This is a genomic window from Acidobacteriota bacterium (assembly GCA_016715115.1).
Taxonomy (GTDB): domain Bacteria; phylum Acidobacteriota; class Blastocatellia; order Pyrinomonadales; family Pyrinomonadaceae; genus JAFDVJ01.
The window spans coordinates 1-43,540 of the sequence record JADKBM010000006.1; the positions used below are offsets into that span (position 1 = coordinate 1).

Consider the following 43,540-nt stretch of genomic DNA (forward strand, 5'->3'; position numbering starts at 1 on the left):
CACGATAATGAGGACTAAATAATCACGATAATTCCTGTAACGCGGTTACGTTTAACGTGAAAGAAGGCGAGTACAAGTTGACTGAGTCAAATTTGCGTTTCAGTTTTCACAATCGTGAACGATAACTCCAATGGGATTGTGCTTAATAAGTGAAATCGCATGACTCACGCAATTCGCTTCGATTAGTCCTGAATTTACCTCAACGGTTAATTGGGTAGCGGTTTGACCTCGATAGACGTCGTGAACTGAAGATCTGTAACCACTGATAATTGCTGCGATCTTAAAGCAGCCTGTTTCAACATCCTCAAACACTACCGGACCACCTGAAAAGCCCCAATTGTTGTAACCATCGATGACGAGTCGTCGTGGCTTATTTTCATCGTCCAAAAAAGCGGCCGAAAGGATGCCCTTTTTTACAAATGGCATCGGATACAAACAATCGTTCACCTTAACATTCCAGTCATCGCCGAAAGGAAAGCCCAAGAAGTAGACATCTTGAGACCAAACAATTCCTTCTACTGATAACTCTATGGGTGGTGACTTGGCAATCTGAAAACCCAGCGCGAATACGGCTACATCTGCGTTTGAATCGCAACCAATAAGCTTCGCATCAAATCGTTTCCATTTGCCGTCGGACCAGATATCAATACAACTGAACTGCTCCGTTTCATCAACTAAATGAGCCACCGTTATCAAATACTGGCGGCCATCGAATTCAACCGCAAATGACGATCCTCCACGTTCTCCAACGCGAATTCTGAAGACCCTTCCGATGACATTTCCTTTTATCATTGCCTATCGTCACTTTCTAAACGCCTTCGAATCGTATCACAAAAGGCCCTATCCTTTTCAATTCCGATCGCGCGGCGGCCTTCGAGGGCGGCGGCTAGGAGCGTGGACCCGGAGCCGGCGAACGGTTCGAGGATTGTGTCGAACCGGTTCGAATATGTTCGGACTAGCCATCGCATCAGCTCCAGCGGCTTCTGGGTCGGGTGAAGCGATTTAGGATCTCGGGCGAACTTGAGAACGCTGCGCGGGTGATATAAATCAGTTTGCATTTTGTCAACTATCTTGTTGTGGCCGCCGTAGTGTCGTGGCCGTTTTCCTGCTTTCCCGCCGCGTGTATGAACTGGTCCGGCGACCATCTGCGGATTGTACTGGCTGCCGGCGAATTTCTGCGCAAAATGTAAAATGTTCTCGTGAGCCCGCAACGGCCGGCGGTTGGCGTCGAGGAACCCGACCGGAATGGTTTTCTCCCAGATCAATTCATACCGGAAATGCCCCGGATTCGTGTTAATGAGTTGGTTGACGAACTTCCCGGATGCGAACATCACGATCGGCGATTTGGGTTTACAAATTCGCAACGCATCGGTCCAGAAGAGAGGCCAATTAACCGGTTGATCCCATTCCAACTTCGTCGTCGCATACGGCGGATCGGTCAGGAGCAAGTCGATCGAATTTGAAGTGATTGCCGTCAAGATCTCTTCAAATCTTGCATTGTATAGCGTAATATTTCGGCCGGTGTAAAACGGCTGAAGTCCCGGAATTTCATTCATGTTTTTGAGGACGTTCCGGGCTGGTGAAGCGTCAATATAAGCTTTGGCGTACCGGTTGGTTATCCCTTGTTCCTTTCGCCTGAGTAAACGATTCGCCAGGCACGAGTCACGGAGATCTGAATGTTCGCAAGAAGCAGTTGTGACGCGTCGGAAACATTGTCCGCGGATTGATGGAATATTGATGGATTGCAGCGTGGGTCGAACCGTCCGACGAACGCTTGATCCTGATTGCCTTTGTCGATCGCGAACGCGGCGAAAACATTGTCCTTTTCCAGAATTGTGACGGTGTGGTCTTTCATAGTTCGAAGAGCGTTAGTTGCGGCAGGCCGAAATGTTTGTAGGCGCGCGCGATAAGGAGGTTTCTGGTTGCGTCGACGGTGAGTCGGGCTCCAAACTCGCGATCGATTGCCAGCTTCAGCCGATCTGATACATCGGTCGGCAGGCTGAGTCCGATACAAAGGTCCAACTGCGCTCGATGCGGTTCGAGCTGTTCTTCGATCGCGGTTTCCGACAGATCTGAATCGAGAAGAGCGAGAACGATGTCTCGAGCGTTCCGGATCGCCGAGATCAAAGGCTCCGGTAGATCCTCGCGATCGAGCGAGCCTGCCAATCGATCGAGTGCCGCCTCAACTTCTGATCTTGTCTCCGGTTCCGGTTCTGGCGCCCCGATCCGAGATTGGCGCCAAGCGGCGAAAGCGGACTCAACGGACGATTCAAAGTACCGCAACGAGTTAATCGTGTCGTTCGGATTCGTGCGCCGAAACTGTTTGCCAACCGTCTCAATAGTTCGCAGCACAAGACCCAGCGGTATTCCAGCACGTTCCCATCGATCAGCGAGATCCCAATCAAGCGGTTTGAGTATCCCGCGCCGGCCGCGGATCCGCTGATATTCGACTTCGATTTCCTGAAGATAATCAGACATCTCGTATGTTTTAGTTCCGGCGGAAGTACTCGTTGAGAAACTTAAAGTCGAGCTCTTTCACGAGTGGTTTGATTTTGGTTTGAAGCTGCTTGAACTCTTCCTTTGATAGTCCCATTGATTCAATGAGCGCTTGGATAGAATGGCCGCGTGATGCCAAACCAAAACCGGTAAATTGCGCGAGGGCGAGATCCAGCATTTTCTCGGATTCACTCTTTGTTTCTCCTCCCTGTCTTGCCTCATTCCACGCCTTCTGCGCCTCTTCAGGCGTTGTAAAATTAATCGTGTCTCCGCATTCCGGGCAGTGGACGTGACACCAATCAACCATATCAGCCACTGTCCGACCGCTTCTGAACGTATGTAGTTCGGTTTTCACGCAACTTTGCATTGTCACCGCAGACCCGCAATCGCACGCATCCAATTCGTATTCATCGACTTCGATTTCCTGTAAATAATCAGACATGTTTCCAGAGTTCGCGGACGCGAAGATCATAGGGCCAATACGACGGATTACCACCCTTGCCCGATACCTGAACCCGGCGAGTGTACGACTCGTTGCCATCGTCGCTGAGGTCGGAGTAGCAATTCGATCCCAACTGTTTTACGAATGCGGGAACTCCCGCATTGCGACACTGTGACACGATCGACCGAATCCACTCGACGTGGCACGGCCGAGCGTTCGGGCCGCTCTCGCCGCCGACGATCACCCAATCAATGCCCCACTCGGATCGCGGGTTTTCATCCGCGTGACCTGTCCAATGCACGTTGAGGCGACCGGGCAGAGCCTTGGCTAAGTCAATCCCTTCCAAAAGCGGCTCACAACTCAAGAACCTAATCGCGGCCGGAGTCTCAAGCAAATGCGGAATCCGTTCGTCGGCGGCCTTCTGGTTCTCAACGGATACGCCGAGCCACACGTTCGGATATCCGTCGCCCCAATCGTCGGGGAGGCATTCGGCAATTCGGTCGGCGCGTTTCGTCAGGATCTGGTAAACGAGTCCCGGCGTCTGCCGGATGATCTCCCATGCGTCCGCCCGGTGCGCGTCGTTCTCCTCGATAAACCAGTCAGACCAGCTGGCGGTGAATACGAGCCGATCCGCGAGCGGGGTTTCCCGCGTAATTTCTTTGTGCCAGACCAACGGTTTGCGGAAGGTCGCGTTCTTCGATCGGACGACGGTCGCCGGATCTTGGCCGTAGCGCCTTTTGTCGGCGTACATATAGCAGTTCTTGCAGCCTTCCGAGATTTTCCGGCAACCTTGAAACGGATTCCAAGTATGACGCGTCCATTCGATTTTTGAATTAAAACCCATTCATCCTCCAAGGCCCAAGAAGATCCCAACCATGAACAGATGCAACGAACGCGGTCAGATTGCCCTTTAACGCAAACTTAAGCGCGGAGGCAAACAGACAAACGCCCGCCGAATCAAGGCCGCGAATTGAGTTCGTATAAAACGGACTGTGTTGGATGTTCTGAAACAAACGAAGGTCAGACAGTTCGAGCGGTGGCATTGATGGATTAGTTCAGCGTACCCCGGTAAATTAAGTATTACCGCTTCAAGATCGCAAGCAATGAGATCGCATTCCTTGATCAAATCGAAGTCGATCATTGAATGATGGACTTCTGAATTCAGATCACCGTGATAAAGGTCGAAGAGTCTTTTATCAATCGCGGCTTGTTCTTGTCTCATACAGTCACATTTGAATGGTTTTGGCACATCGCACGTTATTGTTTCGTGCGCGTCGTGCAGAAAACCCCAAAGCAGGTTTGCGACTGAACTCGATCTCTTGTAGGCAAGTAAACCAACAAGAACAAGATGGGGGAGCAACGGCATCCAAATTGCGCCACCAAAACGACAAATTCGACCCGCGTGAACTGCAATATCAAGAGGAGTTGGTGTCCCTTGACATTTCATTCCTATCGCTTCAACTTGTATTCCTGAATAAGTAATCATTGTTTTGTTGCCTTATCAGCACCACTCTTCACCGATTCGAGGATCGGGACGCCTTCATCAATTCTTATGTAGTTCGCGCAGTACCTTGCGATTTCCTCGCGAACTTTGCCCTCGAAAGTCGCCGATTGAAAGAAGAGCGGTGCCAAGTCTTTTATCGCCTTATTGAGGGCGCACACAGTTTTCAATGCACAATTCCAACAGCTCTTGCGTTCCATCTAATCGTTCTCCTCGACCGGAAACTCCGGCGGGTGTTGGCCGGCGTCGAGCGACTCAAAATCGAGCAGCTCGTGCCAGGGCGTATCGCCTTCAGCGGCGCCGTCTTCGGAGGCGGCGCACCAGTCGCGATCGCAGACCGTTGCTTCGAATTCGACCGTGTCCGGATCGATTCCTTTCGACCTTGCCGCGATCTTCACCATTTCATTCAACGCTTCGAGCGTTTTCGGCTTCACGCCGTCGCCTCCTTCGCAGTGTTGTCGCGCCGCGTTTTCCGGTATTTCAGGACCTCGACGGCAGTGTTGTACGCGATTTCGAATTCGAAACCGCGTGCAAGCCGGATGTCGGCTTTGAGTTCCTCCTCAAGCCGGAGAAAGCAGACACCGCATAGCGGGTAGAATGCCTTCTTGAACCGGCCACATTGGCACTCGGGAGACTGCAGCGTTCGCAGGAACAGGCTCGAGAGCCCGTTGCGCTTGAGTTGCGTCATGCAACCCTCCGCATATCGCGGACCCGCGGCTCGTCCGGCAAATTCAGCATTGACGCACGGACCTGCGTTTCTTCAACCTTGAAGGCCTCCATCAAACAGTTGTTGGTCAAATTTCCCAGCGAAAGCGGGGTCTTTGCAATCGCGCAAATCCGGGACACAACAGCTGGTTCGAATAACCGGTCGATATCGCCGCCAACGCATTTGATACGGTGAGCCAAATAACCTCGCGCACTGAAGTTCTTACCGGTCGAGAGCGGCGGCATTTCGATCACCTGAATACGCTCGGCGATCTCGCGAAATCTGCTGTCGCGGAGCGTAGCCTCAACAAAACGCGGCTGTCCGAACAGCACGACGCCGAGGAGCCGGCTGAATCCGCCGTTCGTCATCTCCCAAAAGTTTTTCAATGACGTCAGAACCCGATCATTCAGGCGGTGACACTCGTCGAACACCAGAGCGACACGGTGATCATCCTTGTCGAGGGAGGTGAGCAGGGTTCGGATGCGCCGGACGGCTGTCGTCGAATCCTGCGGGCATCGGATATCCCACTCGTCCAACACGGCTTTTGCGACGGCCCGAACCGACACCTGATTCATATCGAAAAACTCCGGGTAAACGAGGTGCACTTTCGGAGATGCCTGCAGTTCGCGCGCAACGCGGATCCTGAGCGAGGTCTTGCCGGTTCCAACTGCGCCAACACAGCAGATGAAGCGCTTGTACAGAACCGCGTCACGGATCCGATCGGCCGCCTCGTCCAGTTCAGGCGTCGAAAACATTTCCTCATCGCTCGGTATACGGTCGACGTCAAACGGATCGGCCTCGAGGCCGAAAAACTTAACTGCGCTCGCCGGCAGTTCACAACGGTTAATGATCACTTTCTTTGCCTCCCGAAATGGAAAAAGTTGATTGAGTTCGGAATCGATCTTTTCGATCGACCAGTTCTGTGCCAGGCACCAGCTTTCGAGCGGCCTCTCCATTTTGGGTATCCGCTTTGAATAGAATTTTTCATCGGTCAGATTGTTTCGGAGCCGATAGATCGAGATTCGACTCAATCCACGCTCAGCAACAAAAATATCTGCCAACGACGTGTACGTCAGGCCGTTGGCCACGGCGAATTCATCCAGTCGTTGGGCGAATTCGTTTTTCGGCAGCAGCTTTGTAAAGTCTTTTTCAAATTCGATCATAAAAATAAATCTCAGCTGACGGCGCGCAATTTCGGACGATCGCTTTCGCGTATAAGCGCAAGCGACTCCTTGATCACGGCGTCCGGCAGTGTCTCTTCCCGACTCGCGTAAACCGTGTCGAGAAATGCCTTGCACTCCGCAACCGACTCAAACTCGGCCGCATATTTCTTGACGGCCGCGAAATATGCGAGTAGCTCGCCCGAGTACCGGCCATCGGCGGCCAGCTTTTGAGTCGACGGAAGTGCGTCGAGTATCTGTGGAGTTACGTCCACGGACGGTTTTGGGAATTGAGCTATGTTCGTGGCCGGCGCGACGAATTCGGTGTCGATGATCGCGATCGGTTTCGGCTCGTAGCCCTGTTTGTTGGCCTCTTTTTCGGCTTTTGCGCTTTCGCGCGCAAACGTCTTGAGTTCTTTGCGGGTTCGCTCGGCGATATCGTCCGGCGATGATCTGAATTCGCCGAGCACATCCGGCGTCGCAATAACCTTCTGGATGTCCCACTCGTTTCCGTCAAAATCGATCAGGGTATAGAAATCGGTATCGTCCGGGAAGACGACTCGAACCTTGTTCTTTTTTGATTGGCGGTGGACGAGGTTCTCCAGGGACTGGACGTGCGGCAGCTGATAGACAACGCCCTTGTGCCGGAAGGTCAGGTCGCCGAGGATCGTCACGTCGAATTCATCAACAAGAAACGCGGATTTCAGGATCTTCGCATCAACGGTCCGGAGCAGATGGCGCTGCGCGCCCCAGCGCTCGTTCGGCGTCTGGTGAGTCTCGCGGTGAACGCGGTGATTCCACTCCTGCTCGATCTGTCGCGCAAATCGGTTGAGCACGTCCATCGTCACATCGCGACCTTCGGCGATGTAGAGCCCCAGCAACTTCTCGAGCTTTTCAACCCATTGATGCGCAACCTCGACCTTCCCGGTCGCCCGCGAGTTGCCCGGCAGATGCTGCTCCAGTTTGTAGCCTCCCGACGCCTCGAGCGCTTTGTTCAGTATCTGCGAGGCACGCTGATTGCGTCCGAACTTTATGATCGCGTCGTTGTCGGTGTACAAAACCTTCGGAACACCCATCAGCTCATACGCCTCCAACAGAAACGCGACAACGTGCGAGGAGTTTGGTTTGTCGCACGCGACAAACCTGATGAAGCGCCGACGCGAGTGATCGTCGGTGAGAACGAAGCGCCAAACGCGCGTCCGATTCTTGTTTTCGTTCGGATGGTTTTTCGAGATCTCCAATGATGAGACCTGGACAATTCGCCGGGTTTTGGTGTCGAACCAGCGCTCTTTCGAACCGGAGATATCGAATTGGAAGACATCTCCCGGCGCCTTGGCTTCGAACCGGCGAAACGTCGTCCGATTCGCACGCCGGTTTTTGCGGTTCAGTCCGCGTTCGGCGAGATAGCGAATAAAAGTTTCCAGCGCAACCGGAATCGAAAACCCGCGCGCCTCGGCGGTTCGCAACGCTTCTGCGGGGTCAATGTTGTACTGGACCAGAATCGAAGCCGCGAACTTCAATCCTTCATCAACCAGAAGATCGGCTGACCGTTTCCCCTTGTCCGATCGTGTTTTCCGTTTCGGCCGCAGATCCTTCGTGAGATCGTAAATCCTCGATTTCGTCACGCCGTACAGAGACGCCAGCCGGTCCGCCTCAGTGCTGATCTGCTGCGGGTTTACGCAGCGGCGGATCGATTCTCTGATTTCTTCGGTTGCGTGTGTCCCCAGTTTTTTCATGTTCTTAGACATCGTCGCTCCTTCCTGATAATCAAAGCGGCGCCGGCCGGGCTGGTGAACCGGCGCCGCTTCGGGTTATGCCGCGCGCTTTTGCTGCGGCACAAGCGTTTTCAAAACAGCGGTAAAATCAGCGAGTTGTTCGTCTGACAAGTCCGCGGCCGAGTAGACCTGATAGCGGTTATGCAGCAGACGGCGCCAAGCGGTTTTCGTATTGTCCGCATCGATCAACGCGGACTCTTTTCCGAGAATGTGCGCTTCGGCGAGCAGCTTCGAACGAAGATCGCGGAGCGGCCCGGATTCAGCCGGTCGCTGGTCGACGAACTCCCGGTGAAGCCGGTAAAGATCGATTCCGGACGCTCGAAGCACATTTCTGATCGCGCGCGAGGTGGCCACGTACGCGATCTGCTGCGGCGAGAGTTCTTTTCCCTGAATCGTTTCGCCGGTATTCACGACACCGACCGCCATCCGGATCTTGCCGTCCGGCAGTTCCAGCGAGCAACGATATACAACTGATTCCGGAAACTGATTGCCTGCCAATTCGACCTCAATGCTCCGAAGATCGGTCAGTACGTTGCACAACAAGCACGTCGCCTCATAACTCAGGAATGGTCGCGGTTCGTCTGCAAAGAACATCACGTCGTCGCGCGCGATGTCGTAATAGGTTTCAAATTCCTTCACGAGCGCTTCCTGTTCCGCGCTCAAGATCTTGATCGGTTCGTTCATATCTCCCTCCAATTTCTAGTCCATCAATCCGGCCAGTTCGTCATCCGTCAGCGATTCGACTACACCGGAAACGTCGTCGTTATTCGCCGTCGCGCTTTTTGCGCGTTTCCCTGAAACCTGCTTGAAATCGTCCCCGCGAAGTGCGCTCTCGTAGCCGACAATCGCAGACCGCAACATATCCAGATAGGTTTCGCCATTCTCCGTATTGCCATCCTCGATCCAACTGGTCATGTGTTCGATCGTGCGGGACGCCGTCAGCGCGAGATCGAACAGTGTCACCGTTCCCGCTCGATCTCGTGCTTCGTCCAGCTGTCGGCGAAGATCCACGTTCTGCGCTTCTCCCCGCTGATTGCGGATCTCCAGCTTATTCACTTTGTCGTTGAGCTTCGCCGCCTGATCGGCGACGGCCGAGAGCGTTTGGAGAAGCCGGTCACGATCTGTTATCTCGATCTCTTCGACATCATCAGCGCATTCGTCGTCACCGAGCCGGGCGATTCTCACCACGCCGCGCTCGTCATCGACCTCAACGTTCCCAGAACCGAGTAGCCGCCGCTGCTTTACCGACAGCTTCAACGAGGTCATCAGATCGAACAGCTGATCGCCTTCCTGCAGAAGCAGCTTTTCGCGATCGTTGAACTGCCGATAGGTCATCGGGGAGATTTCCGAATCGTTCAGGAAATCATCAAATCTGGTGAAACCCAATGAATCGAACATCTTCTCGTCCCGGACGTGCTGAAGCGCGCGGATCGTCTGCGCGTTCAGATGTTGGGCCAGCCGGCCGACGGCGCCGACGGCGCCGAGCTTCAGGAGATTCTGGTCGCGTTTCGCGCCGGCGTCGGTGATCGTTTCGTTTATCCGCGCTTCAGCAGCCGCGCGGTTTTCCTCGTATTTTGAAAGTGTTTTGCTCATCAATTACCTACCTGTGTGAAATCAATAACTCGCTGTATCGGTTCGAGAACCGCAAAAGCTTCGCGCCGGGCGCCCATTGGCGATTGCTGTTCTGCACGGCCCAGCCGCATAGTTCCAAAGTCAGCAATATTCGTCTGACCGCGTCTTTTCTCAATGCGGTGCCGAGTTCGGGGATCTCGCCGACGCGCTCAATGATCGTGTCGATCGTGACCGGTTCGAAACGTGCGCCTTCAAGGGCCTCCAAAATCCGGATCGTATGCACCGTTTTTTCGACCGCGTAATCGATCGCCGTCCGTTTATTCCTCATAGTCGGTCTCCGGATGCAGGAACTGCAGGAAATAAAGCATCGCCGTTCCGACCAGCCATATAAACAAAGCCTCTTGCCAGCCCATCGTTTACTCCGTGTGCCGTTTGGCGAATTCGAAATCTTCATCAACGTTCCTGACCGGCGCGACGTCGTTCCAGAACTCAAATTCGAGTTGTTCGGCGAAGTGCGGGAAGTTCCTTTTCGCGACGCGATGGATCGTTGTCAACTGCGTGATCGGCGCTGCTTTTGCACGCTCGACCCAAGCCTTAAAATCGTCAAGATCGGCAATCATCCAGTAACCGCACGGTTCACTTTTTCGGCTGCCGATCGGAAGCAGCCATTCCTTACGAAGCTCCTCAATGTCCTCGTGGAATTTGCGCAATTCGTGGTTTGTTGCAATGTCAAAGACGTTGAAGGCAAACGCCAGCAGATCGACTCGGCGCATCGGGGCATCTGTCGTGGCGTGTGTCAGCAACTGCGCTAGCCTCAGTGATTCCCGGGAACGCGGACCAGCGAATGTATTGACAAACGCTGCCGCGCGGACGAGAGGTTGAGCCCGTCCATGGATTGGGTGAAAGCCGGTGTTGACGCACTGCGTAAGAAAGCCGCTTTCAGTCCAGATGAGTCCTGTATCCAGACACTGGCCGCAAGTCCATTTAATGAAATTCTGTGACATATTCGATCTTCTCCTTGATACCTTCCAGTTCACGCCTCGCGCCGTCGATCAGGTCCCGCGCTTCGTCGCACGATTTGCAATCCGGGCAAAAATGCCAGACTCCCACGTCCCAATCGGACGGGACTCCCGATCGCACCGTGCCGACCGTTCCGCACATATCGCATTTCAAAACCTTGATCGTCGCCAGATACATATTTCAGTCCTCCAAAATCTCAGCGTCGAGAATCGAATCGGTTTCCATCCTCCTGCGTCTGCTCGGGACCGCAATCGCCGAACTGCCGCGGTGGAAATTTACTTTCACTGATCGCTTGTGCCCTGACCGCAGACCACGTTCGTGACCGATTTGAAATGCGACGATCAAGCCGGTGAACGCGATGCCGAGTGCAATAAAGAATGAAAAGATATCCATCACTGCCTCCTGTTCCGCCGTCGGTTGACTTCGAGCAGATCCGCGATCAGCAGAACCGAAAGACCGAGGGCGAAGCTCACCAGATTTCCGCACCAAATCACCAAAAACAGAGCAAGTACTTTGTTCATGCTGCCCTCCTGAACGCGCCGAAGATCCGGTCGCGTTTGTTCATCGCCTTGAGCGCCTCAATGATGCTGTTGCACTGCTTCGTCGTCCGCGGCCATTCGAGCGGGTTGCCGGAATCATCGCGCAGCATTCGCGCGCAAAGGGCGCGAAGACCGTCGGTCGACATTCCGCGTCCGTCCGCGAGTGCCTTCATTTTGTCGATCTGGATTGCCGACGCGATCGTCTCGATCCCGGCTTTCCGCTTGCGCCAATTGACGGTTCGCTTCGGCGTTGCGCCCGGCGCGACGACCGATTTCAGCCGATTGATGATCTGGAGCGCCTCATTCGTGTAGAGTTCGCTCGTCCGGTCGGTGTCCGGCCGTTGCTGATGTCCGCCGCCCAATCCCGAAGATCGTCGTGCGAAACGCCGGCCTTCGCCGCCAAACCGAACATCTGTTTGTTTTGCGCAAGGGTTCGAAACTTAGGCATTCGTCACCTCCGCGGCTATCTGCTGCATTTGGACAAGGGCCGATTCCGCGATCGACCGCATTGCGATCGATCCCCTGAGACCCGGTTCGCAACGGACGATCTCGCAAAGTGCGCCGTGCATCGTTGTCAGGGCCGCGTTCGTAACCTCGACGCGACGCTGGACCAAATCAATATCGGGAAATGCTCTTTCGAGCGCTTCTACTGCCATAAAATCAAACCTCCTCAAGTTGTCGGGTCCTCAAATGTTGTTGACGGCGCGGACGGTTTTGTCCATGACCGACTTCAGGACATCGTCGTGCAGTGCTAAGGGGTTGATGAATTCGTCGACCGCGTCGAGGAACTTGAGTTTCGCCTTCGCGATCTCCCCCTCCATCACACAACCCCTGATCGCGGTCATCAGTTTCCTTTTCGTTTTCAACCAACCGATTTTCGGCGGTCGAGATCTCGGAACGAAGTTCGCGTCGCTCGTTGAGAAGGTAAGAGACGTGCATTGTTGCGCCGTATTCCGGTAGTTCGGGGATCCACCGTTCAATTGGCAATTCACGGTCGTTTGTCATGCCGCCTCCTTCGCTGCCTTGTTGCGTATAATTCTGTTTCATAAAAAATCAAACCTCCTTGATCGACGCCTCGACCGCGCGGATCGCGCGTTCGGCGGCGTCGCGAACGTCTACGAGTTCGCGGAGCGTATCCTGCGAACAGCCGGTTAAATTGAGGCTGTTGATCGCCTCGGTTGTTTGCGTCAGAAGATCGGCCGAGTGCTCGGCGCGATCGGAAAAGGATTCGATCGGTTTCGCGTGTGTCGCGAGGAGTTCGCGATAGTACGAATTGATGTGATTGACGATCAACGCAACTCCCGGCGGGTTGACGAGATAAACGGCGTCAAGCAAATCACAGATCCGATCAAGAATGGATCGCTGTCCAGATGCGTTCGGGGATTCTTCCGAATCCGGTTCGCGCCGCCAGCGGCGCACGTAGGTCGCCGAGATCGACAGCAGCTGAGCGACTTTCTCGCTCTTCTTTCGGGGTATCGCCTGTTCTAAAATTTCGTAGGTTTCCATAGGTCACACTTTCAAACTTTCTACTTCGGTCTGCAAATATCCGTCGGCCGCGCGCCATTTACGGATTGACTGCGCCGTTTTACGCGTTCCAGGAATCGAATCTGTTCCGGAATCCGGAGCGTGAGGATCTCTGCTTTGCCCTGAAATACGAGATCGTCGACGGCGAGGCTGATGCGATAGTGATCCCCGCCGAACCGGTTGATCAGCGAACGCCAGACAATGGTCTCTCCGTCGCCTGCGGCTTCGCGCAGATAGGACGCAATTTTCGCGACGAGTTCGCGGTGCTCTCGGCTGTCGGTGATCAGCGGTTCGGAACTGTCAACATCGAAATAGTTGATGTTCGCTTGCATTGGGGCGCGGCGTGTCGGTTTCTTTTGGCCTTCCATAAACAGAATCGGGTTCGTACCGAAATCAAAAAAAATAGACCTTGCCGGAAAACGGCAAAAAAAATAGCCTCGATCTATGCGGCGAGGCGGTTGCGCGACGGGCGCGAAAACAGCAATTGCATATCGAGGCCGAGTGCATCGGCAACTTTCCGGAGTGAGTTCAACTCCAGATTCTCTTTTCCCTTGCAGATCTCGGCGATCGTGTTCGGGTTCAGCCCGGTCGCAGCGGACAGGTCTTCCAACGTCTTGTTCTGTGCGGCCTTTTCGGCCCGGATTATATCGGCTCGGTAGTTCATTCGTTGTCACTCCTGATGTAGGCTGTGCTCCTACGATTGTAGAAGTTTAAGGTATGGTTTACGCATTGTCAACTACTCCAGTAGGAAATTCTCTGAACATAAGCCAGTTTTTTCTTAGTAAAGTAGGAAACGTGACAGAAAATCTAGCGGAGTTCGTTCGACGCGTCCGCAACGAAAAAGGACTTTCAACTCCTGATGTTGAGCGCCTAAGTGGGAATCGAATTACCGACGGTTACGTTTCGCGTATTGAAAATAACGGCGTCCGGAACGTCTCACCGGAAAAACTCTCGGCACTGGCCAAAGGTCTTGGTGTGACGGAAGAAGAAGTATTCGCGGCCGCGCGCGGAAAAACGCCGAACCGGCACGTGATCACCGACGAAAAGTTCGAACTCTTATCGCTAAAATTCGGCACGCTGGATGGACGCCAGAAAGCGAAAGCCGAAGTTCTCATTGACGTGCTTGAGCGGGAGCTGGAGCGGCTCTCGAATGAAAAACAGGAGCAGTAAATAAATGCCTGACGAAAACAAGCCGGCCGAAGCGCCGAAGCCGCCGCCGCCGCCAAGATCCGATGCGCCGCAATCCGGACGGGAAACTAGGAACGAGCCACCGCCGTCCAGACCACCAGGAAGAATAGTTCAAACGTGAATGCAATCGTCATTTGAACGAGGCGCCGCCACTTTGATTCAAGTCGATCGATATTTGCATTGAAGTTATCCGCCGCATCGTGAATCAGATCGACCATAAAGACCATTCTAGGATTATGGAGCCAAGCGTCTCGGAGTGCAGCCGGTGATAAAAGAATGACCTTGCCTGCATCGCGCGCGAACAGTCCTAATGCGATCGAAACCGCAGCGGCCGTCATCGCGAAAAGAAACCAGATCGACCAGATTTTTGTGCCGTAGGTAAGCGCTACGGTAACAAACGCCGCAGTCACGGTCGAAACCATTGTCAACGTCGCCTGAAGTCGGCCATCAATTGCGTCGAGCCGGCGGGTTGTCGACTCATACGATGCAACGGCGATCGGATACGCCAACTCAACCGAGGGATATTGTTGTTCAATTGAAATTTCTTCACTCATAATGAGCAAAATAGCAAAAAACAGGGGGTTTGCAAATGTCTTTTATTCTCACGGGGATCCTCAAGAAAAAGGTTCCGATATGGAACGAGGTTGTTTTTACCGAAGATCTTTTTTATCAAGTGTGCGAGGAAACGAATGTCCGGGTGATCGAGGCTGATATTCGATCGAAAGGGGAATACGCGATTTTCCGCGATCAGGCATTCATTGTCGTGCGCCGCGGCCTTTCCGGCCCGATGCGCCTCTGGGTCGGCCTCCACGAGCTGGGCCATCATCTGCTGCACGCGCCGGTGACCCATCGCTTCAGCCGCGGAACCGCACGCCGGATGGACCGGGAGGCAAACTTCTTCGCCGCGATCGCGATGATCCCGACGAATCTCGTGGAATCGTCCTTGTCGGAGTTTGATGTTACCCTTCCAACTGGTCTCATCAACGTCCGGAACGATATTCTTTCGGCGTTTGGTTTCTGATATTCGTAAAAGATTTGCGGACTTGCAAATCGGCTAATGATTTTGTAAAAGGTGTCGTGCACACCTTGGGAGTTACCTATAATGATGTGTATCATTCGTTTTTTTGTGTTGGGTACGGCAATGATTCTGTGTCAGGCCTCGGCAATCAGCGTGCTTGGTCAGCAGAGTGAGCCGGAGTTCATCGGCGAGGCCTTCGTGTTGAAGGCGGACGAGTCAACGATAAGTTTGGACAAGGAAATCGGCGAGTTCTCGGAAGGAATGTCGTGGTCCGCAAATTCGTGGAAGGCGCTTAGTTTGGAAGTGGCTGGAAACAAGGCCAAGCAGCGATTTATTGCGACCGAGCCGTTGCAGTTGGTGGTCCGGGCAGTTGATAACAATTCTGACCCGTTGGCCATCGTCAGCATTTACAAGTTGAAGTCGAAGAAGAAATCGAGGACGGTTTTGATAAGCAAAGACAATTCAGGGACTCTTATGAAGAGCAGGACCAACACAAAGGACCTGATTCGCTTTACCGGCAAGAAATTCGGAACGTCGTCGTACTTGATAACGCTTTCGGATCTTGCCCCGGGGGAATACGGCATCGTGGTCACGAATCCGAATACCCGCGATGAGAAACGAACGGTTGTCTCGTGTTTCGGGCTCGACTAGAACGTCGGAACTACGCCGAAACTAGTTTCGTTACTGAGCGATTAAGTTAATAATCTTTGACTCAGTCAAACAGAGTTTACAAATTGTAAACTCTAAAACGGACGCTTTGTTGCAAACAAAGGACTTAGCGGAATTGTGAATTTACAAATTGTGAATTTGCAAATTCACGCGGCAAGCTGTTTTGGCTGGCTGGCGATTATGAATCCGTTGAGGCTTGATTGATAGACGTACCAGTTGTCTCCGCGACCTATTTTCTTGCCTTCCAAGGTGCCATCCTCTATCCAGGCAATCAGCGTCGGTCGGCTCGGCACCGGTCGGAATACGCGGGACAGGATCGTTTCAACCTCACCAAGCTTGATGAGCGGGTCCGTATCGATCAGCGGGAGTTGGTAATTGAATCTCATCGTCTAGAATGAAAAACTAAAAATACAAAAAAGTCAATAAGTTCGTTAAAAACGCCGTTTCCAACGGTTCGGGGCTCTGCCAGTCTGGTGCTGGCAGAGTTTTCTTATTTGAAGCGCGGATGGAGCAATGACGGCTCGCGAGACTCATAACCTCGAAACCACCGGGTTCGATTCCCGGCTGCGCAACCAAGCTATATGGCAAAGCCGAACAAAAAACTGATTCGCGAAATGCTTGACCTGTACACGGAAGCGCAGGGACGGGTCGATTCGCTCAAAACGCAGCGCGACGGCGCGCTCGAGCCTTTGAAGGCGAGATACGAAAAGGCGGCGGCAAAGGCGACACGTGATTACGATTCCCCGATCCGCGAGGCCGAAACGGCAGCCGCGAAGTTGAGATCCGAGATCGAGGCCGAGATCCGAAAGGGGTTCGATGCTAAAGCGAACTCGTATTCGGTGACCAAAGTCGACGCCGAATTGGCGTTCGTCGAAGTCAAGTCGACCTCGCAGCGCGAGGTTCCGGCCGAGCAATGGCTAGACGCTATAAAACCCAATGAGCGCGAGACCGCTTTCTGGGAAACGGTCAAGGTACAGCTCGGCAAGGCCGAAAAGTTCCGGAGCGACATCGTCAAGAAACTCGCTGTCAAGAAGACGACGCACTCGATCGAAGTGAACTTGCGGACGAATTGAAAACGAAACAACCCCAAAGAAGGGGGCATCCCGGTGCGCTGGAACGCCGGAGGCCCCCGCGTTAAAGAGATGAGACCCAAAATCGCACGACAAGATGTTGAAAGGATCCTCGCCAAGCGCGGCGTGCAGGATCCCGTCGCGCTTGTCGGGATCCGCGGTTATTACTTGGATTCGAAGGGGAAACCGGGCACGAACGATCGCGGGATCTACGATGACGCGATCATCCTGATCACGCCGAAGATCTGCATCACGTTCCTCGCCAACACCGACCCGAGCATTTTCCGTCCGGGGATCGCGACGATGCGGCCGGGCGTCCACCGATACTACAAAGGCAAACACAAACAGCGCTATTGGGCGCTGCGTCTCGTTGGCGAAACGGTACCGGTGACACGCGACGGCCAGACCGGAACAAAAACCGGCATTGCCCTGAACATCCACAAAGGTTGTTTCCGGACCACTGGCTCCGAAGGCTGCCAAACGATTCACCCGCAGTATTGGGACGAGTTCATTGAACTCGTGTACGACGCGATGGATGACTACGGTCAAACGACGGTCCCCTATTGCCTCGTTGAAGAAGTTGAACGTCGGCGCGATACGCCGATCGCAAGCGCAGCCGAACCCCGAGAACCCCAGAAGCCCGCCGAGTTGCCTGCCGCCGTCACGTCAGTAGCGGCTGCACCGGTATCGGAAACGCCGTATGTCTCGGCGCCGGAACTGGTGCAGCCGACTCCCGCAGGAACCATAACCGCGACGTTGGAGGAAACGGATTGGTCCGGGAAGCTCGGTGGCTACGCGCAACAGTTCGATCAGGTCGACCAGGTCGTATCCCGGGTTTCAGGATCCTCGTGGCTGATCACCGGTGTGACGAAACTAACCGGAGTTGCGCTCCTGATCTGGTCGCTCATCAAGGAGAACTGGATCGAAAGCATCATCGCCGGTTGCCTGATCGTGGCAGCGATCTGGTACCTGACGCGTTCGAAGGACCGTGGATTTCAGAAAGAGAAACTGCGATTCAGCAAAGGCTTATGACTGAGACTCCCTATCTTCTACAGCCCGCAATTTTGATCTTTGGAATTTCGGCAATACTCGGTTTCGTGACGTGGCTGATCCGCCAGGAAGGCAAGATCACGCAGGCGTTGGAGCGGATCGCGAAGCTCGAGCTTGCGGCCGAAGAGATCCGGCACGAGATCATCGATCACAAAGATCGGGAGAATCTCCACTTCAACGAGCGGGTCGCCCGGCAGGTTGAGGAAAAGAACGACGCCCGATTCGGGCGACTTGAGGCGGACATCAAGGAGATCAAGCAGATGGTCCGCGATCTGACGAAGCGATGAAGGAAGTGTTGACTGATTTCTGGTATGCGATGACAGGGCCGCAACGGCGCGTCACGGTCGGAGTGCTTTTGCTGATCTCAGCGTGCTTTATCGGCGGCTGGTACAACGCGTTTGCGGGATGGCGCGCGAACCGCGCCCTTGAAAACGAGGCAAAGACGGCGCGTCGCGACGCCGATGCGGCGCTCAAACGCGCGGCGACGATCGCGGCGGCGATCAGGGAACAGGAAGAAGAACTACGGGAGCTGGAGGCGAAGCGAAATGTTGAACAAAAGCAATTGGAAAAGTCGGCTGCGCGCACTGGCGATGCTCAGCGTGATTACGATCGGACTCTTACCGAGCCTGTCACCGGGACTCCGAGCGCAGACGAACTCTGCGCCGACCTCGCAAAGCTCGGTTATCCGTGCCGATGACGAAGCGCTGCGCAAGGCGTGCGCGGAAGCTGTCGAGGAACTCAAAGCCGCCCGAAAGCTCATTGCCGCGCAGAAGGATCAGATCGAGGTCTACGAGCGCCTTCTTGAACTTGAGCGCGAGATCACGGCAACCGCAAAGCGAATCGGCGAACTGAGCGCGCGCGAACGCGATGAACTCGTCAAAGCGCTTAACGCAAAAGACCGTGAGATAGATGCATTGAAGGCCCAAAACGCCGAATTGAAAAGGCAACGGTTCACGCTATGGAAAGGGATCAAGATCGGTATTCTCGGCGCGGCCGCGGGAATTGTGATCGGGAAGGTCCTCTAGCGGAAAGTCTGCCGGTCATCGTCGGACATCGAGTTAATGGCCAAAACGATTGAAGTGCCGACCCGGTGATGACCGGCGAAATTTGAAATGTCGAGAAAGAACGCCACCACACCGAAAGCGACCCGCACGCTCTACAGCCAGGAAGCGGTGGAGCGTTGCCGGCAGCTTTATTGCAAGTACGGCGGCAAGAATCTCGAAGCGATCGAATTCGAGATGCGGCGCGACTGGCCCAAGTGGCAGCGCGCGATGCTCTTTGACCGGGGCCAGAAAAAGAACGCCCGGCTGGGCTGGGTGACCAAATTCGGGTTTGACAACAGCCTGAAGATCTACACGCAGAAGCTTGTCGAATCGATCAATGACGATGAGCAGGATCTTTATCTCGGGATCCGAACGATCCGAAAGGAATTGCAGAATGCGGTTTCAGGCAAGGAAGCCACAAAGGATCAGCTCTACCAGTACCGCGATTTTTGCAAGCTCGAGATCGAAGCGCGGCGGAATCTCGATCTGTCGCGGGACAATTTCGAAACGTTCGTCGCCGGATACGAAAAACTGATCAACTGGCTCGCGGAGATCGATTCGGATGCCGCGAAGAAGCTGATAGCCAACGGCGAAAAGCTTATCGAACTTGCGCAGGCGCACTATGGCAAGCAGGAAGAAGAGCACAACGGAACAAGCTCTGGAGAGGATGCGGGCGGCGAATGACCGCGCCCGGGTAAAAGCGTCGACGTCGCAGGATTTTGATATTTCGTTCGCGCCGCTCAGCTGGTTCCGAAAGCGCTGGGCCGACGTCGAAACAAAGAAACTGTTCATTGAAAACTTCATCTGGATTCGGGACGCGTTTGACGAGAACAAACTGACGAGACTGCAGTTGAATGACATTCAGCTTCATTTGCTCGGACACGTCACCGGCAAGGACATCGTGATCAAATCCCGACGTCAGGGATTGTCGACCTTTTTCAAGGCCGTCTCCTTTGCGAACGCCGTGGTCAACAGCGGACGGAACGTTCGGATCGTCCCCCACGATCCCGATACCGAAGCTCAATTCCGCGCGGACTTTCGGATCATGTACGAGAATTTGCCTCCGCATCTGCAGCCGCAGACCAAGTACTACTCGGAAGATCTGATCGAGTTCAAGGACGCCGCCAAAGGAACGATCAACTCGAGGATCTCGACGGCTTCGGTCCAGCCCGGCCACGAAGGCAAGGGGCGCGGTCAGACGATCACGGATCTGCACCTGACCGAGCCGCCGTTTTGGCGCGGTGACGCCAAGAAGGCCGCGACGGCGCTGCTCGAAGCCGCCCAGGGCGGCAACGTCGCGGTCGAATCAACCGCTTTCGGCATCGATTGGACCCATTCGGTCTATCAGCAGGGCAAAAAAGGAGAGGGCGGGTGGAGATCCTTCTTCTTTGAATGGTGGTGGAAACGTGAGTACCGGATCCAGGGCGCGAGATTTGAAAGGGTCAAAAAGGATCTGTTTCTTTTGAAGCCGGACCAGTCGACCGCGGAACTGAACGGCCGGCACAGGGATCTCGCGAAGGTCACGGAAGCGGAAACGAAAGTCGCGCCGTTGATTCTGGCGCATTTGAAAACCCTTGGCTATGCCGGCAAACACGCGAAGATCTTTGGACCGGAAGTGGCCGAATACATTGCGTGGCGCCGGGCGAAGATCGAGGAACTGCCGTCGGGCGAACCGCAGTTCTGCGTCGAATATCCGGAGAACGATCAGGATTGCTTCGAGCAGACCGGCCGTCCGGTCATACAGGCAAGATATTTGAAGGTTACCTGCGATCCGCAGCCCGAGCCGGTCGAAGGCCGCGAATACCTAATCGGCGCGGATACGTCGCTAGGGCTCGAGCACGGCGACTTTGCGGCGATCGAAGTACTCGACCTGCTTACGGGCCGGCAAGTGCATTCGGAAGAGCGGAAATGCTCGCCCGATCTGCTCGCGTACCGGTTGCAGGAACTGTCCGATCTTTACAACGGCGCGATGGTCGCGGTCGAACGGAACAACACCGGGATCGCAACGATCAAGCAGCTGCAGAAGCTCATCGCCGAGGAGCGGATTTTCCGGTATCTGGACCGGCGCCTGCAGCGGGCCGTCGAGGATGGGATTTTGACAATCGACGAGGCGATGCTCAAGGCCGAGTTCGGACTTCCGACCACGGGAGCCAACAAGGGAGAGTTCGGAGTGTTCCTCGAACAGGCGATCCGAACCGGCGAGATCGGATTGTCGAGCGAAGAATGGTGTGAACAGGCGAAAACCGTCGTTTGGTTTGACAACGCAAAGTGGGGAGCCCTGAGCGGCTATCACGACGACCGGGTGATGGCAATGGCGATTGCCAACTACGTCCGGCTGAATTTGCAGGGTCAGGCCGCCGGTTTCGTCGGTGTGATGCCGGAAGCGGGCTATAGCCGTTAGCCAGATTATGGATTCTGCCGTTTCTGAGCGTTTCTGGCGCGAGATTGCGACTTCGGACATGGTTCGGGGGCGATGTCGGCATACGTGATTAACACGCGCGAACTATCGATATGGACTTATTGACGAGATTACGAATTGCGATCGCAGCGTTCCGGCGTGCCGGCGGGATCGAGTTGCCCGACGGCAACGGCCGGCTCGGCCGCAGTTCGGACGAGAGCTTCGGAACCGGCATCAGCACGATGCTCAGCCGGTTCCAGACGATCTCGCCCGTCATCGATTTCGAAATGCTCGCGCTCCTCAAAAAGTTCTACCTTTTCAACCCGGATGTTTCGCAGTTCGTTTCGAATTTGCAGAACCTCGCAAACAACGGCCACACGGTAAGCGTCGACGCAACGACGGATGCCCGCGCCGAGGCAGCGGTGAACCGCCTCAACGAAGCGGCCTCGCGCCTGTTTCCGCTTGGCGCCGGGGTCGACGGGTTGTTGAACGCTTATCTGGCGCAGATCGCCTGGTCAGGCGCGCTGTCCAGCGAGGACGTGGTCAACTTCGCGGGCCGTCGCGTGGAAAAGGTCGTGCTCGTTCCGGTCGAGTCGATCCGCTTCAAGTACGACGAAGAGAATTTTGAATACCGGGCATATCAGCGGACCACGAATTACGCGCGCCGGGATCTGGAAAACCTGAATCTGATCCGGCTGTCGACCGAGACCTATCGCTACCTCGCGTTGCAGACGGTCGAAAACAATCCGTATGCAAAGCCGCCGGCGACGGCCGCGATCGATTCGATAATTCAGGGTCAGGAACCGATTCTCAAGAACATTCAGCACATTGCGCAAAAATTCGGATTGGCGGGTCTCGTGACCGCGTCGGTGATGCCGCCGCCCAAGAAGCCGAACGAGACGGACGCCGAATATCAGGGACGCGCGAAGAGTTATCTCAAAATGATTGCGACGTCGCTCGAAGGCCAGTTTTCCAAAGGACTGCTGGTTTCGTTCCGCGATCAAAAGCTCGAGCACGCGAACATCGCGGAGGGCGCGCGCGGCGTTTATGACCTGAACCGCATATCGGAAGAACAGGTAATGAGCGGTCTGGCAATGCAACCGGCCTTTTTCGGCCGAACCGATTCGACTACCGAAACCTATGCGGATGTCGTCTATAACCTGCTTCTCGCGCAGGTCCACAACATCCAGCGGTTGGTCAAACGCCGGCAGGAGGCAACGTACCGGCTCGACCTGCGGCTCGGCGGGATTGAGGTCGACGGCGTTTCGCTGTCCTTCAACAAGCCGTTTTCACGGAATGCTCTCGCGGACGCGCAAACCGGCGAGATCGAGATCCGGAACGTTCTCGAAAAAGTGCGCGCCGGACTGATCAGCCCCGACGAGGGAGCGCAGGAACTCGGCTACGAGTCCTGGTTTGACGAGCAACTGCTCGAAACGGCCCCGACGGCTGCCGCACTGATGCGCGACGGCACGCGGGAAGCCACCAAGTTCAATTTCCGATACGCGAAGTCGTTCGCGCGGTATGAGTTCGTTCAGCCGCGATTGACACTGGCCGGACGGGAAGAGAAAGCGGCCGGCGGAAACGTATTTCCGCTAAAAAAAAAAGCGAAAGCTTGAAACCACTTACGGAGGATGAAATTGATGAAATTCTTGAGCAGTTCATTGCGCGTTATCTGCGTGCTGTCGGCCCTGATGCTGACGTTGCTCTGCGTCTCGCCCTTGACCGGGCACGCGAGTTCCTACGGGAACACGCCGACACCGACTTTGAATCCGCGGACGACTTCGCGGACCGACTTCTCGAAGCCGTCGAACACGGTTACCGATCCGGCTGGCAATCGCCGCGCGCAATCGGCGCCGTTCGCCGGGCTTCCCGGGAGATCTACGAGTTTTACCGACTCAAGGATCCATCGCCCTTCGGCGAGTCTTCTCCCGTTCGCTTGCGGCTGGGAGGTCCCGACACCCGATCGATTAGATTCATCGGCGAGCTTGACCACTTCTATTTCAGCAAATTCGCGAATAACACGTCTGAACCGCTGCGCAAGTTTTTCGTTCAACGATACCTCGAGAACGGCGCCGCTTTGTTCGGCCGTGAAACCTCGGAAGAACTGGACGATTTCCGGCGTGCTGCCGGGGCCAAACTTGAGAACCTATCCGATCGACAGATCAAGACGATCGTTCAAACCGCGACCGCCCGAATACGAAACTGGGCTCACATCGGGAGCCTCGATCAGGCCCGGATCAAACTTGCCCGCGTCGTGGCGACTCTCGATTCGCGGACAACCGAGATCTGCCGGGAACTGGACGGAAAGCTGATACGCGTGGGCGTGGCCCACAAGACGATTCAAAGACTGAATCGGATGGAGCCGGGCGAGTTCGCCGCCGAGCTGTACGAAAGCCCGATCGGGAAGGCGATCTCGAAGGAGCCGGTAAAAACGATTCAGTCTTTTTTGGAAAAGGACGGCAAGACGATCGGCGACGATCTGGTGAAACTGGGGCGAGGATTTCCGCCCTACCACGCGAATTGCAGAACGCGCCTCGAAGGCGTGATAGCGGGAGTTGAAGATGAGTGAGACGTATTGGTATTTCGCGATCGGTGCCATCATCGCATGCTTTGCACTTGCGATCTGGTATCTGAAATTCCGGCGTCCAAAAGAGCAGCGAGCTTCGCAGTCGGTTCTCCAGGTGTTTGCCAACGTCATCGAGACCACGGCGCTCGGGATAACCATTGCGTCAAAAACCGGGGTTTCCGCTGAGCTGAAGGCAGCGGCCGACAGATCGTTGACACGACTGTTCGCCGATTGCAGACGCGTCGGGTAAACGCAGTTGCTGAATTTCTCGGATTTCCTGATCTACGTCATCCCGGCGGACCGCGAATACGATTCCGACGGGAATTACGTCCCGAATTTCCTGATCCGCGCCGATGATTACGACGGGACGATCTTCGATCACGACCCGCGTGCGGGCATCGGTTACATCTACGCGGCGGAGTTCGTGATTCCGGAATCGCTCGGCGCGGCTCGCGGAGAATTTGTCATCGCGGACTACAGCCGCAACTTTGAAACCGCGGAAGAGGCGATTCGCAACGGACCGGAACATTTGATCCTCTACATCAACGATCGTCCGAAATACGAAAAAACCAAATTCCACGGGCGCGGTATCAGCCACCCGTTGATCTGAACAAATATGAGTGAGATTCAGAACGTTGTGTCGAGCAATATCAGCGGAGCCGGATACGATCCGGAGGCGCGCGTGCTCACGGTGATTTTCAAGAGCGGCGCCGGTCACCGCTACCCGGACTTCCCGGCGGATAAATGGGCCGAGTTCTCCGCGACGTTCGACGGTACCAACGGATCAGCCGGCAAGTATTTTCACGCGAACATCAGGCATTTGCCGAACGAAAGGATCGAGGACTAGGACGATGAAACTGCAAAACGGAATTGAGATCGTAAGTCTGGAAGGGCAGCAGGCCAAGGTGAACCTGCTGGCGCGGTTTGCGGCGTCAGGCGTCGCGCCCGATACCCAACTTGCCGCCAAGCTCGCCAAAGCCGGGAAGGCATCGCTCTGGACCCAACAGAACAAGCAGGACAATTTCAATTTCGCGGACGTTTCCGATGTGCTGCCGGAGGATGGTGATTACATCAACGTCAGTTTCCGCGCGCTGTCGAAGTCGATCGTGCCGGGACATTGGCTCGATTGGACGAGCGGAGACGTGTTGAAGAACTCCGTTTCGAAACTTCCCGGCACCACGGTCTATCCGAATCACCAGATGTGGGATGTAAACAACTGGCTCGGTTCGGTCGTTTCCGCCGAATGGGATGAAGCGGGCGCGCAATCGGAAGGTGTGCCCGGGATCAATGCCACCTACAAGATCGACGCGTTGATGAACCCGCGAATCGCGCGCGGGCTGCTGATGCAGCCGCCGGCGATCCATTCAACGTCGATGACGGTCCTGTTCCGGTTCGAGTTCTCGCATCCGGACATCGCGGCCGACGACAAATACAAGTTCTTCCGGCTTCTCGGAGAAGAGGTCGATGGCGAAATCGTTCGCTTTATCGTCACTGAAATACTCGATTACTGGGATGCCAGCCTTGTATTTCAGGGAGCCGACCGGCTCGCGAAAAAACGCGCTGACGATGAAGACGATTTTGAAGATGACAGTCTCAGCGCCGACGCGGCGCCGGCAAACAACAGAAAGGAGAAAACTATGAAACTTGCAAAGGAACAGATCGCGGCGCTGGGTCTCGAGACCGAAACCGACGACGTGCCGGAGTCTCAGATTCTGGATCGCGCGCTCGAACTGGCGAAGGTCGCCGGCGAATACGACGGCGTCGATTTGGCGGCATTGAAGGCGAAAGCGGCGACCGCGGACAAATACGTTGAAAAGCAACGTGCCGAGGTGCGACGCCTCGCGCGTCTCGCCGAGCTCGGCGCGGAGGAGGGCGAGCTCGACGAATACGTCGCGCAGCAGATCGACGAAGCGGATTTCGATCGGCTCGTCAAAATGGCGTCCTACTACGAAAAGCGCGCGTCCGATCGGCTCCCCGCGGGCCGCAGTTCCGCTGAGGATTCGGACGCGATCGAAAACGCCGGCGGCGTACGCCAGTCGGCAACGGCTGTCCCTTCGGTTGGTCTTCACGACTAGGCCGGGACGTTAACTAAACCAGACGAGAGGAAAGTGAAATGAAAGCATTAGCGCAAGTTGAAGGTTTGGCGATCCCGGCGACCGTGGAAACGGCGGATCTGCCGAAAGATACGGTGGTCGCGATCACCGGCGACGCGACGGTCGACAAGGCCGCTGCGAACGGAACGCCGATCGGACGTCTGTCGGTACCGGCGAAGCTCGCCGACGGCATCGGCACGGTCGAGACGAAGTTCAAGGAACTGGTCGAGTGTGAGGCCGACGGGGCGATCACGGCCGGCGACTGGGTCAAACTCGGCGCGCTCAGCCCGTCGACCGGCAAGCACACGGTCAAGGCGTGGATCGAAGGAACCGACGCGCTCAAACGGCTCTACGGAGTTGCGTGGGTCGGCGGCGCGGACGAGGCAACGGTTAAGGTTCTGACTTTCTAATCAGAACGGCAAATTCCAGACAAAGGAGAAAAAAACTATGGGATACGGTTTGAAAGGAAACGTCAGACAGATTGTCGAGAGCCTCAATCGCCAGCGCGCGCTGCGCGGCGATTGCAATCTCTCGACCTACATTGCGGACAAATACAAGGATGCCGACGGTAATCCGCTGTCCGTGAATCATCTTTACGCGGAACTCGATGTTGATCCGCGCCGCACGACGGTCGACCAGCTGTACGCGGACCCTGATTCCGCGGCGCTGATGACGGAGATCATCCGTGACGGCGTTCGACGCGGGATGGGGATCGCTCAGCGCGAAAGCCTGCAGCGAATCCGGACGGCGGCGCTTGCCGGAACGTACGATGCGGGCCGCGAACGCTTCATGTCGCGCGAGGTCTTCCTTGACCCGGTGATGAGAGGCGCCGTTCAGAGCACCTTCTATCCGGATCTCGTGATCCGCGAGGAAACGGTTTCGCAGCCGACGGTCACGATGCCGCAAATCGAGATCGCGGACGCGCTGATGAAGGACTCGGCCGAAGCGGCGACGATCGAGGAAGGACTCGTCACGTACGGATCCAAAGACGTTAAGCTGACCAAAAAGGCCCGCGGGTTCAAGATCACGTACGAGGCGATCCGATACAACTCGCTGAGCCTCGCGCAGATCTTCTTTGAGGACGCCGGGCGGATCCTTGGCCACACGCTCAACGGAATGGCTGTCGAGACCATCATCAACGGTGATCAGGCCGACACCTCGGAATCCGCGGATGTGATCGGAGTCGAAAACACGGCCAACAAGGTGACCTGGTACGATCTCGCGCGCGTCGCGATCCAGCTGTCGCTCCTTGGTCGGACGGGATCGCAGATCATCGGCAACGCCACCTCGGCGCTGAATTTTCTGAACCTCACCGAGGTCAAGAACAAGCAGTTCCCGGGCGCGCCGCTGCTCGCCACAATGCTCAAGACCCCGCTCACGATGCCGGAGACGCTTTTTGTGTCGCCGAAGGTTACGGGAGACAAGGTCATCATTCAGGATCCGTCCGCGTCGATGATCCAGTTGACGTCGGCACCGCTGCTCGTCGAAACCGAGAAGATCATCTCAAAACAGATCGAGGCGGCGTACGTTTCGATCACGACGGGCTTCGCGAAGATCCAGCGCAATGCTTCGATCGTCGTCGACGGAGCGGTTGCCTTCTCGGGCAGCGGCTTCGATACCTGGATGCAGCCGTACAGCTAATCCGAAACTAGGCCCGGCCCGGGTTCGCCCGGGCCGGAATATAGATCTGTGAGGTGACAAATGAAAAAGGGAGACACCGTAAAGTTGCGGACCGGACAGGGAATCTTCGTTGATTTCGAAACCGGACTAGAGGTTGCCGGAACCGGCAAGGCGACGATTGGCGAGAAGATCGGCGCGGCGACTAAAGCCGCATTCAACGCCGGCGGATTGGTTTTGGAGGCGGCAAAACCCAAAGGCGCAAAGGACGTAGGTAAGGCCGAAAAGGCAAAGTCCCAAAAGACCGAAGAGCCCGATGCAGGTTCGGGTTTGGACGAAGAATAGTCTATGGCGCTGATCACTCCGAAAGAATTCTGTGAGCGATTCGACATCGCGACGGATATCGAACCGAACCGCATCGCTCCGGCGATCGGTTCGGCCTCGAGACGGTTGCGGAAGTGGGTCGGCGACACGAACTACGCAAATGGCGGGCTCGAAGCGGCGGAGTACGAGGATCTCCAGGCCGATCTGAAAAACGCGGAAGCCCATCTCGCCTACCATTACGCGATGATCGGGTTGAATTATCCGATGGGATCAAAAGGGATACTGGCGACCGCCGCATCCGGAGAGGGAGGAGAACTGCGGAAGTACTTGACGCCGGATCAGGTTGCGCAAGTGCAGATCCAATTCCTTGAGGCGGCGCGTGAAATCGCGGAGCCGTATATGGACGCCGACGGATCGCCGAAAATCGGATTTGAATACGTAGAAGATGAGTAGCATCCGGGTTGACACACGCGGGATCGATGAGTTCGTCGTTGAGATGGGCAAGGCCAAACACGCGCTGCTGGGCCGGCTCGCGGAACGCGGCTACCAGCTTTTGCGGCGCGAGATCCGGCAACCGCTCACGAGACCGGAAATCTTCTGCAAGGCGTCGCGCCGCCGCTCGGGATGTCGAACCGCTCACAGAACTCTTTCGGAGTGACGACTATCGACTATCCGATCGCGACCCTGACAGTTTCGGCACGGTCCGGGCGCACGGGATCCCGGCAGGCAACGGTTCATTCGCCGAACGGCAAAACGAAGAAAGTCACGTTGCGCGCGCAGCGCGATTTCAATTATGCCGAAGCGGTTGCCCGGGGGCGGGCCGCGATCCGGCCGCGGACGGCCAAGGCGCTTCTCGTACCGGTGCCGACCGCGCCGAGCGGCGAGAGCTATCTGACCGTCAACGGCAAGATCTACGTATTCCGTCGCCGCGCGGCCGCGACCAAACCGAATCCGTTCGACGACCGAGCGGCGGCCCAGCTGGAAGCACAGGCCCCGAGGATCGGAGATGCGGTTTTCAGGGAGTTCTTCGAATGAAGGATCAACAAAATTATTTGGCGATCACACTGCGCCGCGGTGAAACGGAGGCGATCGTCCTTGAGTATGGGCCGGAAGATCTGACGCAGTCCAGGTACGACCTGACGGGCAAGTCGGTTGAAATGCGCATCAAGCCGGACGGTCAGGATGAAATCGTGTTCGAATCAGCGCCGGAGATCGAGATAACGGATGAGGCCGGGGGAGAGATCACGGTCGCAATTCCGGGAGCGACCATCGACGCGTGGGAATTTCAGAACGCGAAATATGTGATCTTGCTGGATGGATCGCAGCTGATCGTAGGCGATCTGACGATCGTGAGTTTGTATGAGTAAGCCGACCGTAATAGTCAAAAACGAGAAGATCTCGGTCGTAAGCCGGGGTATCCAAGGCCCGGCGGGGATCACCGGGCCGGCGGGACCTCCGGGTTCAACCGATGCCGGCGACATCACGAATTTCGCGGCGACGGTGCGCGCGACAACGCTGACCGGGCTGGCGGCGGGTTCGAATCAGGCGATCGCCGGGACGGATACGATATTGCAGGCCTTCGCGAATCTGCAGGCGCAGATTTCGGGATTCTCTGGGATGGCGATTGGCGGCACGATCGGCGGTTCGCCGACGGCGGGGAGTGTGCTGTTTGTTGGGGCCGGAGGCGTCTTGGCGAACGATGCCGCATTGAAATGGGATGTCTCGGCACTGGCACTGACTATCGGTGACACTAGCGTCAGTGCGGGGCGGGCTTGGATTGCACAACGATTTCCCGGAGAAAACATAGCGGCACTGTTCAGCGGGCTCGTGACGCCAGCAACAAACAATTACGCTTTTGCCGCTGGTGGCACGGTCACATTTATCAATTTTGGACCCACAGGTCAGTTGACCATTCGAAGTGAGAATGTCCCTGTGGCTGAGTGTGGTGGATCGACCCCCTTCACCTTTTACGCGAAAGACGCCAACCGGACACCGTTGGCAATTAAGGGCGCGTCGTCGCAGACCGCTAATTTGTTTGAATGGAAAAACAATAGCGACGCGGTCTTTGGCGCTTTGAATGCCTCGGGGGACCTCTATTTGTACGATCGCTACATCGTGCTGGAATATGCGGGCAGTGCCCGCGGCTACTGGCACCCGGTCGTTGGCGGTTGGACGGTCAACTCGGGATTCGGTTTTATGTTCACCGCTTCCAGCGGCGGCGTAAATTATGCAGACACCGGACTGTTTCGTGCTGCCGCCGCCATCGTAAAAATCACAGACGCATCATCGGGTGGCGGCGCTCTGCAATTGCAGGAAATGTCAGCCCCGTCTGCACCTGCGGCCAATAACGTGATCGTATTCGCCGAGGACAACGGCTCCGGAAAGACACGACTGATGGCGAGATTTTCGTCCGGTGCGGCCCAGCAGATCGCGATCGAACCGTAAAAAACGTATGGGACTGAAAATAGCAACACTGCAATTCACCAACCGCTTCGGCGGCGTCGAAAACGCGCTCCTGACATGGGCCGGCGCGGACATCAACTACGGACGCGCCGGATCCGTCCGGTTCGCCGTCTTCGAAAACGCCGACGAGTGGGCGCGTGGCAACCAGAAAGCGACGTTCGTCCTGCCGATCACGGAAGCCGAGGTGCTGGCGATGTTTCAACGCATCGGCAACGTCGCGCTCGAGATCTCCGACGCGAGCTGGGATCTGGCGGCGACGACCAAGTTCATCCCGTCGCGGGTGATCAACGACGAGACGGGCGAGCCCGAGACCAAACAATTCTCGCTCACGGATCTCCGCGCCGAGATCACGGACATCGGGTTGCCGGAGGGATTCAAAACAACATGACCGACTTCAAGCAAAAACTAAAGATAGGCGCTGCCGAGACCTCGCTTGGCGATCTGATCGAGTTCGCGCTCGACAACAGCCAATCGGGCTCGATCGAGGGGATCAAGCAGAAACGCGCGATCAAGGCGAAGCTTGCCGAAGGCGAGGACCTGACGACCGAGGAGATTCTCCTCGTCAAAACCTCGGCGCTCCAAACGTTGAAGGACGGGGCGACGATTAAGCTGCTCGAAGTGCTCGCGCCAAACGATCTCAAATGAGCAATCCGATCGAAATCAGTGTTTTCGAATTCCTTGAGACCGCGATCGCGGCGGCCGCGGATACGTCCGCGCTTTGCGATATCGAGCTGCACGACACCGTCTACCAGAAGATCCAGTCCGCGGCCGGCGTTCGGATCAGCGAGTGCGTTTCGATGCCTTCGCCCGGCGTCGGCGGCGAGATCAAGGAGATCGACGCGGTTCTTACCCTCGTCGTTTTTGCCAAAGTGGAGGGCAAAGACAAATCCGCCCGCGCGGAAGCGCTCAAGCGATGCTGGGCGATCGAATCCGCGCTCGTTTCGCTGCTGAACGAGAACGCAAGTCTCGGCGATCGTGTCTGTGATCTGTTGATCGGACGATCGGTGCGCGGCTATGACGTATTTGACGGAGAGCCATTTGCGGTGGCGAACATTCCGCTCACGGTAAATCCGATGGGCGATACCTACAAGAACTATTAGGAGAAACGCGTGATCAAACTAAAGGTACCAAAACGTAAGGATCTGCCCGAATTCGTGAATCAGGGCAATTTCTCGGCTGAGCTGCAGCCGGGCAAGACGATCGAGACGATCAGCCGCACGTTTGCGGATTTCCTTGTTCGTGAATTCGGACTGAAGGAGCTATCCCCGAACGACGAAACCGAGGCCGCCAACACAGACCAGCAGGAGGAGAGTGAATAATGTCCGACACCAGAACCAATAGAAAATACGCGTGGGCGCTTCAGGCGGATTACGCTACGCAAAAGGCGATCTCGGCCGGCAATTACAAGCAGCTGATCGTGATCGATGACAACAAGCTCGAGTATCAACCCGGAATCGCGGATGATGCCGAGTGGTCGCACGGCGTGAATTCCGAAACCCAGGAATGGCTTGAACGGCACGACGTGCGGGTCCAGCACACCATTCCGGGCCACGCTCAGGAAATCGGCAAGGTGTTCTATCTGACGATGGGCGACACCGTGACGACGCCGGGCGGCGCGACGAACACCCGCAAGCATACCTTTGTCCCGACCGATCCGACCGTGACGCGCCAGAACAAGGCCGTGTCGTACGTCGAAAAACTCGGCGACGGCTGGCACAAACTGGCGCCGTCGATGGTCGGCGACGGTTGGTCGCTCAAAGGTGATGGAGCCGGAATTCTGACTTTGGATTTCGGGCTTGTCGGCAACGGCAAGGTCGTCAACAATCCGGCCGTTACCTATCCGCCGACCGCGACGCCGGTCGTAACAAATCTCAGCGGATTGTACAAACTGTTCAACACGATGATGGGGATCACGCCCGACGACGGAGATGCGTACACGGATCCGTACGCGTGCCGGTACCGATCGTTCGAGGTCAATTACAAGAACACCCTGCTCGAAGAAGCGGGATTCCGTCCGGGTTGCCAGAACTTTCTGGTCGACGGAGATCCGGACAGCGGAATGATCCGCTCGGCGTGCGAATTCGACAAGCAAATGCTCGATTTCACGTTCAACGTCGATATGGCCTCCGGCAGTCCGGAGTTTGAATGCGTTCAGGACCAGCGTCCGATCGCGATCACGCTCGAGGCCGTCGGCGGCGAGATCGAATCCGGACAGAACTACAGGCTGAAGACCATCATCAACATCGCCAAGTACCGAACGACTCAGCCGGTGCTCGTCAACGATATCTGGCAGTTCGCCATCTCCGGCAAGGCGCTGTTTGACGTGTCCGCCAACAAGCTGTTCACCGTCGAACTGACAAACGACGTCACCAGCTACGCAACCGCGTTCTAATTTCCGTGGCGGACGGAATTCCGCCGAATTTCTCAACAGGAGAACAAAACGTTATGACCGAACCAGCCCTCGGTATTGAAAAAGCAGCAGAACCGGCGTATGACGCCTCGGCACCCAATCGATTTGAATTCAAAGTGACCGACGACGGGCAGGTGTTCGACACCGCCCACGTCTTCAAACCGCTCAGCGACGAGCGATATCTGCAGTGGGTCGGCGAACTCAAGCTGCGATCGGCCGGTGATGAACTGGACGAAAACGCCCGGGCCGCGTCGATCGCACTCTGGAACGATCTGATCGAACGGGTCGAGAACATCGACACCGAAGGGATCGATGGCTCCTGGAAAGACCTGATTCCCGATCAGGAGAAGATTGACTCGCTCAATGAACTGCTGGCTATCGCGATCGTCGATGACGAAGCCAAGCCGACAACCGGTGTCCGGAAACTCGGGACGCTCGCGCAAACGCAAACGGTCTTCACCGAAGCACATTTCAACGGCCAGATCGTTCGCCAAAGCCACAAGATGCTCAAGCGATCGCTGGAATTCGAGAAGAAGCACAACCGAATCCAGCAACGCAGGTTCAAGCAGGAACAGACGCGCGGACTGCGCCGAAAGGCGAAGGTCGAGTATGTTCCCCAGGACGAGGCGATCGGGAAACTGTATGACGAGATGTTCGTTTCGGTGTCGGGCTTCGCGGGCGACGTTGTGCCGCTGCGCTTCAAAAACGTCGTAATCGCGGCGCTTTTTGCCCCGGTCCTAGACCCAAAAAAGTAGCCGCGGCCGCGAATCTGATCCGCGCTCGCGTCTTTGAACGGGCATACGAAGATCTCGGCTCCGGCGCTCGTGTCTGTCCCGGCGAAACGGACTGTCAGGATTTCGCGGCCGCGCGCGGCGAAACGCCGGAAGAAAAGGAGGAATCAGTCTGTACGGGCTGCCAGTTTCTTCCGACAAAATGGCTGACCAACCCGGATGAGGAAGCCGATGACGGGTCAGACCCGGCTGAACTTGCCGACGAAATCGAGGACATCGTGCGTTGGGAGAACGCCGGCTTCGAAATCGACTGGGATCCGTACCCGTTCGAAACGGTAAAGCTCTTCATTCTGTGGCGAGAATACGAGATCCAAATCAAAAACCTCCGGGCCGCAAGGATCCAGAGGTTTATCGAAAGAACCTGATCTTTGACAATCAATTCTCAGTGTTTCGTTTGATAGCGCGAAGAAGTTCGATGATCTCTTCGTTTTGTCTGACGAGGATTCGAAGAAGCTCGGTCTGGTTGTTTGGAATGTTTTCAACGAGGATCTGTTTTTCAAGCCTCTCTCGAATGACGTACAGCTGTCCGAGTGACTCCCGCAGCTTAGTCAAGCGATCCTGGCCTTCTTTGACCTTGGCATATTCGTCTGAGTACTTTTCCCGAAGTGCAGTCAGATCGTCTTCCGCGATTTTCACGACTTCTTCCGCGACACGAATCTTTTCATTCATTTCGTCAAGTTGCCGGGCCGCGTCGTTTTTCATTTTCATCGGTCTGGGTGTCGGCTTTGTTTGCGCTGGCACAACCGATGCCGCGAGCAATACGGCGAGCAATAAAAGCATATATTTCATGTCTTCGAACCTCCTGAGAATTGATTGAGTCAAAAGTCTAAACCCAATGGCGAGAAAAGTTCAACTAATCATCGACGTGAAGGATGCGGATTTCGACCGGGCGAGCCAATCGGCCCGGCGGATGAAGCGTGCGGTGGACGATCTTGCCGACGGTGGTGCCCGGGTTGGCTCCTCTCTGTCAACCGCCCGGGTTGCCGCCGGTGCATTCATCGGCAGTCTCGGAACCGCTGCCGTTACCGCGATCACTCAGAAGTTTATGGAGGGCGCTGCCGCTCTTCTGCAATACAAATCCAGTCTCCAGCAAACCGAAATCGGATTCACGACACTGCTTGGTAGCGGTGACCGTGCGAAAAAGCTCCTCCTCGATATACAGAATTTCGCAAAATCGACCCCGTTTGAATTTCAGGGCATTGCCCAACTGTCTCAACGATTGCTCGGCGCAAACGTCGAGGCTTCGAAGATCATTCCGCTGATGACCGACATCGGAAATGTCGTCGCAGCGACCGGCGAGACGTCACAGGAACGACTCGAAGGCGTCACCGTCGCTCTCGTGCAGATGATCAGCAAGCAGAAAGTCTCGGCCGAAGAGATGGAACAGCTTGCCGAGCGGGGTGTCAACGGATTCGATCTCCTGTCAAAAGCGACCGGCAGAACGCAGGCCGATCTGAGAAAAATGGCGGAAGAAGGCAAAATATCTTCCGAAGTGATGCTCAGCGCACTTCAAAAGGTGTCACGCGAGCGGTTCGGCGATGCGATGGAACGGCAAAGCCGCACGTTCGCCGGCTCGATGTCCAACATCCGTGATTCGCTGTTTCAAGTGGCATCGAACGCGTTTCAGCCGCTTTATGATCGGATTGGGAATTTGGCCTATCGGTTCTCCCAAGATATCGGCAAACAAGGCAATGATTTCAAGGGCGTCGGTAATGTCATAGCCCAGTACATCGGCGAAGGGCTCGGACTCGGGCTCGGTGCGATCATTGACAGTTTGGGGAAATACCTGGGGAGTCGCCTTTCGGGGATATTCACCAAGGGCGAGATCATAGATCCGATCACAAAGAACCTATTTGGCGGATTCTTCAGTGCTCTCGGCGAGGGGCTTGGAATCATTGAACCGGGAAAGATCGCGGAACCGATCAAGCGGGATCTGCAGGACGTAAACGGTGCAGTTCAATCCCTCACGCCGATCGGCGATGTGCTCAAGGCTGCCGAAGCGAAACAGCAGACGGCGGAACTGTCTGAGATCGTCAAGGACCTGACGACCAAGATCCAGTTCTTCGGGCAACAGTCCGAGGTTGCCGCCACAAAACAAAAACTGCTTGCCAAGAACATCGATCTCCGGGCGCCGCTCGCACGCAACGCGCTTGCATTGGCATCGCAAATCGACCGTTTGAAGGCGAGTCAAAAGGAATATGAAACGCTTGCCGGTGTCGTTCGCAACCTGTCGCTGCAGGTGATTTTCTTCGGCGACGAATCTCAGGTGGCAGCGACAAAACAGCAACTGCTGAGTCAGGGAATCACCAATATGAACAGCGCTCTCGCTCAGCAATCCTTGCTGTGGGCGCAGGAACTCGATCGCCTCAAGGCGGCCAAGACGGCTCAGGACGACTACAACCAACAACTCAAGGGAGCGAGCGACTATCTCGATGATCTGGCGCAAAGTGCCGATTTCGAATTCAGATTTCCGGAGGCGACCCAGCTTCAACAATTGGAAGAATGGGTGTTGCGACAAGGCAAAAACTTCGATTCCTTGAACTCGAAGATCGAGCTTACGCGAGCGACGCTGCAGAAGGTTGCGACGAAGAAAAACGTCCAGAATTTGATGGACCTCAATCGGTCCGGTATGCAGCAATTGACTGAATTCATCCAGGGATTGAACGGCACAAAAGGGCCGCTGGACGAAGCCCTGCAGAATGTCTCGAGCGGACTCGGATTGAATGGGTTAAAAGACAACAATGGCGTCGACGTAACAATGTCGGCATTCAGCAGTCAGATTCAAGGATTTGTAAACGCGTACCGGGAAGCGCTCAAGGTGCTGGACGTCGATACGTCGGTTGGCGCCCTCGGGAAGATCCGCGAAGCCTGGAAGGGATTCTTGACGACGTTTCAAAATGCCGAAGGTTTTGCCATCATTGGCGATAAAACGGAGGCGGACCAGTGGATCCAAACCTTCCTTAAACTTGCAGACGCGATCGATCTGGCAAACAAGAAAGCTACCGACGAGGCGGGTAAAGATTTCATTGCGGATCTCAACGAGGAAATCGCACAGCTGAACGTCCAATTGGGAATCAGCGCCGAACTCAGCAAACGCGATGCCGCGGCGAAACAGCTCCAGACAGAAGCGTATGCGGGGCTCGATCCAAAGATCCGGGACGCGATTCTTGCCAAGGCGCAGGAGATCGACACGCTCAAAGCGTCGGTACGGGCGCAGGAGGAATATCAACGCGCCTTTGACCAAACGGCCGGAATGTTCGAGGACATCCTTTCGAACATCGCAGATCGCAATTGGTCCGGGTTGTTTGATTCGATCATCGGCGAAATGCGTCGATTCCTGATCCGTGCGGCCGCGGAGTGGCTCACGTCGAAGTTTTTCAAACTGCTTACCGGTCAATCGTCAGGATCGGGCGGGGGATCGCAGATACCCGGTCTGGGCGGAATCTTCGGCGGTGGTGGTGGCGGCGGCGGCGGAATCTTCGGCGGCGGACAGACTCCAAGCTGGAATCCGAACATACCGTTGCAACTCCCGGGTTCAGGTAGTGGCGGTGGCGGAATCAGTCTGCCTTCCGGTATATCGATCCCAACCGCTTCACCCGGAAGAGCAAATGCGGGCGGCGGTGGCGGGTTTTTTGGCGGCGGCACATCCGGGACGATCGGCGGGATCGCGGCCGTCGCGACGATCGCCGGCGGGATTATTGGTGGGCGATGGGGAAACACGATATCGCTGGCCGGTACGGGCGCGATGCTCGGACTCCAATTCGGCGGTCCGGTGGGTGCCGCGATCGGCGCGGCGATCGGTGCCGGCGCCGGAATCCTGATGGGTATTCTGGGAGGCGACCCGAAGCGCAAGCGTGACAAAAAGGAGAAGATGCCGCAACTCAACAAAGGATTTGCCGATGCCTTTGCGGAAATGCAGCAGCTGATCGAGGACGTTCGGTTTTTCCGAACTGATCCGGATCAGGCATTGACCAAGGCGCGTGAACTCCGGGCCGCGATTGCCGGCGGGTTTGGCGTCCAGTTCGAGAGCAAAAAATACAAGCGCGAGTCAAGATCGGCGATCGAGCGCAAGCTCGCGGAATTCGACAAGGAACCGGACGGTCTGTATGACCAACTCAAAAAGGCCGTCGAGATCGCAAAAGGCGCAGCCGACCGCAACAAACGAATTCTGCCCGAATTCGCCGCCGGCGTTTTTCTGCGGCCGAACGGTTTGCTCCCCGGTCGGTTTGACGGACGGGACGATCTGCTCGCATTGCTGTCGCGCGGGGAAATGGTTCTGAATCCGGGCCAGCAGGCGCGCGCTCGAGCCGCGGCCGGCTTCGATGTATTCGCCTCGGCAGGCGTTCCCAACTATCCGTCGGCGGCGGCGTCACCGAAATTGGCAACCGGCGGGATCGCCGGAGCGGGAATCACCGTCCAGCCGAGTTTCAACCTCATTCTTGAGGGCGTGTCGTTCACCGAGAGCGCTCGAGCGTGGATCGAATCCGACGATGGCAAACGGACGATGATCAGGGTCAATAAGAAACTGAAGAAGACCGGTGATATCTGATGATCAAGGGAATATCGCAATCGATCGGTTACCGCCTGCAGGAACTATACAACGGAGTTCGTGCCGATGTTAAGCAGCTGCAGGATGATTTCGCCGCACTGACCGCAGGATCCGGGGAGGCGAACACCGCCGCAAACGTCGGCGTCGCCGGCGTCGGTATATATAAGGAAAAATCCGGCGTGGAATTGCGGTTTAAGAACCTCAACGCCGGATCGAGCAAGCTCACGATCACAAACGACGCCGGAGACAACGAGGTCGACATCGACGTTGTCCCGGCGAATCTCACCGGTATTCCGCAAAGCGGCATTACGGATCTGACGGCGGACCTTGCGGCAAAGGCCCCGATCGCGTCGCCGGCGCTGACCGGCACGCCGACTGCGCCGACTGCGGCGGGCGGCACGAACACGACGCAACTGGCGACGACTGCCTTCGTCGCGGCCGCGCTCGCCACGCTGATCAACTCCGCGCCCGGCGCGCTCGACACGCTCGACGAGCTGGCAGCCGCTTTTGGCGACGACCCGAACTTCGCGGCCACGATGACTACGGCGCTCGCGGGGAAACAGCCTGTTGACAGCGAATTGACAGCGCTTGCCGGATTGACCTCGGCCGCCGACAAACTGCCCTATTTCACGGGATCTGGCGCGGCCGCACTCGCTGATCTATCCGCGTTTATCCGAACTCTGACCGGCGCGGCCGACGCCGCGGCCGCACGATCGACGCTCGGCGTCGATGCCGCGGAAGGGTGGACCGTGATCGTCAAATCGGCGAACCAGGACGTGACAAATTCCGGAGTCGCGAACGACTCCGAATTTTCATTTGCGGTAACTGCCAACGCGCACTATCTGGTCGAACTGCAGTTGGTGATTTCCGGCAACAACACGACGGCCGATTACACGGCCGATCTCAGGGTGGATTCCGGCACCATCAGGGGCAAAGGCACCTATCAGGGACTGACGGCCGCCGGCGCCGTCGCAAACGTGATCATCACTGCGGCAGCGGCGGCAAATACGACGGCCGTTCCGACGGGTGTGCCGACTGCGAATTTAGATGATCTTGTGGCCGTGAAAATGGCTTTTGCATTTACGGCCTCGGCGACGACGACGTTCCGGTACAGGTTCGGCAATGCTACCCCCACGTCGGGCGCAACGTCCCGAACGTGGAAGGGGTCGATAATGAGGTACAAAACCTTAGACTGATGGCAAGAGTACTTTCAACAGATCTGCAGACGATTTTGGCAGGTGATACGCGTGAGATCGTATGGACCGCCGACATTTCGTTTCCGACAATCGATTCGCTGCGCCTTTCCAGCGAGCCGATCGATCTGTATTCGAATGATCTGAACGATACCTCCGAGATCCGTCTAACGATGGAATCTCCCGCCGATCGTGTGGGACTGCAGTTTCAAAACGTCGACGGTGTGCTTGGACGACACCTTGTTGATAATCTGGCCGAATGGTTAAACGCGGAGTGTGTTGTCGGGCGTCTTTATCGAGGATCAGGGCTCGAGGAATGGATCGAACTGTTCCCGGGAGTGGTGCAGCAACCGGACGCGACTGATCTTGTGTTCTCGTTTGACGTTTTGTCCGATCTCGTCGCCCCCGGGCAGATCGTATGCAACCGCACACTCGCGCTGCCCTGCAGCTTCGTCTTCAAAGATCCGAAGACGTGCGGATATGTCGGGGCTGAGACGGCCTGCAATCACCATTTGCGGTCTAAATCCGGCTGCGACGGACTAGGTTGGGGGCACGCCTTCGGAGGATTTGAGCATCGGTACAATCCTGATGCGTCAGCGCCAGGCACGGGTGGAAACATTGATATCGGAAACGGCGGTGGAAACGGATGCCCGCGATTGGATCAGTGGATCGCCGTGATTGCCGATGGCCAGTTCGGCGTGAAGAAAGTGGCGGATCTCACGACGTCGGACTTGCTTCTTAATCCGATCGACGGGTCGGCTCATCCAATCAGGTCACTTCATCGTCTTGACCAAATCGCGATCTACGAAGTCGAAACCAAATCAGGCGCGAGATGTTACTCGTCGCCGACCCACAAACTGATCACCTGCGCGTCCGATCGGGTAGGCCAACCGGTCACCCAGTTTTGGTTTGGAGATCCAGTAATGGTTTACGAGGCAGGATGCCCCGCCCAATCATCTGTCAAATACGTGCGACAAAGCGCTTCGATCGGATCTGTCGTAAAAATCGAAATGATCAGCGGCCATATCTACGCGGCCGGCGACACGCAGGACGGTTTGATAGTCGCGCATAACACGAAAAACCCGGTTGATGTGGAGATAAATCAGATATGACCTTTATTGACCATTTGAGGAACAGCAGTCCGGAATCTCGATATTTGGAGGTCGCCTTCGGGCGTCACGTCGTCGCCGGTGATCTCGCAAAGTCAATTGTCACCGGCACGTCGCCGACCCACATTGTGACCATTCAGCAGATTCTTGGCGAGGCGTTCGGAAAAGGTTGGAAAGGGATTGTCGGTGCGTGGTTTCGGGGTGTGAATCGGTCGGCCGCGTCGATGGTATTTCACCCCGGGAAACGAGCGCCGGAGCCCGAATACAAAGCCTTCACGGTCGATCATACGACGAACACGATAACGTGTGCCGCCCACGGATACTTGGACGACGATATGGTGTTTGTGTCCGGCATCGATCTCGCTGATCCATTGACCGCGGATACGATCTATTTCGTTCGGGATGCCGCGACCAATACCTTTAAGGTGGCGTCTCTCCTGGGCGGAACCGCAATTGATTTGACGGACAACGGTTCGGGCAGTCAATTTGTCATAAAGAACGATCTGGAACAGGGCGTCGACGCGGTATTTTTGTCGGATACGCCGCATTCGAATACTGCCTGGGTCCGTGCGCAATGTCCGAGCGGAAGTGAGAGCGGGATTCCTGACATCGACACAAAGAATAACCCGCCTGACGGATTCAGCTGCATTATCGACTGCCAGACAGGCGACATCTACGACGACGGCGGCGACGTCGTCGACACGGATCAATTGCTCACGAATCCGGCTGACGTGCTCGCGTTCGGGGCGATGGAAATCTGGAAGAAACCGGCTGCCCGAATTGACTGGATTTCCCTCGATAATTTGCGGCAAATCGCAAACGAGCAGGTAACGCCTGATTATACGACGCTCCCTCAAGGAGTAGGTCTAACCGCTCGCTATTATGACGGAGACGCCTTTGACACGCTCAAGGAAACGCGGGTTGATCCCGTGGTTCAGTTCGATCCGTCAAGCGGTGCCCCGGCGTTGAACTTGAACGTCGATGACTTCTCCGCCCGGTTTGAAGGGAAGATCCGCGCCAAGTATTCGGAAACGTATACGTTCTATTTGACCCACGACAACGGCGGCAAGCTTTGGGTTGATAATTTGTCAACTGTTCTGATCGACCAATGGGGGACCGTCGGCACACATTCGGCGACAATTGCCCTGACGGCCGATTCGTTTTATGACATCAAACTCGAGTGGAACGAATCGGGTTCGACCGCTGAGTTCAAGCTGGAGTGGGAATCGCCAAGCCAGCCTCGACAAACGGTGCCTCAAGATCGGTTATACCCAAAGAACGTCGACCTCAACCGGTTCGAAAGTCACGTTGCATTTATCAGGCCGACGACGTTCGCCGACTTTCTCCGGCAGATACTCTTTTCCTGCAATGGCTTATATCAGGATGTTGGCGGAAAACTGTCGTTCTTTTGCGTTGATGAATTGTCAACGGTGTTTGATTTCGACGAGTCGAACATCGTCAAAAAGAACGGGTTCAGGTTCTACTCTCGATTCTCTCAACAAGAACTGCTGAATCTGCCAAATCGGTTCATTGCCGATGGTCGCGATTTGGAAAGCCGGTATCTGGAGAAATTTGACCCCGAGTTGTTTTACGACCTGCCGGAACTGCAGGAGAAAGCGCATCGGATTATCGAAGAGACCGTGTTCGTCGGGAACTCACGCCGTTGGCAGGTTCTCGACAATTTGCGGCATTACGCCAAGCTTCGCACGGCCGGGCTGGTGTGCGAGTTTGACGGAATGCCGCAAACTCTTTCAGTCCAGCCCGGCGATCTGGTGCGGGTTACGCACTCGTTGCCGGGCTGGACTGAAAAGAGGTTTCTCGTTCTCGAGGCAACGGACAAAGCGATCGGAAAAGACGCTGATGAGCGGATTATCAAATGTTTGGAGTGGACCTAAATGGCATACGATTTTCGAAATTCAAGTTTGATCGGCAAGGCGGATTTATTCGCCTGGCATCCCGCCGACACGGCCGTCTCCGGCGCGCTCGTTAGCGATGCCTCGGGCAACGGGCGAGATCTCGTTTGTGGCTCGAACGCGCCGGCGTTGCAGGCTGATGTTCTGAACGGCCGCTCGGCGATTTACTTCAACGGTTCGACGAATGAGCCGCTCGTTTATTCGCACGGGTCGACGGTGTCACCAAGGCATTTCTTCATCGTTGCCAAATTCGATGGCGCGACATTCTCCGCGAATCTCGAAGGATTGTTGTCGGACGGCGCATCGAACGGGTTGCTGATCGGCCAAGGTGCAACCGAAACGAAGTTCTACAACTTCTCGCACGGCGGCAGTTACATCTATAAGAAGGCGGATCTTGCATACGCGGAATCAAATCAGGCGGCGCCCATGAACGCGTTCGCGGTCATTGAACTTCAATTTCCGGCTGGGATCGCGATGGACGGTATTCAGATCGGTCGCGATCGTGGTTTCAGTGGTCGTAAGTGGAAAGGATGGTTTCTCGAATCGCTGGTGTACTCGACGAGCCAGAATGACAACGTTCGGGCGAACATTTATCGATACTTCGCCCAGAAGTGGCAATTGTGGCAGATTGATTCGGCTGGCCGATACATCTTCCCGTTTGCCGCCGATCGAACCCGGACCGAGGAACGTGGTCAGGAATCCTACCTTTCGGAGCCGTATGACGGCGACCCGAAAGCACTTGTCCGGGGCGATTTCAAGAGCAATTTTGCCTGTAGTTTTTCGGTGCGAGAGGAAGCGGAAATGTTGGCTGTCCACTCGTTCTACGAGCAGCACTTCCCGCTTACGAAATTCGTCTACCGCGACTGGCGCTACTACCCTGCCCGCGACCGAATCGTCAGATTCGCGACCACGGTGACTGAGCAAGGTTCTGAGGTGAGCAATCGGTTCAATTACGCGTTTGGAGTTCGGGAGGTTTGATCAAGTCATCGGCATAATTTGCAGCAATGTGATCCTTAAGCCTAGCGAAGAGGTGGTGAACTTCATAAACGTATTTGTCTACCCTACGCATCTCGAAGAAAGCCAACGATGCCCGAGAAGGACAGCCCTCAGGTAATGGTTGGTCAAACAATGCCCAGTCAACTCGTTCTTGCAAGTCTTCAGTCGCGATTCGCAACGCGTCTCCGGATCCTCTGAGGTGTTCCAGAAGGAGTGTTAGCGTTCTGTCGTTTGTATTTGGCACTTTGATCCCTCCACTATTCAAAAGCAATAGGGCTTAAGAATACCTAGAAACATTTGAGTGAGTCAATTCACCGTTTCGCTCATTATCGTGTTGGTGATGAC

The 43,540-nt window shown here is 55.8% G+C and carries 60 protein-coding genes, 1 tRNA gene and 1 pseudogene; 36 read left to right on the forward strand and 26 right to left on the reverse strand.

The genetic code is table 11. From position 1 onward, the window contains the following. Window positions 1–99 precede the first annotated feature (99 nt). The 23 genes from IPN69_08020 to IPN69_08130 all read right to left on the reverse strand — a co-directional run bounded on the left by IPN69_08020 (window position 100) and on the right by IPN69_08130 (window position 13,399). Entirely contained in the window at window positions 100–792 is a 693-nt protein-coding gene (locus tag IPN69_08020) for a trypsin-like peptidase domain-containing protein (protein ID MBK8810664.1), read from the reverse strand. Beyond that, entirely contained in the window at window positions 789–1,448 is a 660-nt protein-coding gene (locus IPN69_08025; protein MBK8810665.1) for a site-specific DNA-methyltransferase, read from the reverse strand. The genes IPN69_08020 and IPN69_08025 overlap by 4 nt, the downstream gene beginning before the upstream one ends. A gap of 167 nt (window positions 1,449–1,615) precedes the next feature. After that, window positions 1,616–1,855 carry a hypothetical protein gene (locus IPN69_08030; protein ID MBK8810666.1) on the reverse strand — a complete coding sequence of 80 codons (240 nt, stop codon included), beginning with the start codon at window positions 1,853–1,855 and terminating at the stop codon, window positions 1,616–1,618. Further along, complete coding sequence (locus IPN69_08035; protein ID MBK8810667.1) at window positions 1,852–2,478, reverse strand: hypothetical protein; 627 nt, start codon at window positions 2,476–2,478, stop codon at window positions 1,852–1,854. The genes IPN69_08030 and IPN69_08035 overlap by 4 nt, the downstream gene beginning before the upstream one ends. Window positions 2,479–2,488: 10 nt before the next feature. Further along, window positions 2,489–2,938 carry a hypothetical protein gene (locus IPN69_08040; protein ID MBK8810668.1) on the reverse strand — a complete coding sequence of 150 codons (450 nt, stop codon included), beginning with the start codon at window positions 2,936–2,938 and terminating at the stop codon, window positions 2,489–2,491. Continuing rightward, on the reverse strand, window positions 2,931–3,782 hold the full coding sequence (locus tag IPN69_08045) for a DUF5131 family protein (protein MBK8810669.1): 852 nt from the start codon (window positions 3,780–3,782) through the stop codon (window positions 2,931–2,933). Before IPN69_08045 ends, IPN69_08040 begins: the two co-directional genes overlap by 8 nt. A gap of 66 nt (window positions 3,783–3,848) precedes the next feature. Next, a complete protein-coding gene (locus IPN69_08050; protein MBK8810670.1) occupies window positions 3,849–4,424 on the reverse strand; it encodes a hypothetical protein in 576 nt (191 codons plus the stop codon). Next, window positions 4,421–4,639: a hypothetical protein gene (locus IPN69_08055; GenBank protein ID MBK8810671.1), complete on the reverse strand. Its 219-nt coding sequence runs from the start codon at window positions 4,637–4,639 to the stop codon at window positions 4,421–4,423. Before IPN69_08055 ends, IPN69_08050 begins: the two co-directional genes overlap by 4 nt. Next, on the reverse strand, window positions 4,640–4,873 hold the full coding sequence (locus IPN69_08060; GenBank protein MBK8810672.1) for a hypothetical protein: 234 nt from the start codon (window positions 4,871–4,873) through the stop codon (window positions 4,640–4,642). Continuing rightward, window positions 4,870–5,127: a hypothetical protein gene (locus IPN69_08065; protein MBK8810673.1), complete on the reverse strand. Its 258-nt coding sequence runs from the start codon at window positions 5,125–5,127 to the stop codon at window positions 4,870–4,872. Before IPN69_08065 ends, IPN69_08060 begins: the two co-directional genes overlap by 4 nt. Then, the gene (locus tag IPN69_08070) at window positions 5,124–6,308 is read right to left on the reverse strand and encodes an AAA family ATPase (protein ID MBK8810674.1); all 1,185 of its coding nucleotides are present in this window, start codon (window positions 6,306–6,308) and stop codon (window positions 5,124–5,126) included. The genes IPN69_08065 and IPN69_08070 overlap by 4 nt, the downstream gene beginning before the upstream one ends. 11 nt (window positions 6,309–6,319) lie before the next feature. Continuing rightward, window positions 6,320–8,053 carry a hypothetical protein gene (locus tag IPN69_08075; protein ID MBK8810675.1) on the reverse strand — a complete coding sequence of 578 codons (1,734 nt, stop codon included), beginning with the start codon at window positions 8,051–8,053 and terminating at the stop codon, window positions 6,320–6,322. A 63-nt stretch (window positions 8,054–8,116) separates the two neighbouring features. Then, entirely contained in the window at window positions 8,117–8,764 is a 648-nt protein-coding gene (locus IPN69_08080; GenBank protein ID MBK8810676.1) for a hypothetical protein, read from the reverse strand. A 15-nt stretch (window positions 8,765–8,779) separates the two neighbouring features. After that, the gene (locus IPN69_08085) at window positions 8,780–9,673 is read right to left on the reverse strand and encodes a hypothetical protein (protein ID MBK8810677.1); all 894 of its coding nucleotides are present in this window, start codon (window positions 9,671–9,673) and stop codon (window positions 8,780–8,782) included. A gap of 7 nt (window positions 9,674–9,680) precedes the next feature. Beyond that, window positions 9,681–9,980, reverse strand: a complete 300-nt coding sequence (locus IPN69_08090) for a hypothetical protein (protein MBK8810678.1) — start codon at window positions 9,978–9,980, stop codon at window positions 9,681–9,683. A gap of 88 nt (window positions 9,981–10,068) precedes the next feature. Beyond that, the gene (locus tag IPN69_08095; GenBank protein ID MBK8810679.1) at window positions 10,069–10,656 is read right to left on the reverse strand and encodes a hypothetical protein; all 588 of its coding nucleotides are present in this window, start codon (window positions 10,654–10,656) and stop codon (window positions 10,069–10,071) included. Next, window positions 10,637–10,849, reverse strand: coding sequence for a hypothetical protein (locus IPN69_08100; protein ID MBK8810680.1), 213 nt, complete (start codon window positions 10,847–10,849; stop codon window positions 10,637–10,639). The genes IPN69_08095 and IPN69_08100 overlap by 20 nt, the downstream gene beginning before the upstream one ends. A 340-nt stretch (window positions 10,850–11,189) precedes the next feature. Next, window positions 11,190–11,573: a hypothetical protein gene (locus tag IPN69_08105; protein MBK8810681.1), complete on the reverse strand. Its 384-nt coding sequence runs from the start codon at window positions 11,571–11,573 to the stop codon at window positions 11,190–11,192. A gap of 78 nt (window positions 11,574–11,651) precedes the next feature. After that, window positions 11,652–11,867: a hypothetical protein gene (locus tag IPN69_08110; protein ID MBK8810682.1), complete on the reverse strand. Its 216-nt coding sequence runs from the start codon at window positions 11,865–11,867 to the stop codon at window positions 11,652–11,654. Between the two features lie 30 nt (window positions 11,868–11,897). Next, the gene (locus IPN69_08115) at window positions 11,898–12,056 is read right to left on the reverse strand and encodes a hypothetical protein (GenBank protein ID MBK8810683.1); all 159 of its coding nucleotides are present in this window, start codon (window positions 12,054–12,056) and stop codon (window positions 11,898–11,900) included. A gap of 208 nt (window positions 12,057–12,264) precedes the next feature. Next, window positions 12,265–12,717 (reverse strand): hypothetical protein, encoded by a 453-nt coding sequence (locus IPN69_08120; GenBank protein ID MBK8810684.1) that lies wholly within the window; start codon window positions 12,715–12,717, stop codon window positions 12,265–12,267. A 20-nt stretch (window positions 12,718–12,737) separates the two neighbouring features. After that, the gene (locus tag IPN69_08125; GenBank protein ID MBK8810685.1) at window positions 12,738–13,067 is read right to left on the reverse strand and encodes a hypothetical protein; all 330 of its coding nucleotides are present in this window, start codon (window positions 13,065–13,067) and stop codon (window positions 12,738–12,740) included. A gap of 110 nt (window positions 13,068–13,177) precedes the next feature. Continuing rightward, window positions 13,178–13,399, reverse strand: a complete 222-nt coding sequence (locus tag IPN69_08130) for a helix-turn-helix domain-containing protein (GenBank protein ID MBK8810686.1) — start codon at window positions 13,397–13,399, stop codon at window positions 13,178–13,180. Window positions 13,400–13,452: 53 nt separating this feature from the next. On the opposite strand from IPN69_08130, the gene IPN69_08135 reads away from it, so the two are divergent. Beyond that, complete coding sequence (locus IPN69_08135) at window positions 13,453–13,905, forward strand: helix-turn-helix domain-containing protein (protein MBK8810687.1); 453 nt, start codon at window positions 13,453–13,455, stop codon at window positions 13,903–13,905. 86 nt (window positions 13,906–13,991) lie between these two features. Here the strand turns inward: IPN69_08135 and IPN69_08140 are convergent, their stop codons facing one another. Continuing rightward, window positions 13,992–14,477 (reverse strand): hypothetical protein, encoded by a 486-nt coding sequence (locus tag IPN69_08140; GenBank protein ID MBK8810688.1) that lies wholly within the window; start codon window positions 14,475–14,477, stop codon window positions 13,992–13,994. 119 nt (window positions 14,478–14,596) lie between these two features. On the opposite strand from IPN69_08140, the gene IPN69_08145 reads away from it, so the two are divergent. Both IPN69_08145 and IPN69_08150 read left to right on the forward strand, forming a co-directional pair. Next, the gene (locus IPN69_08145; GenBank protein MBK8810689.1) at window positions 14,597–14,944 is read left to right on the forward strand and encodes an ImmA/IrrE family metallo-endopeptidase; all 348 of its coding nucleotides are present in this window, start codon (window positions 14,597–14,599) and stop codon (window positions 14,942–14,944) included. Window positions 14,945–15,064: 120 nt separating this feature from the next. Then, window positions 15,065–15,592: a hypothetical protein gene (locus IPN69_08150; GenBank protein MBK8810690.1), complete on the forward strand. Its 528-nt coding sequence runs from the start codon at window positions 15,065–15,067 to the stop codon at window positions 15,590–15,592. 164 nt (window positions 15,593–15,756) lie between these two features. Here IPN69_08150 and IPN69_08155 read toward each other — a convergent pair whose 3' ends face one another. Further along, entirely contained in the window at window positions 15,757–15,996 is a 240-nt protein-coding gene (locus IPN69_08155) for a hypothetical protein (GenBank protein ID MBK8810691.1), read from the reverse strand. Between the two features lie 113 nt (window positions 15,997–16,109). On the opposite strand from IPN69_08155, the gene IPN69_08160 reads away from it, so the two are divergent. The 28 genes from IPN69_08160 to IPN69_08295 all read left to right on the forward strand — a co-directional run bounded on the left by IPN69_08160 (window position 16,110) and on the right by IPN69_08295 (window position 33,399). Then, a tRNA-Met gene (locus IPN69_08160) sits at window positions 16,110–16,181 on the forward strand. 10 nt (window positions 16,182–16,191) lie between these two features. Next, window positions 16,192–16,683, forward strand: a complete 492-nt coding sequence (locus IPN69_08165) for a hypothetical protein (GenBank protein MBK8810692.1) — start codon at window positions 16,192–16,194, stop codon at window positions 16,681–16,683. 69 nt (window positions 16,684–16,752) lie between these two features. Continuing rightward, a complete protein-coding gene (locus IPN69_08170) occupies window positions 16,753–17,712 on the forward strand; it encodes a hypothetical protein (protein ID MBK8810693.1) in 960 nt (319 codons plus the stop codon). After that, window positions 17,709–18,017 carry a hypothetical protein gene (locus tag IPN69_08175; protein MBK8810694.1) on the forward strand — a complete coding sequence of 103 codons (309 nt, stop codon included), beginning with the start codon at window positions 17,709–17,711 and terminating at the stop codon, window positions 18,015–18,017. Before IPN69_08170 ends, IPN69_08175 begins: the two co-directional genes overlap by 4 nt. Continuing rightward, on the forward strand, window positions 18,014–18,427 hold the full coding sequence (locus IPN69_08180; protein ID MBK8810695.1) for a hypothetical protein: 414 nt from the start codon (window positions 18,014–18,016) through the stop codon (window positions 18,425–18,427). The genes IPN69_08175 and IPN69_08180 overlap by 4 nt, the downstream gene beginning before the upstream one ends. Further along, the gene (locus IPN69_08185; GenBank protein ID MBK8810696.1) at window positions 18,321–18,755 is read left to right on the forward strand and encodes a hypothetical protein; all 435 of its coding nucleotides are present in this window, start codon (window positions 18,321–18,323) and stop codon (window positions 18,753–18,755) included. The genes IPN69_08180 and IPN69_08185 overlap by 107 nt, the downstream gene beginning before the upstream one ends. Window positions 18,756–18,842: 87 nt before the next feature. Further along, window positions 18,843–19,457 (forward strand): hypothetical protein, encoded by a 615-nt coding sequence (locus IPN69_08190; GenBank protein MBK8810697.1) that lies wholly within the window; start codon window positions 18,843–18,845, stop codon window positions 19,455–19,457. Beyond that, the gene (locus IPN69_08195) at window positions 19,396–21,174 is read left to right on the forward strand and encodes a hypothetical protein (protein MBK8810698.1); all 1,779 of its coding nucleotides are present in this window, start codon (window positions 19,396–19,398) and stop codon (window positions 21,172–21,174) included. Before IPN69_08190 ends, IPN69_08195 begins: the two co-directional genes overlap by 62 nt. Window positions 21,175–21,284: 110 nt before the next feature. Further along, complete coding sequence (locus IPN69_08200) at window positions 21,285–22,787, forward strand: hypothetical protein (protein ID MBK8810699.1); 1,503 nt, start codon at window positions 21,285–21,287, stop codon at window positions 22,785–22,787. After that, a complete protein-coding gene (locus IPN69_08205) occupies window positions 22,784–23,740 on the forward strand; it encodes a hypothetical protein (protein ID MBK8810700.1) in 957 nt (318 codons plus the stop codon). Before IPN69_08200 ends, IPN69_08205 begins: the two co-directional genes overlap by 4 nt. Next, window positions 23,733–23,987 (forward strand): hypothetical protein, encoded by a 255-nt coding sequence (locus tag IPN69_08210; protein ID MBK8810701.1) that lies wholly within the window; start codon window positions 23,733–23,735, stop codon window positions 23,985–23,987. Before IPN69_08205 ends, IPN69_08210 begins: the two co-directional genes overlap by 8 nt. 6 nt (window positions 23,988–23,993) lie before the next feature. Further along, complete coding sequence (locus IPN69_08215; protein ID MBK8810702.1) at window positions 23,994–24,347, forward strand: hypothetical protein; 354 nt, start codon at window positions 23,994–23,996, stop codon at window positions 24,345–24,347. A gap of 6 nt (window positions 24,348–24,353) precedes the next feature. After that, window positions 24,354–24,584 carry a KTSC domain-containing protein gene (locus IPN69_08220; protein MBK8810703.1) on the forward strand — a complete coding sequence of 77 codons (231 nt, stop codon included), beginning with the start codon at window positions 24,354–24,356 and terminating at the stop codon, window positions 24,582–24,584. 4 nt (window positions 24,585–24,588) lie between these two features. Continuing rightward, window positions 24,589–25,812, forward strand: a complete 1,224-nt coding sequence (locus IPN69_08225) for a hypothetical protein (GenBank protein MBK8810704.1) — start codon at window positions 24,589–24,591, stop codon at window positions 25,810–25,812. Window positions 25,813–25,850: 38 nt separating this feature from the next. Further along, entirely contained in the window at window positions 25,851–26,240 is a 390-nt protein-coding gene (locus IPN69_08230) for a hypothetical protein (protein MBK8810705.1), read from the forward strand. A 37-nt stretch (window positions 26,241–26,277) separates the two neighbouring features. Next, on the forward strand, window positions 26,278–27,471 hold the full coding sequence (locus tag IPN69_08235) for a hypothetical protein (GenBank protein ID MBK8810706.1): 1,194 nt from the start codon (window positions 26,278–26,280) through the stop codon (window positions 27,469–27,471). Between the two features lie 60 nt (window positions 27,472–27,531). Continuing rightward, window positions 27,532–27,792 (forward strand): hypothetical protein, encoded by a 261-nt coding sequence (locus IPN69_08240; protein ID MBK8810707.1) that lies wholly within the window; start codon window positions 27,532–27,534, stop codon window positions 27,790–27,792. 3 nt (window positions 27,793–27,795) lie between these two features. After that, entirely contained in the window at window positions 27,796–28,224 is a 429-nt protein-coding gene (locus IPN69_08245) for a hypothetical protein (GenBank protein MBK8810708.1), read from the forward strand. Beyond that, window positions 28,217–28,429 (forward strand): hypothetical protein, encoded by a 213-nt coding sequence (locus IPN69_08250; protein MBK8810709.1) that lies wholly within the window; start codon window positions 28,217–28,219, stop codon window positions 28,427–28,429. The genes IPN69_08245 and IPN69_08250 overlap by 8 nt, the downstream gene beginning before the upstream one ends. Further along, window positions 28,426–28,806, forward strand: coding sequence for a hypothetical protein (locus IPN69_08255; GenBank protein ID MBK8810710.1), 381 nt, complete (start codon window positions 28,426–28,428; stop codon window positions 28,804–28,806). Before IPN69_08250 ends, IPN69_08255 begins: the two co-directional genes overlap by 4 nt. Next, window positions 28,803–29,138, forward strand: coding sequence for a hypothetical protein (locus tag IPN69_08260; protein MBK8810711.1), 336 nt, complete (start codon window positions 28,803–28,805; stop codon window positions 29,136–29,138). The genes IPN69_08255 and IPN69_08260 overlap by 4 nt, the downstream gene beginning before the upstream one ends. Beyond that, window positions 29,131–30,216, forward strand: a complete 1,086-nt coding sequence (locus tag IPN69_08265; protein MBK8810712.1) for a hypothetical protein — start codon at window positions 29,131–29,133, stop codon at window positions 30,214–30,216. Before IPN69_08260 ends, IPN69_08265 begins: the two co-directional genes overlap by 8 nt. Before the next feature lie 7 nt (window positions 30,217–30,223). Continuing rightward, entirely contained in the window at window positions 30,224–30,622 is a 399-nt protein-coding gene (locus IPN69_08270) for a hypothetical protein (GenBank protein ID MBK8810713.1), read from the forward strand. Then, window positions 30,619–30,879: a hypothetical protein gene (locus IPN69_08275; protein ID MBK8810714.1), complete on the forward strand. Its 261-nt coding sequence runs from the start codon at window positions 30,619–30,621 to the stop codon at window positions 30,877–30,879. Before IPN69_08270 ends, IPN69_08275 begins: the two co-directional genes overlap by 4 nt. Beyond that, entirely contained in the window at window positions 30,876–31,334 is a 459-nt protein-coding gene (locus IPN69_08280) for a hypothetical protein (GenBank protein ID MBK8810715.1), read from the forward strand. Before IPN69_08275 ends, IPN69_08280 begins: the two co-directional genes overlap by 4 nt. 9 nt (window positions 31,335–31,343) lie before the next feature. After that, on the forward strand, window positions 31,344–31,553 hold the full coding sequence (locus IPN69_08285; GenBank protein ID MBK8810716.1) for a hypothetical protein: 210 nt from the start codon (window positions 31,344–31,346) through the stop codon (window positions 31,551–31,553). Then, on the forward strand, window positions 31,553–32,626 hold the full coding sequence (locus tag IPN69_08290) for a hypothetical protein (GenBank protein ID MBK8810717.1): 1,074 nt from the start codon (window positions 31,553–31,555) through the stop codon (window positions 32,624–32,626). Before IPN69_08285 ends, IPN69_08290 begins: the two co-directional genes overlap by 1 nt. Window positions 32,627–32,679: 53 nt before the next feature. Then, complete coding sequence (locus IPN69_08295) at window positions 32,680–33,399, forward strand: hypothetical protein (protein MBK8810718.1); 720 nt, start codon at window positions 32,680–32,682, stop codon at window positions 33,397–33,399. Between the two features lie 411 nt (window positions 33,400–33,810). On the opposite strand, the gene IPN69_08300 is transcribed toward IPN69_08295, so the two are convergent. Continuing rightward, complete coding sequence (locus IPN69_08300) at window positions 33,811–34,137, reverse strand: hypothetical protein (GenBank protein MBK8810719.1); 327 nt, start codon at window positions 34,135–34,137, stop codon at window positions 33,811–33,813. A 133-nt stretch (window positions 34,138–34,270) separates the two neighbouring features. Here IPN69_08300 and IPN69_08305 point away from each other — a divergent pair, with 133 nt between their 5' ends. The 5 genes and pseudogenes from IPN69_08305 to IPN69_08325 all read left to right on the forward strand — a co-directional run bounded on the left by IPN69_08305 (window position 34,271) and on the right by IPN69_08325 (window position 43,177). Continuing rightward, window positions 34,271–37,984: a tape measure protein gene (locus tag IPN69_08305; GenBank protein MBK8810720.1), complete on the forward strand. Its 3,714-nt coding sequence runs from the start codon at window positions 34,271–34,273 to the stop codon at window positions 37,982–37,984. Between the two features lie 326 nt (window positions 37,985–38,310). Further along, a pseudogene (locus tag IPN69_08310) lies at window positions 38,311–38,619 on the forward strand (phage tail protein). Between the two features lie 560 nt (window positions 38,620–39,179). Beyond that, window positions 39,180–40,289 carry a hypothetical protein gene (locus tag IPN69_08315; GenBank protein MBK8810721.1) on the forward strand — a complete coding sequence of 370 codons (1,110 nt, stop codon included), beginning with the start codon at window positions 39,180–39,182 and terminating at the stop codon, window positions 40,287–40,289. After that, on the forward strand, window positions 40,286–42,181 hold the full coding sequence (locus tag IPN69_08320) for a hypothetical protein (GenBank protein MBK8810722.1): 1,896 nt from the start codon (window positions 40,286–40,288) through the stop codon (window positions 42,179–42,181). The genes IPN69_08315 and IPN69_08320 overlap by 4 nt, the downstream gene beginning before the upstream one ends. Next, on the forward strand, window positions 42,182–43,177 hold the full coding sequence (locus tag IPN69_08325) for a hypothetical protein (GenBank protein ID MBK8810723.1): 996 nt from the start codon (window positions 42,182–42,184) through the stop codon (window positions 43,175–43,177). The last annotated feature ends 363 nt before the right edge of the window (window positions 43,178–43,540 follow it).

Bases quoted from the DNA above. Each gene is read 5' to 3' on its own strand.
- IPN69_08020 (MBK8810664.1), bottom strand. From the start codon at position 792: ATGATAAAAGGAAATGTCATCGGAAGGGTCTTCAGAATTCGCGTTGGA.
- IPN69_08030 (MBK8810666.1), bottom strand. From the start codon at position 1,855: ATGAAAGACCACACCGTCACAATTCTGGAAAAGGACAATGTTTTCGCC.
- IPN69_08035 (MBK8810667.1), bottom strand. From the start codon at position 2,478: ATGTCTGATTATCTTCAGGAAATCGAAGTCGAATATCAGCGGATCCGC.
- IPN69_08040 (MBK8810668.1), bottom strand. From the start codon at position 2,938: ATGTCTGATTATTTACAGGAAATCGAAGTCGATGAATACGAATTGGAT.
- IPN69_08045 (MBK8810669.1), bottom strand. From the start codon at position 3,782: ATGGGTTTTAATTCAAAAATCGAATGGACGCGTCATACTTGGAATCCG.
- IPN69_08050 (MBK8810670.1), bottom strand. From the start codon at position 4,424: ATGATTACTTATTCAGGAATACAAGTTGAAGCGATAGGAATGAAATGT.
- IPN69_08055 (MBK8810671.1), bottom strand. From the start codon at position 4,639: ATGGAACGCAAGAGCTGTTGGAATTGTGCATTGAAAACTGTGTGCGCC.
- IPN69_08065 (MBK8810673.1), bottom strand. From the start codon at position 5,127: ATGACGCAACTCAAGCGCAACGGGCTCTCGAGCCTGTTCCTGCGAACG.
- IPN69_08070 (MBK8810674.1), bottom strand. From the start codon at position 6,308: ATGATCGAATTTGAAAAAGACTTTACAAAGCTGCTGCCGAAAAACGAA.
- IPN69_08075 (MBK8810675.1), bottom strand. From the start codon at position 8,053: ATGTCTAAGAACATGAAAAAACTGGGGACACACGCAACCGAAGAAATC.
- IPN69_08080 (MBK8810676.1), bottom strand. From the start codon at position 8,764: ATGAACGAACCGATCAAGATCTTGAGCGCGGAACAGGAAGCGCTCGTG.
- IPN69_08085 (MBK8810677.1), bottom strand. From the start codon at position 9,673: ATGAGCAAAACACTTTCAAAATACGAGGAAAACCGCGCGGCTGCTGAA.
- IPN69_08090 (MBK8810678.1), bottom strand. From the start codon at position 9,980: ATGAGGAATAAACGGACGGCGATCGATTACGCGGTCGAAAAAACGGTG.
- IPN69_08095 (MBK8810679.1), bottom strand. From the start codon at position 10,656: ATGTCACAGAATTTCATTAAATGGACTTGCGGCCAGTGTCTGGATACA.
- IPN69_08100 (MBK8810680.1), bottom strand. From the start codon at position 10,849: ATGTATCTGGCGACGATCAAGGTTTTGAAATGCGATATGTGCGGAACG.
- IPN69_08110 (MBK8810682.1), bottom strand. From the start codon at position 11,867: ATGGCAGTAGAAGCGCTCGAAAGAGCATTTCCCGATATTGATTTGGTC.
- IPN69_08115 (MBK8810683.1), bottom strand. From the start codon at position 12,056: ATGACCGCGATCAGGGGTTGTGTGATGGAGGGGGAGATCGCGAAGGCG.
- IPN69_08120 (MBK8810684.1), bottom strand. From the start codon at position 12,717: ATGGAAACCTACGAAATTTTAGAACAGGCGATACCCCGAAAGAAGAGC.
- IPN69_08125 (MBK8810685.1), bottom strand. From the start codon at position 13,067: ATGCAAGCGAACATCAACTATTTCGATGTTGACAGTTCCGAACCGCTG.
- IPN69_08130 (MBK8810686.1), bottom strand. From the start codon at position 13,399: ATGAACTACCGAGCCGATATAATCCGGGCCGAAAAGGCCGCACAGAAC.
- IPN69_08135 (MBK8810687.1), top strand. From the start codon at position 13,453: ATGGTTTACGCATTGTCAACTACTCCAGTAGGAAATTCTCTGAACATA.
- IPN69_08140 (MBK8810688.1), bottom strand. From the start codon at position 14,477: ATGAGTGAAGAAATTTCAATTGAACAACAATATCCCTCGGTTGAGTTG.
- IPN69_08150 (MBK8810690.1), top strand. From the start codon at position 15,065: ATGATTCTGTGTCAGGCCTCGGCAATCAGCGTGCTTGGTCAGCAGAGT.
- IPN69_08155 (MBK8810691.1), bottom strand. From the start codon at position 15,996: ATGAGATTCAATTACCAACTCCCGCTGATCGATACGGACCCGCTCATC.
- IPN69_08165 (MBK8810692.1), top strand. From the start codon at position 16,192: ATGGCAAAGCCGAACAAAAAACTGATTCGCGAAATGCTTGACCTGTAC.
- IPN69_08170 (MBK8810693.1), top strand. From the start codon at position 16,753: ATGAGACCCAAAATCGCACGACAAGATGTTGAAAGGATCCTCGCCAAG.
- IPN69_08175 (MBK8810694.1), top strand. From the start codon at position 17,709: ATGACTGAGACTCCCTATCTTCTACAGCCCGCAATTTTGATCTTTGGA.
- IPN69_08180 (MBK8810695.1), top strand. From the start codon at position 18,014: ATGAAGGAAGTGTTGACTGATTTCTGGTATGCGATGACAGGGCCGCAA.
- IPN69_08185 (MBK8810696.1), top strand. From the start codon at position 18,321: ATGCTCAGCGTGATTACGATCGGACTCTTACCGAGCCTGTCACCGGGA.
- IPN69_08190 (MBK8810697.1), top strand. From the start codon at position 18,843: ATGTCGAGAAAGAACGCCACCACACCGAAAGCGACCCGCACGCTCTAC.
- IPN69_08195 (MBK8810698.1), top strand. From the start codon at position 19,396: ATGGCAAGCAGGAAGAAGAGCACAACGGAACAAGCTCTGGAGAGGATG.
- IPN69_08200 (MBK8810699.1), top strand. From the start codon at position 21,285: ATGGACTTATTGACGAGATTACGAATTGCGATCGCAGCGTTCCGGCGT.
- IPN69_08210 (MBK8810701.1), top strand. From the start codon at position 23,733: ATGAGTGAGACGTATTGGTATTTCGCGATCGGTGCCATCATCGCATGC.
- IPN69_08220 (MBK8810703.1), top strand. From the start codon at position 24,354: ATGAGTGAGATTCAGAACGTTGTGTCGAGCAATATCAGCGGAGCCGGA.
- IPN69_08225 (MBK8810704.1), top strand. From the start codon at position 24,589: ATGAAACTGCAAAACGGAATTGAGATCGTAAGTCTGGAAGGGCAGCAG.
- IPN69_08230 (MBK8810705.1), top strand. From the start codon at position 25,851: ATGAAAGCATTAGCGCAAGTTGAAGGTTTGGCGATCCCGGCGACCGTG.
- IPN69_08235 (MBK8810706.1), top strand. From the start codon at position 26,278: ATGGGATACGGTTTGAAAGGAAACGTCAGACAGATTGTCGAGAGCCTC.
- IPN69_08240 (MBK8810707.1), top strand. From the start codon at position 27,532: ATGAAAAAGGGAGACACCGTAAAGTTGCGGACCGGACAGGGAATCTTC.
- IPN69_08245 (MBK8810708.1), top strand. From the start codon at position 27,796: ATGGCGCTGATCACTCCGAAAGAATTCTGTGAGCGATTCGACATCGCG.
- IPN69_08250 (MBK8810709.1), top strand. From the start codon at position 28,217: ATGAGTAGCATCCGGGTTGACACACGCGGGATCGATGAGTTCGTCGTT.
- IPN69_08260 (MBK8810711.1), top strand. From the start codon at position 28,803: ATGAAGGATCAACAAAATTATTTGGCGATCACACTGCGCCGCGGTGAA.
- IPN69_08265 (MBK8810712.1), top strand. From the start codon at position 29,131: ATGAGTAAGCCGACCGTAATAGTCAAAAACGAGAAGATCTCGGTCGTA.
- IPN69_08270 (MBK8810713.1), top strand. From the start codon at position 30,224: ATGGGACTGAAAATAGCAACACTGCAATTCACCAACCGCTTCGGCGGC.
- IPN69_08275 (MBK8810714.1), top strand. From the start codon at position 30,619: ATGACCGACTTCAAGCAAAAACTAAAGATAGGCGCTGCCGAGACCTCG.
- IPN69_08280 (MBK8810715.1), top strand. From the start codon at position 30,876: ATGAGCAATCCGATCGAAATCAGTGTTTTCGAATTCCTTGAGACCGCG.
- IPN69_08290 (MBK8810717.1), top strand. From the start codon at position 31,553: ATGTCCGACACCAGAACCAATAGAAAATACGCGTGGGCGCTTCAGGCG.
- IPN69_08295 (MBK8810718.1), top strand. From the start codon at position 32,680: ATGACCGAACCAGCCCTCGGTATTGAAAAAGCAGCAGAACCGGCGTAT.
- IPN69_08300 (MBK8810719.1), bottom strand. From the start codon at position 34,137: ATGAAAAACGACGCGGCCCGGCAACTTGACGAAATGAATGAAAAGATT.
- IPN69_08305 (MBK8810720.1), top strand. From the start codon at position 34,271: ATGGCGAGAAAAGTTCAACTAATCATCGACGTGAAGGATGCGGATTTC.
- IPN69_08315 (MBK8810721.1), top strand. From the start codon at position 39,180: ATGGCAAGAGTACTTTCAACAGATCTGCAGACGATTTTGGCAGGTGAT.
- IPN69_08320 (MBK8810722.1), top strand. From the start codon at position 40,286: ATGACCTTTATTGACCATTTGAGGAACAGCAGTCCGGAATCTCGATAT.
- IPN69_08325 (MBK8810723.1), top strand. From the start codon at position 42,182: ATGGCATACGATTTTCGAAATTCAAGTTTGATCGGCAAGGCGGATTTA.